Raw genomic sequence first — 50,684 nt, 5'->3', positions numbered from 1 at the left:
CTTCCGCCGCCTGGCCATCCGCTACGAACGCAGGCTCGACATCCACCATGCCCTCACCGCCCTCGCCTGCTCCCTCATCTGCCTCAACGCGCTTCAGGAGCGGTTTTGAAAGGCGCTGTAAATGGCGCCTGGAGACGGGCGTTCGGCTCTTATCGAGAGTCAGGCGTCAGCGCACAAATCAGACCTCGCAGTTCTTCATGAATGCGAGGCCGGACTGGTCCTCCTGCTGCTGGGCGATCATCCAGCCCGCGTATTCCAACGGAAGTACGCTGCCCTGTCGAGAATCTCTATCTCCTCCGCAGAAAGTCGGATCTCCGTCGCGCGAGATTGCCCTCGAGCTGTTCCACGTTTTTGGCGCTAACGGGAGAGGCGACAAAGTGCCTTCAGCGTGTTCAGCAGCGAGAAGTCATGGATCGCGCCGTTGTAACGCGCCGCTGTGACCTCCACGCCCGCCTCCAGCTTGCGGGCATAGGCTTCGCCCTCGTCCCGCAGGGGGGGCATTCTCAGCGGTGATCACCAGGGCCGGCCGTTGGCCGCTGAGCTGCTGCGTCAGTGGCTTCCAACCACGCTTGCAAGATAGCCTGCAATGGCCTGTACGTCGCTGGCCTCAACGGGCGCATGGAACGCATTGCGCATCTTGTTCACCTCCTCGGTCCAGGCCGCGAGGGAAAGGGGCGGCTGGCTCAGCACCATGCTGGCGGAGTGGCAGGCCAAGCAGTTGCTGTTGACCAGGTCTGCGCCAGGGCCATCCGGGAAGGTGCGGTCGCTACTCGGGAGCTCGACCGACAGGTTGCGAAACCTCGGTCCAAACGAGGCTTGCGACGAGGCAATGGCCCCGCCGCCCCTGCCTGCTGCCCCCGCTCCCGATGCTGGACCGGCCTCCGATGCCGTCCTGGTCGGAATCTCGGCCTGGGGCGCCACCCTGGGCTTCCCATCGAGAAGGAGCACGAGAGCCGTAAGGCCGACGAGGCCATAGCTGACGGTCTTGAATGACAATGCCACCTTCCGCCTCCTCAGCCGGCCTTGACCGAAATGGACTCGATGACGTTGCGCAGATAGCCACCGCCGTTCCAGTTCGCCTCGGCCGGCTGTACGGCTCCGTCTGTATTGGTGCAGCGGACCTGGATGGTGGCTGCGCCCGCCCCGGGCGGGGTCCAGCGCGTCTCCCAGCGGCGAAAGCCGTACTTGCCCTCATCCTGGCCGAGCCTTGCGGGCTGCCAGGATTTGCCGCCATCGAAGGATAGGTCCACCGCCTGCACGCCAGCATCACCGCCGAAGGCGATTCCGCGCACGAGCGCTTCCGCCCCCGCCGGCAAGCTCGCCCCGTCCCGCAGATTGGTGATGAAGGAGCGTGGCCCCATGCGGTTGATCGGCACGGTCGGAAAGCCAGTCTGGCCGGGACGGACATTGGCAAAGGGTGTGTCCGGGATGCGGTAGGCCGTCTTCATCCAGTAATTGTCGTCGGGTCCACTTAGCACCTCGATGTCGTTGAGCATCTTGACCCAGTAGGTCGAGAACCAGCCTGGCACGATGAGGCGCAGCGGGAATCCGTTGAGGAGCGGCAGCGGCTCCCCATTCATGAGATAGGCCAGCATGACCTCGCCGTCGCGCGCGTGGTCGATGGCGAGCGACTTCTCGAAGTCAGGAGCACCGTCCACCACGGGCTCATCCAGCGCGTTGAAGCGCACCGCCGTCGCCCCGGCCTTCACACCCGCCTTGTCGAGCACGTCACGCAACCGGACCCCGGTCCACTTCGCGTTGCCCATGGCGCCGTTCCCCCACTGCGCACCGGGCACGCGGGGCTGGAACAGCCCGCGCGAGTTGCCGGAGCACTGATTGACGGCCGCCATCTCCACCTTCGGAAGGCCAACCAGATCCTGCAGGGTGAGGGACAGTGGCTGGTTCACGTGGCCACGGACGGCCACGCGATAGCCCTCGACATCAATCTCGGTCGGAATGACGGCCCAGTGCCAGCGGACAAAGAACTGGTCGTTCGGCGTGAATACGCCCTTGTCGAACACCTCGAACGGGGTCTCCAGCAATGGTGGGCGCGTGCGCTGCAGAATCAGCCGGCCCTTCTGCGGAAAGGCGGTGGTGAGGGATCGGACCCCGCTGCCACCCCGCAAGCCGAGATCGACTGCGTCCTGCGCATGGGCCGGGCGAAAGATCAGCCCAAGGGTTGCGGCCGCCGCGGCCCCAAGTACCTGCCTGCGGCTGGATGTCTGTCGAGGATCTGTGGGGTCTGGCGAACGCATGTGTCTCTCCTGGCAGCGACTGTACAGAGGCGTACCGGAACGGAGCGAACGCCCACCCTCCGGTCCGATCCACGTCGCGATGTGAGTCATCGCGACGACGGATCAGCTGGGTTCAAGGACACCGAAGACGGACACCAGCGCGAGGGTGATTGCCCCCAGCACGATCTCTGCGAGGGAGCCGGCACGGATTGCCTGAATGGCGCGAGCACCTCCCCTCTTCATCTTCGGCACCAAGAGGTAGCGATTGACGACAGCCTGTCCCGTCATGCCCGTCACGGCCAGGATCTTGGCGGCGAGGAGGGCCTGGTAGGGTGAGGTCCAGACGGTCGGAATGCGGCCTAGAATCAGAGCCACGTTGATCAAGCCTGTCGCGACCACAAGGACCACCGCGGCGTGCCCTGCCACTGAGAAGCGGCGCAGCGCTGTGACGGCGTTCCGTGCTCGGGCCGGATCACTCAGCATCCCCAGACAGAGGAGAAGGGGGATCAGCGCGCCGAGCCAGGCTCCGCCCGCCAGGAGATGAAGGACTTGGTTGAGGCGCTCCAGGATGCCGATCGCGCCGCCACGTGACGCCGCGTGACCGACGAAGGCGAGGCTCACCAGGAGCAGACCGGAGAGAAGGGTCACCGATGCGACGCGGATCCGTGCGGGTCGCGCCGCCGCTACGACAAGCGCGAATGTGAGGAGTACCCTCGCCTGCCAGACACGGCCTGATGAGATCTGCTGAGCGACGCGGATGAGCGCCGAGACGTCGAAGGCTCTGATCCAATTTCCGAAAATTTGTGCGGTCTGGAGCGGGAGCCAGAGAAGCACCCCGAAGCAGGCAAAAAGCGCCCCCGCGGCCAGGGTGGGACCCAGGCGCCGCACGAGATCGTCCCGAAGTGCAGCCGGCGCCAGAAGAGCAACGAAGACGCCTGTGCCGAACACCAGGATGACAGCCGCATCATGCACGAACCGGCACACGGCGAATGCGGCGTCCAAGTCGCTCAAGGTGCGACCGTGAACCGATAGGTGCCATGTGTCGTATGACCGTCGGTCGAGAGGACGTGCCATTCGACGACATAGGGTCCCGGCGTGCGGACACCCTGCAACGGCACGGAAAGCGTTCGGTCATCGTTCGGCGCGAGCGATGGCTTGCCGGTGGGAACGGCCGTGCCATCGGCCCCCAGCAGGCGTACGCCGCTGAACTCGAGTTCAAGGCCCTCGGAGAAGTGGAGTTGAAGCGCTCCCGGCGGTGACGACACGGACGCATTCCCGGCGGGCTCCGCGGCGGTGAGATGGGCGTGGGCGAAGGCCGGTGTGGCGAGGAGAAGGCCAAGCACCGCTGAAACCGCGCCGAGGCCTGTCTTGGACATCTCTGGGGCGTCCTTTCTGCTTCCCAGGGCCGGCACCGACCGGACCCGGGGAGAGCCGCCCCTCCGGCTGTGTGACAGGCAGAGGGGCGGCGGGTGATCAGTTCATCTGGATCTGCACGGGCGCGCCGTGCTGATCGGCGGTGCCGGGAGCGACCACCAGGTAGCGGCGCTGATCGCCCTGCTGGCCCTGGACAACCTGCCGGATCGGGCCGAGCGCGTTGACGATGGCCGAGCCCGCAGGATTGGTCATGAAGCTCGAGAGGGGTTGCAGCGCGCCGCCCCCGTCCGGGCGCTGGGCAATGGCCAGCACATAGGGCTTCCGGGGCTCGAGCCCGGTCACGGAGGCCTGCAGGACCTGGATCAGCCCCTGATCGAACAGCGTGACGCTGGTCGGGGCCGTCCCGCCGGCCGCGGCATGGTGGCGTGCCTGTCCGTTCCCACGGTTGGCCACCGCGACCAGGTTCAGGTGCGCCGCCTGTCCCGCAGTGCCCAGCGGCTGCAGCCCCTGCAGGCCGTCGCCTTCCGGCACGGCATTCGGCACATAGGTGACGGCTTGCGGAGCCTGACCGATCGGCACCGTCGCGATCACCTTGTTGGTCAGGGTGTCGATCGCCGCCATGCCATCGGCGTTCTCGAGACCGACATAAACGCGCGTGCCGTCACCGGAGGGCCAGAGGCCGTGCGGCAGCGCGCCGACAGGGATGGTGGCGACCTTCGAATAGTCATCGGTGCGGTAGACCTGTACCTCATTCAGGCCGCCGACGGTGATGTAGGCAAAGCTGCCCTTGGCATTGTGGACGATGTTGACGTGGTTGGTGATCGGCCCGGTGTCGATCGTGTGCAGCACGTTGAAGGGCGGCCGGGCATTGAACACCATGGTCCGGCCGATGTCCTTCAGGGTCAGCCAGACCTGGCTGCCGTCAGGGCTCGCGGCGATGTTCGGGCAGAACGGACTGTCCTGCTTCATGTGGCCGACGACCTGATGGTCGGCGACATTCACCACCACCGTGTCGGGATTGAAGCTCGAGCAGACATAGCCGTACTGGCCGTCCGGGGAGAAGATTGTCATGCCGGGACCGGCGGGCACGGTGATCCGGGTCTTCTCCTCGAAGCTCGCGGCATCGATGACGGAGACGTAGTTCTCTCCGCGCACCGTCACCCACACCTCCTTCCCGTCCGGCGTGAAGAAGGCCTCGTGCGGCGAGCGGCCCACATAGGTGACGTGCTTCACCTGATTGGTCGCGGTGTCGATGAAGCTGACGGAGTTGGAGCCGATCGAGACCACCGCCAGGGTGCGGTGATCGGGCGAGAAGCCCATCCCGTGCACGAGCAACTGGCCGCGATAAAGCGGGCTGAGATTGCCCGGCGCCGGGTCGCCCAGGCGCAACACGCCGAGCAGGCGATTGTCGGCCGGATCGATCACCGACAGCGTGTTGGAGAACTGCTCGGCGGCGTAGACGCGATCGTGGTGGCTCACCAGGATGTCGGGCGCGTCAGCGCCAACAGGCACCTGGCCAGCGAAGGCGGGCATGGCGGTCGAGGCGAGCAGCAGAGCGAGGCGGAGGGCACGGGTCATGGCAGGTCAGTGGCTCTCATGATGATGGTGGGCGGCCGGAGCAGGCGGCTGGTCCGGCGCTGGAACGGAGGCGGGCAGTGGCTGGCCGAGCGCGAGGCGCATCGCCGCGATCTCCTGCTGCTGCTCGACGATGATTTCCTGCGCGAGGCGGCGGAGTGTTTCGTTGCGGCCGTAGCGCAGTTCGGCCTGCGCCATGTCGATCGCGCCCTGATGGTGTGGGATCATCATGGCGACGAAGTCGCGGTCGACGTCCCCGGTAGGATGCGCCGCCATGTCCGCCATCATCCGGTCCATCGCCGCCTCGTTCTCCGCCAGGAAGGCGGCTTCCGCGGAATCGGGCGGATCGGCGGCATGCGCCACCACGGCGCCACCTATGGCGGCGGCGAGGAGGAGCGCCGGCAGGCGCAGTGACAGACGGGGCGATGGCATGAGACCTCCAGGATCAGGAGCCGCGTGTTCGATCCGGAGTGAGATGCTCGCCAGCGGCCGTTTATTCCCGCGCTCATCGGACATCAGAAAATATTTTGCGCCGGAATAAGAGCTGCCGGACCGTGTCCTACGCCTCGTCACCCGCAGCCCAGCTGCTGCATGCCGAGGAATCTGCCCATGGTCCGATCCTTAATCCACTCGTTCCGCACGCGTCGTGGCGCGCTGTGCCTCACCGCCGCGCTGGTCGGTGGTGCGCTGCTGCCACTTCCGGCCCATGCCGGCCCGGCGGGCGATCTCGCGCAGCAGCGGATCACCGCGATCGCGGCGGGCCAGACGCAGCCCGTGCTGGCCGGCTATGGCGAGGGCGCGGTGCTCGAATGGATCGGCGGGCCCCTGGACGGGCGCTACACGGGGCAGGCGGCGCTTGGGCAGGTGTGGAGCCGCTTCGCGCAGGGTCAGGGGCCTCTGCAGGCCCAGGTCGGCTCCATCACGGAGAGCGCCAATCCACGCGGCCAGACGGTCGCGGCAAACGTGGTGTTCACGGGGAAGGCGACGATCAAGGTCCGCTACGTGCTGGTCTACCGGGACGGCAAGGTCGTCAACGAGATCTGGCAGGTCGACCCGAACCTTCCGGGCTGATCGCGGCAGACATCTCCTCCCCTCTCCCACAGCCTCGACTGAAAGCACGACAATGCCAACACCGACGCCATTGGCGATGCACCGCTTCGCCGCGTCCCTGATCATGGCCGCGCTCGCCGGCTGTGCCGAGATGCCCGCCCCTTCTCCGGCAGCCCAGGTCTCCCCAGCCGCGCAGCAGCCCGGCTCCGCGCGCGCCCTTGCGGTGGCCCGGCTGCAGGCGATCGCTCAGGGCGACATCGAGGCGATCCAGCGGGGCTATGCCGATGACGCGATCCTGCAGTGGGTCGGCGGACCGCTGGACGGCGTGTACCAGGGCCGCGCGCAGCTCGCGGCTCCCTGGCAACGCTTTGCGGCCGCCCAGGGCGTGCTGCATGCGACCTTCGGCGCGAGCAGCGAAAGCGCCAATCCGCGCGGTGCGACGGTGATCACGCCCGTCATCTTCGTGGGCCAGGGCGGGACGATCAAGGTGCGCCATGTGGTGGTGATCCGGGGCGGTCAGGTGGTGGATGAGATCTGGCAGGTCGATCCGGCACTGACGCTCTGAACGGATCCCGGCATCGTGCTCGGACGACCGAATGCGACGGAGATGGCGTCCATCATCGAGCGCGAGGTGCCGGCGCTGCGGCGCTTCGCCTGGGCGCTGTTGCGTGACACCACGGCCGCGGACGATCTGGTGCAGGACTGCCTGGTGCGCGCCGTGTCGCGATGGCACCTCCGTCGCCCTGACGGCGATCCGAAGGCCTGGCTCTTCGCGATCCTGCACAACCTCTTCCTGAACGAACGCCGGTCCCAACGGTCACGCGGTGCCATGATGCCCCTCGACGATGGCGAAGAAGGCAATATTGCCGACCCGCTCACGGGCGATGCGGCGGAGCTGCGCCTCATATGGCGTGACGTCCTGGCGGGGCTTGCCGTCCTGCCGGAGGAGCAGCGCTCCGTGTTGCTCCTCGTGGGTGTCGAAGACTTCTCCTATGCCGAAGCGGCGGTCCTGCTCGACGTGCCGATCGGGACCGTGATGTCCCGGTTGAGCCGAGGCCGGGAGCGCCTGCGCCGGTTGATGGAGGGCGAGGAAGGCCCGACACGACCTATGCTGAAGAGGGTGAAATGATGTCCGGCAGCTTCGAGGAGCGCGGGCCGATCGGTGAAGACGACCTGCAGGCCTGGGTGGACGACCGGCTGACGCCGGAGCGACGCACCCGGGTGGACGCCTGGCTGGCGGAGAACCCGGAGGCTGCCCGTCGCTTCCGTGCCATGGCGGAAGGTCGCGCCGCGCTGCGAGCTGCCCTGGTGCCTCGATATGAGGAGCCCATCCCGGCCCGATTGCGGGTTGCCAACATCCTGGCCGACCAGCGCCGAGCCCGGAGCCAGCGCTGGCGCGGTATCGCCGCTGCCTGTGGTTGGCTGGTCCTGGGCAGTGCGGCAGGCTGGGGCGGGCGAAGCTTGCTTCCCCCGGCCGGATCTGCCGGCACAGCGGTCGTGGTCAGTCGCTTTGCGGCCGAGCCGGTGGTCGCCGAGGCTGTCGCCGCGCACCGGGTCTTCGTGGCCGACGCGCGGCGGCCGGTGGAGCTGGCGGCGGCACAGGAGGCGCTGCTCGTGCGGTGGCTGTCGAACCGACTGGACCGACCGATCGTCGCGCCGGACCTCCTGCCTCTGGGCTATCACCTCATAGGGGGCAGGCTGCTGTCGGGCGGCGACGGCGATCCCGCGGCACAGCTGATGTACGAGGACGGCTCCCGGGCCCGGCTGACCATCTACGTTCGGGCCAGTCAGGAGGATTCCGGGACGACGGCGTTCCGCTACACCGAGGACCGCGACCGTGGTCTCTCCGCCTTCTGGTGGATCGATCATGGCTTCGGCTATGTCGTCTCGGCCGAGAGCAGCGATCGTGTGGTCCTGCAGCAGGTTGCGGAGCGGGTCCACCGGCAGTTGCTGGAGCCGGAGAGCCGCGCCCCGTAAGGCGCGGCCCCTCCCTTCACGTCAGCCGGTGACCCGCAGGACGCTGGCGATCTCGCCAGCGCGGTCGTTGTCCGCCGGCGCCACCACGGCGAAGCGATAGCCGTTCCGGGACCAGTAGCGGGCCACCAGTCCGCCGTCGCGGCGCTCTTCCATGGCCTCCGTGGCAAACGGCCCTCCCGGCCGCATGTACAGGGCGATACGCCGGCCGTCCTCGTCCTGGAACAGCACCATGGCCGCGGGCCCTTCCTCGGTCGCGAGCAGGCGGCCTCCGAGCAGTTGGACCCCATAGGTGCTGAGATCCGGCACGCGGGTGCCACCACCCCTGAGATGCGCCGCCAGCCAGGCCTGCATGCCATCGGGCCGGGTCGCACTGACCTCCACCGCCGCGCTCTCGGCCGTGGCAAAGACGCGGTAGGCCTGCACGGCGTCCGCCATGGGCGGATTCGCCGCGGCAAAGGACAGGTCACGCGCCTTCCAGCCAGTAGCACCGCCGATCCCGGTCATCAGGGTCACGACGGCTGCCATGGCCAGCCGCTTCTGCCGGCGCACCCGCAGCTGCCGGCGCACCGCGGCGGGGTCCAGCCGGGGATTGGGCGCCAGACGCGGCGAGGCGGCGAAGCTCGTGCGGAGCCGCTCGGCGTCGCGCTTCCAGCCGGCGACCGTGGCCGCCCATTCGGGGGAGCGGGCGAGGAAGGCCTCCACCTGGGCGCGGGCCTCCGCGTCCAGATGCCCGTCGACATAGGCGTGCAGGACGTTCTCGTCGGGAATGAGAGAGTTCATGTCACGGCCCTCAGGGATGGGGGGCTGATGTCGCCTTCAACTGCCCGATGCAGGGCGGTGCGGGCCCGGGACAGCCGCGACATGACGGTGCCGATCGGGACATCCAGTGCCTCGGCTGCTTCCTTGTAGCTCAACCCCTCGACGCTCACGAGCAGCAGCAGCGCCCTCTGATCGACTGGGAGGCTGTCGACCGCTTCCAGGCCTGACCGTGCCAGCGCGGTATCCTCGGGCGAGGGTTCCAGGCGGTCGCTGCCCCCGAACAGGTGCAGAAGCCGTGAGAAGCGCCGGGCCCGCCGTTGTTCCGCGATGAACTGCCGGTAAAGGATTGTGAACATCCAGGCGCGCAGGCTGCCGTCGGGTCTCCGGGACGACCAGCGCGACAGGGCCCGCTCGAGGCAGGCCTGGACCAGGTCGTCGGCGCTGGCCGCCTCGCGAGTCAGATGCAGCGCGAAGCGGCGTAACTGCGGCAGCAGGTCACGCAGGTCGTCGTCGGTGATGTCAGTCATATGTCATCCGTGTCGCGGTTCCGCGCCGCCGCATCGCTCATGTCAGATGCACTGACGCCCGCCACCATGATTTATTCCCTCCGTAAGCGACGTTTCTTTCTGGGCCCACCATGGCTGCCCATCGCCGCCGTGTGAGCGCTCCCCTGGCTGGGGTAGGAGGATATCGCATACCAACGGCCGCCTGCGGCGTTCGTCAGCACTGAGAACAGCAGAGCTCTGGAGTCTGGACGCCAATGTCCTTCTCCGGGCGCCGTCCCGAAGCGAGGTATTCTCCATGTATTTTCCCGGCCTTTTCTTGAACAGTGCCGAGGAGGACCGGTCGCCATAGGAACAGGATTATTATTGGCCTTGGCAGTAGAATAGAATCACCACGAGAGCGTCACATGAATCACGGTGGCCGCCCACACTGTCGCGGCCCGTCAGTGACCCAGGACGGCGGCTGGATGTAACCTTCGCCGAATGGACTGACACGTCCCCTGCTCCCATTCGAAACCTCGAAACTTCGAAACCTCGAAACCTCGAAACCTCGAAACAGGTGTGATGGCTGAAACAGCAATGCTCCACCGCTTCAGCTCACTGGTTCGACCTTCCCCGCATGCCCGTTACGGTCTCAGAGCTGTGCTGGCGACGAGCTTTGCCGGAATGGCCGGAGCCGTGGCGATTTCGCTGGGTCTCCTGTTCAGTGGCTGGGCGGAGCAGCGTGCGCGTGATGACCAGGGACAAAGCCTCATCGCCCGGGCCAATGGTTACATTGAGCACCTGGACCGCGGGATATCCCTGCGCCTCGCCCAATTGATGGTCCTCAGTCACCTCGACCTGATCATCAGGGCGGGCGATCTGGCTTCCGTTCAACAGGCGCTCAATGCAGTCCAGAGAGAGATTCCGTCGCAGTCCTGGCTCGGCTTGGCCGATACGCATGGCCAGATCATCGCCGCGACCAAGGGGATGCTGGTGGGCGAGGATGTGTCCGCCACCCCCTGGTTCAAGGATGGCACGGCCGAACCCTATGTCGGCGATGTGCATGAGTTTGCTCCCCTCGCCCGCCTTCTGCCAGACACGGGCACGGCGCCGTTCCGTTTCCTCGACATGGCTGTTCCGGTGCGCTCCGCCGATGGACGTGTGACGGGAGTCCTGGGAGCGGACCTCGACTGGCATTGGGTCGAGGACATGGGCCAGGTGTTTGGCGGGCCCTCTCGGGCCCGGGAGGCCGTGGACCTGCTTGTGATCGGTTCAGACGGCACAGTGCTGAACGGTCCGACCGGTCTGCTCGGGCAAAAGCCGGACCTCGCGGTGGTCCGCCGCGCCCGTCGCGAGGCGCAGGCCGCCCAGGTGGAAGCCTGGCCCGACGGCCATGCCTATCTCACTGCGGCCGTGCAGAGCGGCGGACAGGGGCAATACCGGGGATTGGGATGGACCGCCGTCGCCCGCCAGCCTGTGTCCGTCGCGGATCAAGGCGCGCGTGAGATCCGGTGGGCGGTTCTCGCCGCCAGCGTGCTCTGCGCCACCCTGTTTGGGATCCTGGGCTGGCTCCTGGCCGGTTGGATCGTTCGGCCACTTCATCGACTGGCAAACACGGCCGATCGCCTGCGGCGCGGTGAGGCGGTCGAGATGCCGGTCATCACCCGGCCTCGGGAGGTGGCCGTGCTCACGGAGTCGATCTCCACCCTGCTGGAGGCCCTGACCCGCAAGCAGATGGCTCTGGACCAGATGTCGGATGCAGCCCACCACGATGCGCTGACCGGCCTCCTCAACCGCGCTGGCCTGGCGGTGTACCTGGATGCAGCCATGATCAGGGCGGGGCTCGGCGCACAGACCCTGAGTGTCCTCTGCATCGACCTCGACGGGTTCAAGGCGGCCAATGACACTCACGGCCACGCTGTCGGTGACCAGCTCCTGGTGGAGGTCGCGGCGCGGCTTGCCGATCTTGTCCGGGAGGGCGATGCCGTGGCACGGCTCGGGGGTGACGAGTTCGTCCTGGTCCTGCCGACCGGCCCTGCTCCCGGATGCACCCCGGTTCTGACCATCGCGGAACGGGCCCTACGGGCCATCAGCGCGCCCTACGACCTCGACGGGTTGTCTGTTCAGGTGGGATGCAGCATCGGCGGCGCCGTCTGGCCTGCGGATGGCGAGACCATCGAGCAGGTCTTCGCGCATGCCGACAAGGCGCTTTATTCCGCTAAACGAGGTGGACGCGGCCGGGCCTTGGTCCGAGACCAGGCTCTGGTCGTGTGACGCCCATAGGGACAGGGCGCGATCCGGCAGTCATGGGCTGGGCCGCCAAAGACCCAGCTCCGCTCCATTGATTCAGGAGTGCAGCGAAACTCTGATCCGGGCCGCGTAATACAGTCACAATGCATCTCGAAGCCGACACGCTCCTCCCGATGGGTCTGGGAGCTATCATCCTGCTGGTTGCTTGGCTTCCGCTGGTGCTCAACAAGCTGCCACTCTCGCTGCCTATCATCTGCGTGCTGATCGGCATCGGGTTGCACAGCAGCGGAGTGCTGCCGCTCGACCTCGACCGGCTCGACGATGATCATGTCCCGGAGCGCCTGAACCAGGCGGTGGTGTTGATCTCCCTGATGGGGGCGGGACTGCGGCTGGACCGGCGCTTCGGCTGGCGGCGCTGGGGCTCGACCTGGCGCCTGCTGGGCGTGGCGATGCCGCTCACCATCCTCGGTGTCACGCTGGGCGCGCATCTGTGGCTGGGCTCCTCCTGGGCGGCGAGCCTGCTGCTGGGGGCGGCCCTCTCGCCCACCGACCCGGTGCTGGCCTCGGACGTGCAGACAGGGCCCCCCGGTCAGGGCGAGCAAGGCGAGGTGCGCTTCGCCCTCACCTCGGAAGCCGGGCTGAACGACGGCCTCGCCTTCCCCTTCGTGACCCTGGCGGTGCTGCTGGCGCAGCCGGCGCCAGTGGCCTGGGGGCGCTGGCTCGGCCTCGACCTGGTAAGCGAGATGGGGCTGGGGGTGCTGATCGGCTGGCTGGGCGGACGGGCCATGGGGTGGTTCATGTTCCACTCTCCCCGGCTGAAGCTCTCGGACACCGGCGATGGGCTGGCCGCCGTGGGCGTGACGCTGATCGCCTATGCCACGGCGGAGATCCTTGGCGCCAATGGCTTCGTCACGGTGTTCGTCACCGGGGCCTCGATCCGCGCCAGCGAACCGGATGCCGAGTTCCACCGGGCGATGTCGGGCTTCGCCGAGCAGGTGGAGCGGGTGCTGGTGATGCTGGTGCTGGTGCTGTTCGGCTGGAGCTTGGGCGCTGGGCTGCTTCAGCCTCTGACCTGGCGCGGGGTGCTGCTGGCCTTGGCTTTAATCCTCGTGTTGCGCCCTGCCTCGGCGTGGCTTGGGTTTCTCGGCACTGACCTGCGCTGGCAGCCCAAGGCGCTGATGGCCTTCTTCGGGATCCGAGGGATCGGGACCCTGTTCTACATGCAATACGCCTTCGCCCGGGCGAGGTTTGGGGATCACGACGCGCTGTGGGCCGTGGTCGCCTTCACCGTGCTGCTATCCATCCTGCTGCATGGGGTAACGTCCACGCCGCTCATGCGGATGGCGGAGCGACGATTGCGGCGGCGGAGGCGGGAGGATCCGAAGGAGGTGCGGTGAGCCGAGGGATGCGAGTTTCCAGCGTTCCACCTGACGCTTGGTGCACGGCGGAAGATCGAGCCGCTGTGGCGTGGTGAGGAAGCAGCCGGGGAGGCAGCATTGCGGGGAATTGACTTCAGCTCATGGCAAAGTCTGGTTCTGACATTGGTCGGGCTCGCGCTGTTCACGCTCATTGGCGTCGGCGTCCGTCTGCTCATGATGGTCACGGTCCAGCAGCGCCGCGAGCGCATGAACCGCCAGATCAACGAGCGTCTGCGCACGCTGATCGCAGCCTATAAGACCCTGGGTGGCTCATTCACCGGCGCACTGACGGTCGATCCGATGCATCTCCGCGATTTGCGTCGGCGCAGCGATCCAGCCGCCGACAGCGAGGCAGTCTCGGGCCTCGACCTTGGCACCGGAGGGTCAGACCGCTCGCGCCGGATCCGCGACGCGGTCGAGGCCGCTCTGTCGGACATCATCCTGCTGGGAACCGAGGAGCATGTCCGCCTCGCCGAGCGCGCCGCGCGCGAACTGGTCGCTGGACGCCCCGTCCACACGCATGAACTGGTTGTCTCGCTTCGGGATTTTATCCGCCAGGCGCTCGACCTTGATCCAATACCGGCCGATCTTGCGCTTCCGATGCAGGGCCCGACGCGGCCATCGAGTACTGGCAGACAGGGTAAGGGTGAGGGTGGAAAGGAGGACCAGCGGCAGGGTGCTGGCGGAAAAGGCAGCGACATGGGGATGGGCGGAGGCATGGGCGGATCCGTGGGTGTCGGCCTCGGGATTGGCAAGGCTCCTGACGAGCCGCTCCCGCCTCATCATCGGTCATAGCCGTCAGGCCTCCCCGACGGCCGCACGAGGACTGCCTCCTCCGGACGACCGGAGGAGGCCAGCCGCATCCGCTCAGACGACGCTGAGCTTCACGTCGATATTGCCGCGAGTCGCGTTCGAGTAGGGGCAGACCTGGTGGGCCTTCTCGACCAGCGCCTCTGCCTGCGTGCGCTCGACGCCTGGGAGCGAGATGGCGAGCGCGATCTCCAGTCCGAAGCCGCCCTCCGAGCGGGGGCCGATGCCGACGGTGGAGGTCACCGTGGCCTCAGCCGGCACCTTGGCCGTGCCGCCCTGGGAGGCGACGAACTTCATCGCGCCCAGGAAGCAGGCGGCGTAGCCCGCCGCGAAGAGCTGCTCGGGGTTGTTGCCCGGGCCGCCGGAGCCGCCGAGCTCCTTCGGCATCGCGAGCCTGACGTCGAGGCTGCCGTCCAGGGTGGCGGAGTGGCCGTCACGGCCCCCCGTGGCACGGGCGGAGGTGCTGTAGAGAACCTTGGTCGTCATGGTCGTGATTCCTTCTCGGCAGGTGATGAGGGTTGGAGGTGGGCCTTCGGGGAGGTCGAGACTTCAGCGGGCGGCGAATGCGGCACGCAGGAAAGCGTTGGCCTGGTCGATCGCCGCTCGAGCGGCCGGGGTCTCGGCCAGGGCGTTCAGCATGACGAAGTCGTGGATCGTGGCGTTGTAGCGCGTCACCGTAGTGCGGACGCCGGCCTGGATCAGCTTGCGGGCATAGGCCTCGCCCTCGTCGCGCAGCACATCGTTCTCGTCGGTGATTACCAGCGCAGGGGCCTGGCCGCGCAGCTGGTCGAGGGAGGCGTTCAGGGGCGAGATGCGCGGCTCGGTCCGCTTGGCAGCGTCCGGCTCATACTGGTCCCAGAACCAGGCCATCGCCTTGGCGGTCAGCCAGGGGCCTTCGGCGAACTCGTGGTAGGAGCCGTTGTTCATGGCCGCGTCGGTGACGGGGTAGAACAGCACCTGCGCCCGGATCGCCGGGCCGCCGCGCTCCTTGGCGAGCAGGGAGACCACGGCCGTCATGTTGCCGCCGACGCTGTCGCCGGCGATGGCCAGGCGGTTGGCGTCCACATTGAACTCGCGGGCATGCTCGGCGACGTACTTCGTCACCGCATAATCCTGCTCGATCGCGATCGGATAGCGATGCTCGGGCGAGCGCTCGTAGTCGACGAAGACCACCACAGCCTGGGCACCGGTCGCGATCTCGCGCACCAGCCGGTCATGGGTGGTGGTGTCGCCCATCACCCAGCCGGCGCCGTGGAAGTAGACCACGACGGGCAGAGTGCCGTGCGCGCCCTGAGGGCGGAGGACGCGGATCCGGGTCTGACCGGTGGGGCCGACCGGCAGGGTGCGATCCTGGATGTCGACGGCGGGCTTGGCGACCACGCCGGACTGGGCGCCGTGCAGCACGCCGCGGGCCTGGTCGGGGGTCAGCGTGTAAATCGGGGTGGACCCGGCCAGGCTGTCGATGAACTGCTGTGTGGTCGGCTCCAGCACCGGCTGGGCAGAGGCGGAGCCGCTGAGAATGGTGCTGGCCAGCAGGGCGGAGGCGATCAGGGCGGGGGGCTTCAACATCGGTTAGTCCTCTCATCGGCCGGCGGGGCGGCCTTGGTGTGAGAGGAAGGTATCGTCGTATTATATCTCACGCGACTTATCTTCGTGCATGGCTGCCCTGCCGTTGCCGTCCTTGAGATATTATCTCACGCGATATAATGTCCCTCGTTCGTCAGGAGGCGGACCATGGCGGATGATGCCCTGCAGCTCGAACAGTTCCTGTGCTTCTCGGTCTACGCCGCCGGGCACGCCTTCTCCCGCGTCTATAAGCCCTTCCTGCGCGAGCTCGGCCTCACCTACCCGCAGTATCTCGCCATGGTGGCCCTCTGGCAGGAGGACAACCAGACGGTCGGGCAGATCGGGGAGAAGCTCTTCATGGAGACCAGCACCCTGACGCCCCTGCTGAAGCGGCTTGAGAGCGGCGGTTATGTGCGCCGCAGCCGCGACACTGCCGACGAGCGGGTGGTGCGGATCGCGCTGACGGATCAGGGTCGTGCGCTCCGCGACAAGGCCGCGAAGGTGCCGCTCGGCATCCTGCACGCGATGGGTCAGGACGCGGGCAAGCTCAAGGCCATCCAGGCGGACCTCACCCTGCTCCGAGACACCCTGATCGAGAACGCGGCGGAGTAGTTTCGGCCCTGCGCCGCGACAGCGGCAGCTCTGCGGGCCCCGCCGTCGAGGACACCTTCGACGCTCCCGCCGAGCGCTTGCTGGCCCATGTGCCAGGCGCGGCACCCCCTGCCCTGGCTGACGACATTCACCGACTCGTCGCCCTGTTCACCATCCTGGTCCGATCGGTACGGCTTCACATGCGCCTCAAGGGCATGACCAGAGATGGTTGCCAGGGTGCCGGGCGAGACCGCCCTGCAGCGCCGCCACCAGCTGGTGGCCGGATTGACCGGGGCAGCATGCCCGATGTTCTGGACGACGGAGTTAGAATTGGCTCAGTGGCAGGACGGGCGCGACGCCGCACGATGCAGGTACAACATCACGTACCCTTCGCAAGCCCAACGTGAAGGAGCGTGTCGCCGCCCACGCCTTTCACAGCGCCTGGCCGCTGCAGCCGTTCGAGCGCTTGGTTCGCATAGTCGAGCATGCGGTGCGCCACCTCACGCTCCGTCATAATGATGTGGTTTGCGCCCAGGCGCCGCAAATGCTCCACGGCGGCATCCGAATGGGCACGGGCGACGATCTCCAGCGTCGGATTGACGGCACGCGCCTGCTCCACGATCTGACCGGCTTCGAAGGCCTCGGGCACGGTTACGAACAGGCGGCTTGCCTCCGCCAGGTTCGCCAGGACGAGCACCTCCGGATCGGCGGCATTGCCAAGCACGGCCGCCAGCCCATGCTCCCGCGCGACAGCGTGGCTCTCTTCGGCCACCTCGAAGACCAACAGAGGTCGATCATTCCTGCTCAGCGCATTGGCGATGATGCTACCGACGCGTCCATGCCCAATGACCACGTCGTGGCCCGTCAGGGACGGGACGGCCTCTTGTGCCGGAATTTGGAGCGCAGCAGCAGTTCGCTCTGGAGGAGCTGGAACGCTCTCCACCTCTGTGGCCGAGGAAACTGCCGCTGGCATGGCTCCCCGCGGGGGTACCGGCAACAGCGCCCGTCCACGCCAACGTTCAGCCAGCGTGAAAAGGAAGGGGTTCAGCAGGATGGACAGAATCGCTCCTGCCAGTACCAGGTCTCGCCCCTGGGGCGGTAGCAGCTCGAGCTCGACGCCGAGCGCGATCAGGATGAAGGAGAACTCGCCGACCTGCGCGAGGGCGATGGCGATGCTCAGCGCCGTGGCAGGCGGGTGCCGGAAGGTGCGCACGATGGCGTAGGCCACGGCGGATTTGCCCAGCACGATGATGCCCAGCGTCGCCAGGACCGCGAGAGGGGCCTGTATAAGGATCAGCGGGTTGAACAGCATACCGACGGAGACAAAGAACAGCACCGCGAAGGCATCACGAAGCGGCAGCGCCTCATCCGCGGCCCGCTGCGAGAGCTGACTCTCGCCCATCATCATCCCGGCCAGGAAGGCGCCGAGAGCAAAGGAGACGCCGAACATCTCCGCTGCCGCGTAAGCCACCCCCAGCGCCACCGCATAGACAGCCAGCCGGAACAGCTCTCGCGAACCGGTATGGGCTGCGCGATGCATGATCCAGGGGATCACCCGCCGTCCCGCCACCAGCATGATCGCGATAAAGGCGCCGACCTTGACCGCCGTCCCGGCAACCATGGCGAGCAGATCGCCGATAGAGAAGTCGGCGGCACCCGTGAAGACGGGCGCCAGCGCCGGCAGCAGGACCAGGGCGAGGATCGTCACCAGATCCTCCACGATGAGCCACCCGATGGCGATTCGCCCGCGTTCAGTATCAGCGATTCGGCGGTCCTGCAGCGCTCGCGCCAGCACGACGGTGGAGGCGACCGAGAGCGCGAGCCCGAAGACCAGACCGGCCCCGGCAGACCATCCGAACATCCAGGCCAGCCCCATCCCCATGAGGGTCGCGCCCACGATCCTCCCGAGCGCCCCCGGCACCGCGATGCTCCGTACGGAGAGCAGGTCCTTCAACGAGAAGTGCAGGCCCACGGCGAACATCAGAAGGATCACCCCGACCTCGGCGAGCTGGTTCGCCAGGCCCTGATCGGCCACGAAGCCAGGGGTGAAGGGGCCGACGGCGACGCCGGCCAGGAGGTAGCCGACCAGAGGGGAGACCCGGAATCGGTGGGCCACCATCCCGAAGAGGAAGGCGAGCACCAGACCGAAGGCGATCGCGGCGATCAGCGGCGTATGGCTGGTCAATCGGCAACTCTCCTACCGGGTGTTTCAGGATCGGAATACCCGGCTCACGGTCGACCGGCTATGCTGTCGGGCTTTCCAGGTCCCACGCTACCTATCCGCGTAGGTGTAACCATCCTCACGGCGCTGACCTGCCGCCGCAGCGGGTCCGCCCCGTCTGCGCGGCAGGCGGCGAGCCAGGAATCCACGCCAAGGTCGGGTGGTCGCGGTGATCACTCGGTTATGCCGCTCAGCGCCCTGTCAACCGGGCAGTCGCGGCACGCGCCCGTGTCGCAGAGGCGACAGACCGAGTAGGCATCGTCGACGTCGCCAATCAGGCCCGCGAGCAGCTTTTCGGTGAGGAGCCCGAGCACCCGGCGTTCGGCCTCGTCCAGGGTACCGAGGGCGCGCGCCATGCTCCCCCGGCGAGCCCTCAGGATCGCGTCGCACCGCTGCTCGCCGTCCTCCGTGAGGTGCAGCGCGACGGCCCGGCGGTCGGTAAGGCCGGGACGGCGGACCACAAGGGCGGCGGCGACGAGCCTGTCGACCAGCCGCACGGCGCCGGGGTGGGAGAGCCTCAGCGCCCGCCGGAGCCGCTCGATGGCCATCCCCGGCTCATGCCGCAGCAGCGCGATCGCCGCCGCGGCCGGGCCGGGTTCGGGTGCCTGATCTTGGACCTGCCGCAGCAGGTCGTCCGACAAGGCAAGCGCCAGCGCCCCAACGATGTTCTCGAGCTTTGCATTGACCATGCGTCATAAATATATGCTTGACGCATACAATGCAAGCCTGCCAGGGTTTATGTGCTTCCCGCACACAAATCAGGGGCTTTCCATGTCGCACAACATTCTGGCCACGACGGACCGGGCGATCGCGGGGGTCGACCGCCTCATCCCCGGCGAGCGCCTCGCCGCACTCGGGCGCGCCATCGCCCTCGCAGGTGTCATCCTTCCCCTCTTCCTGATCGGCATCCTCAAGTTCACCGCGATCGAGGCCGAAGTGCTGAAGCCGCTCATCAGCGGCACGCCCTGGCTCGCGTGGCTCTATTCCGTCTTTGGTGAGGCGGGGACCTCCACCCTGCTCGGCGTGGTCGAGGTGTTCACCGCAGCCCTCCTCCTGGCTTCGCCATGGTCGCCCCGGGCCGGGGTGCTCGGCGGCGCTCTCGGAGCCGCCACCTTCGCCGTCACCAGTTCCACTATGCTCGCCTTGCCGATCTGGGAGGCAGGATCGGGCGGCTTCCCCTTCCTCGACGCGCTCGGCAGCTTCCTGATCAAGGACATCGCCATGCTGGGCGTGAGCGTCGTCGTGCTCGGCGAAAGCCTCGCCCGCCTTCGTGCCCACCGGATTTGAGGGCCGATCGATGGATCACGCTGGGGCCGAAGCTGGACACCCCCTCACCCGCAATCCGCATCGGTCAGCAGGTGTCATCGGTCCCGCATCCAGCGACGGAGCCAGGGAGCGCTCCCTATTGCTCGCCTCGGCCGTCATCACCCTGGGACCGCCGTGGCGGGTGTCGGCGTCGGCCTGTCCGCGGCCTCCCGAGCCATCGTCGTCGACGCCATGTACGCCCTGGTGGAGGCCGGCATGGCCGTGGCGGCGTGGCTGGTCGCCGGCCTGATCGGGCGCAGGGAGGACCGCAGGTTCCAGTTCGGCTACTGGCACCTTGAGCCCACGCTCGGCTTCCTCAGCGGCGCGCTGGGCCTCTTCGCCGCCGCCTACGCCGCAGCCGACGCCGCCGGCGGCCTGCTCTCCGGGGGAAGAGCGGCTTCCTACGATATCGGCGTCGCCTTCACCTTCAGTAGCGCGGTCGTGAGCTTCGCCGCCTTCTGCTACCTGCGGCGCCGGGGCAAGGGACTGGACTCGACGCTGCTCTCGATGGAGGCGCGCGCCTGGTTCCACAGCGGCCTCATGAGCGCCGCGCTGGGCTCCTCCTTCGGTTGCGGTCGCGCCACGAGCTGGTCGCACAGGGCGATGATCGACAGGCTTCCGAGGTCCAGCGATGCTGCCGCACCACCTCCAGCAGGAAGTCGAGCGGCCCGTGAAAGCCCTACACACCGAGCCGTGGCATCTCGGCCGCGCGCAGGCAGCGGAGCGGGCGATAGCACCAAGCACGTCCTGTGCCGAGCTCGTGGGCTGCGGCATCCACTTCACTGGCCGTGCTCCGCTCGGTCCGCGCGATGGGATTGCATTATCCTCGTTGAGGAGCCCTGAGACCTAGATTCGCTATTACGTCCACAGTCTCCCCGCCGGCTAGGAGTCGGCCTGAGATCGGCTGACCTCCGTCGGAGGCAACGGGCGCAATATAGCCCACCGCCGTTGCCTCAATTGTGTCAGGCACTTCGACCTGGTCTGCGGCCGCTGCCGTGCCCTTGGCGTCGAGCGCGGTCTCGGCGATTTCCGCCACTGTGAACTCCACCGCGATGGCCACCTGCGAAAGATTAAGCGTCGCGAGATTCGCGCCGGGCACCGGCGCACCGAGGAAATGCTTCGGCTGCCACGCCGTGTCCACTCCGCCCGGCACGCCTGCGTGATCGAGCAGCACGTCGATCAGGATCGGTCCGTCGGAGGAGACATGGATCGCCGTGACGCGGCTCACGCGCACGACGTCCCCGGTCGTGAGAAGGAACCCGTAGGAACCACGCGTTCCCATCATGCGCGCTGCGAACCAAGCAGGCAGCAAAGTTGCCGCCATGTCGGGGTCGGTCACGCGCGTCCAGGTCGTCATTGCTCATTCTCCACGGCTGTGCCGCCGCGGACTGGGCGCGGCTTGGTGAAAGGACGGCTGCCGAGATCTCGCCAGCACCCGCCTCACGGAAGGAGACGGGCCATCCCGGCTCAAGTGCTCTGGCATCCGCTGGGCGAAGCGATGGACGGGAGACGGCGCGGATCTGCCGTCCCCGTCTGGTCGATCTCAGCGCCAGGATACCCTGCGGTACCTGTAGACGAAGCGCCAGCCGCCTACAGGACGATCAGCCGCGGCAGGCGGCTGTGGCCACATCGGAGGTACAGCGAGCCCTTGGGGTTGCCTCTCGGACGTGGCATTCGCCTGCCGCCTGAGCTGGAAGGCCAGCGCAAGCAACGCAGCGCCAAAGAGCAGCGCGTAGGCCCCGAGCCAAGCGGTCATGACCAGCGCCCCCATCGCCGGAGCGCAGGCCAGCAGCACGCCCCAGAGAAGCGAAACCAGACCAGCAAGCCCCAGAGCCCACTTGCCGTGGCTCCGATGAAGGCTGCCCGAGGCGGCCAGCATGGCCGCCCCGGACAGAATGGCCCAGGCGGCACTCAGGTACACGAAGGCCATGACCGTGGCATCCGGGGCCCAGAAGGCGATCACCCCGGCGCCAATACCCAGGAGGCCCTGGATCACGAGCGGCCACCAGCGTTCATGCTCCCGCGCGGCCCGGATCGCGGCGACAATCGCCAGGATGCCGTCCGCCAGGGTGTACGCGCCGAAGGTCAGGACCAGAGCGCGCATCGTGACGCCTGGCAGAGCCAGAGCGGCTATTCCGAGCAGCAGCGCGAGAGCACCACGGAGGGCAATGGCCCACCAGTTCCGCGCGAGCAGCGCACTCATCTGCTCACTGCGGGCGCTGGAGGCGAAGAACCAATCACGCATGGTCAGAAGCCTCCCTCATCATCTCAAGCGGCCCTTGGCGTGACCTCCTCCACATGGATCGGCGGGATGATGGCCAACCCATGGTCGGTGGCACTCACATGGACCCTGTCACCGTCGCCGATATCTCCAGTCAGGATCATCTCCGCCAGCGTATTCTGCAGCTCACGTTGGATGACGCGCTTCAGAGGACGGGCACCGTAGGTCGGGTCGTAGCCCGCTTCGGCCAGCCACTCGAGCGCGCCGCGATCGACGTCGAGGGTAATTTTGCGGTCGCCGAGCAGCTTGCGCAGACGCCCGAGCTGAATATCGACGATGTTCGCCATGTCGGCGCGCTGCAGGCGACGGAACAGGACGATCTCATCCAGCCGGTTCAGGAATTCCGGCCGGAAGTGCCGCCGCACCACCGCCATCACCTGACCCTGCACCAGGACAGTGTCCTCACCGTCCGGCTGAGCCGCGAGAACGTCGCTACCGAGATTGCTGGTCAGTACGATGATGGTGTTCTTGAAATCGACGGTCCTGCCCTGCCCGTCTGTCAGGCGGCCGTCATCGAGAACCTGGAGCAGGACGTTGAAGACGTCCTCATGCGCCTTCTCGACCTCATCGAACAGGATCACCTGATAGGGACGGCGCCGCACGGCCTCAGTGAGCACGCCGCCCTCATCATAGCCGACATAGCCCGGCGGCGCGCCGATCAGGCGGGAGACGCTGTGCTTCTCCATGAATTCGCTCATGTCGACGCGCACCATCGCCCGCTCGTCGTCGAACAGGAACTCCGCCAGCGCCTTGCAGGTCTCGGTTTTGCCGACACCCGTGGGGCCGAGGAACAGGAAGCTGCCGATTGGGCGGTTCGGGTCCTGCAGCCCGGCGCGCGCGCGCCGCACCGCATTGGCCACCGCCCGCAAGGCTTCTTCCTGGCCGACCACGCGGCGGCGCAGTTCGTCCTCCATGCGCAGCAGCTTGGCCCGCTCGCCCTCCAGCATCCGCTCCATCGGCACGCCGGTCCAACGGGAGACCACCGCGGCGATCTGCTCCTCGGTCACCGCTTCGTTGACGAGCTGGCCCTCACCCTGGCTGCCGGCGATCTTCTTCTCCAGATCCGGGATGACGCCGTAGAGCAGCTGGGAGGCTCGGGCGAGGTCGCCCTGGCGCTGCGCGATCTCGACCTCGCTGCGAGCCTGATCGAGCTGCTCCTTGAGCTTCTGGGATTCGGTCAGCTTCGCCTTCTCGGCCTGCCACGCCGCCGTCAGCGCGTTGGACTGCTCCTCAAGCTCGGCCAGTTCCTTTTCCAGCTTCTCGAGCCGGTCCCGGGACGCTGGATCGTTCTCCTTGCGCAGTGCCTCACGCTCGATCTTGAGCTGCATGAGGCGGCGGTCGAGCTCGTCGAGCTCCTCCGGCTTGCTGTCCACCTGCATGCGCAGGCGGGAGGCAGCCTCGTCCACCAGGTCGATCGCCTTGTCCGGCAGGAAGCGGTCGGTGATGTAGCGCTGGGATAGCGTCGCCGCTGCGACCAAGGCGGAATCGCTGATCCGCACGCCGTGATGGGCTTCGTACTTATCCTTGATGCCGCGCAGGATGGAGATGGTGTCCTCCACACTCGGCTCACCGACGAACACCGGCTGGAAGCGCCGCGCCAGCGCCGCGTCCTTCTCCACGTGCTTGCGGTACTCGTCGAGCGTGGTCGCGCCGATGCAGTGCAGCGCGCCACGGGCCAGCTCAGGCTTGAGAAGGTTGGAGGCGTCCATCGCGCCGTCCGACTTGCCCGCGCCGACCAGCGTGTGCATTTCGTCGATGAACAGGATCACCTCCCCCGCGGCCTGCTCGATCTCCTGCAGCACGCCCTTCAGGCGCTCCTCGAACTCACCACGATACTTGGCCCCCGCGACCATCGCGCCGAGGTCGAGCGCCAGCAGGCGCTTGTTCTTCAGCGCCTCCGGTACGTCCCCGTTGACGATGCGCAGCGCGAGGCCCTCGACGATCGCCGTCTTGCCGACGCCGGGCTCACCGATCAGCACGGGGTTGTTCTTGGTACGGCGGGCCAGAACCTGGACCGTGCGGCGGATTTCCTCCTCCCGGCCGATCACCGGGTCGAGCTTACCCTCCCGCGCCAGCGCGGTGACGTCGCGGGCATACTTCTTCAGCGCGTCGAAGCTGGCCTCGGCGTTCTGGCTGGTGACCTTGCGGCCCTTGCGGATGTCGGTCAGGGCCTTGTCCAGGGCCTGCGGGGTGGCGCCGGCCTCGCGGAGGGCGCGAGCCGCGGGGCCGTCGGAGGCGGCCAGCGCCACCAGCAGGCGATCCTGCGCCACATACTCGTCACCGGCCTTCTGCGCGGCCTGCTCCGCCGCGTCCAGCACCCGGACCAGATCCGGCGTCGCCTGCGGCTGGCCGGCGCCGGAGCCCTGCACCTTGGGCAGCTTGGAGACCTCGAGGTCGATCGCCTGCCTGGCAGCCTGGGGATCGCCCCCGGCCGCCCGGATCAGGCCCGCTGCTGCCCCTTCCTCATCGTCCAGGAGTGCCTTCAGCAGATGCTCCGGCGTGATCCGCTGATGGAACTCCCGGATGGCGATGGTCTGCGCTGCCTGCAGGAAACCCTGGGCGCGCTCGGTGAACTTTTGAATGTCCACGTTCAGCCTCCCTCCACCTCATCAGCCCTGGCCGCGCTTGCGGGTGTCGACCTCCTCGAACTCGGCGTCGACCACGTTGTCGGTGCCGCCCGCGCCGTTCCCAGCTGAGCTGCCCTGGCCGGCGGACGTGTCCTGGCCCGCGGCGCCGCGATGGACGGCTTCCCCGAACCGCGCCAGCGCCTGGGACAGGGTCTCGGTCTGACGCTCGATCCGGTCGGCGTCGTCACCGCTGAGCACGTCCCGCAGCTGCCGGATCGCATCCTCCAGGCTCTGCCGCTCGGCAGCGCCGACCTTTCCGCCGTTCTCCTGCAGCTGCTTCTCGGCGGTGTAGACCAGCGCGTCGCCCTGGTTCCGGGCCTCAATGGCCGCCCGGCGCCGCTTGTCCTCACCGGCGTGCAGCTCGGCTTCGCGGACAAGACGTTCAATCTCCTGCTCGGACAGGCCACCGCTGGCTTGGATCTTGATCTGCTGCTCCTTGCCGGTCGCCTTGTCCTTGGCGCTGACCGACACAATGCCGTTCGCGTCGATGTCGAAGGTCACCTCGATCTGCGGCATACCACGCGGGGCGGGCGGGATGCCGACCAGGTTGAATTCACCTAGAAGCTTATTGTCGGCCGCCATCTCGCGCTCGCCCTGGAATACGCGCACCGTGACGGCGGTCTGGTTGTCCTCGGCCGTGGAGAAGGTCTGGGATTTCTTGGTCGGAATGGTGGTGTTGCGGTCGATCAGCCGGGTGAACACGCCGCCCAGCGTCTCGATGCCCAGCGACAGCGGGGTCACGTCGAGCAACAGAACGTCCTTGACGTCGCCGGTCAGGACACCGGCTTGCACGGCCGCGCCGACCGCGACCACCTCGTCCGGATTGACGTTGCGGGCCGGCTCCTTGCCGAAGAACTCCTTGACCGCCTCGATGACCTTGGGCATCCGGGTCATGCCGCCAACGAGGATCACCTCATCGATGTCCTTGGCGGTTACACCGGCGTCCTTCAGCGCGGCACGGCAGGGCTCGATCGTGCGCTGGACAAGATCATCAACCAGGCCTTCCAGCTTCGCACGGGTCAGCTTGACCAGGAGGTGCTTCGGTCCGGAGGCGTCTGCCGTGATGAAGGGCAGGTTGATCTCCGTTTCCTTGGCGGAGGAGAGCTCGATCTTTGCTTTCTCGGCGGCCTCTTTCAGGCGTTGCAGTGCGAGGCGATCGCGGCGCAGGTCGATGCCATGCTCGCGCTGGAACTCGCCCGCGATGTAGTCGACGATGCGTGCGTCAAAGTCCTCGCCGCCCAGGAAGGTGTCGCCGTTGGTGGACTTCACCTCGAAGACACCTTCGCCGAGTTCCAGAATGGAGATGTCGAAGGTGCCGCCACCAAGGTCATAGACCGCGACCCGCCCGGTGCCCTTCTTCTCCATGCCATAGGCGAGCGCAGCCGCGGTCGGCTCATTGATGATGCGCAGGACCTCGAGGCCGGCGATGCGGCCCGCGTCCTTGGTGGCCTGGCGCTGGGCGTCGTTGAAGTAGGCCGGGACGGTGATGACCGCCTGGGTCACCTTGTCGCCGAGATAGGCCTCGGCCGTCTCCTTCATCTTGGTCAGCACATAGGCGCTGATCTGGCTCGGGCTGTAGCGCTTGCCCTGTACCTCGATCCAGGCGTCGCCGTTGTCGCCGCGCACGATCTTATACGGCACCAGCCCCTTGTCCTTGGTGACGGTCGGATCGTCGAAGCGGCGGCCGATCAGGCGCTTGGCCGCGAAGATCGTGTTCTCGGGGTTGGTGACCGCCTGGCGCTTCGCGGCCATGCCAACGAGCACCTCACTGCCCTTGGTGAAAGCCACCATCGAGGGCGTGGTCCGCGCGCCCTCGGCGTTCTCGATGACCTTGGGGGTGCCACCCTCCATGACCGCTACGCAGGAGTTGGTGGTGCCCAGATCGATACCGATGACCTTGGCTGCCATGTCACTTCTCCGTCGCTTTGTTCCTTTCGTTGGTTCGATGTGTTGTCGCCGTCAGGCCTGGCCCGAAATCGACCGGGCCTGCGCGGCCGGCGACCCGGGGGCGTCCATCCAGCCGGCTCCGGACGGCAGGGTAATGTCGCCCGGCATCGCCAGGGGTGAGAGCCGGCTCTGATGAGCCGGCCGGCGCGCCGAAAGGCGCGTTCCAGCCAAGTGCTCATAGATCGAGAGATACTCGCGGGCCATGCACTCGGCGGTGAAGCGCTGCTCGAAGGCCTGACGGACTGATTGGCGGTCGAGCCTCCCGACCATCTGGACCGCGTCGACCGCCTGGTCGATCGAGCTTACGATGAACCCCGAGACACCGTTCTCGATGACCTCCGGCACAGAGCCGCACCGGAACGCGACGACCGGCGTGCCGCAGGACATCGCCTCGATCATCACCAGCCCGAACGGCTCGGGCCAGTCGATCGGGAACAGCAGGGCGAGTGCGTTGCCGAGGAACTCAGCTTTCTGATGCTCATTGATCTCGCCGATGAATTCAACGCGGGGATGCCGCTCGATCATCGGCTTGATGACCTCGGACCAGTAATCGGCATCCGCCTTGTCGACCTTGGCCGCCATCTTCAGGGGGATTCCCGCCCGTGTGGCAATCTCGATCGCCCGGTCCGGACGCTTTTCCGGCGAGATCCGACCGAGGAAAGCGAGATAGCCTCCCTTGCTGGCGGGACGGAATGGCAGGAGGTCACCCGGAAGGCCGTGCGGCACCGTTCCGACCCAGTTGACCGGCGGCATCGGCCAGCGCTGGGCGTGGGAGATCGAGACCAACGGGAACTCGGGGAACTCGGTGTAGAGGGGCTTCAGATCCGGAAGGTCAAGGCGCCCGTGCAGCGTCGTCAACGTCCGCTTCGCCAGGCCACGGAACAGCGGTAAATGAAGCGCATCGGTATGGAAATGCAGGACGTCGAACTCGCGGGCTCGCTGGCGAACCTTCTCCAGCTGCACGACATGATAGGGTAGAGAGTCCTTCACCGTTGGATTGAGGCGCAGAGCCGTGTCGCAGCAAGGGACCAATTTCGCCTTGGTGATCGAATCACCGCTTGCGAAGAGCGTCACCTCATGGCCCTGGCGGACCAGCTCCTCGGTGAGATAGGAGACGACACGTTCGGTGCCGCCATAGAGCTTGGGTGGCACCCGCTCGTAGAGCGGTGCGATCTGAGCAATCCTCATCGACAACACCTCCTGCAAGAGCAAAGTGTCGGCAATGGAAGCGAATTGCGCGGCCCGTTATGTGGCACCGCGTCTTCCGTCCGGCCAAACAGTTAGTCCGTCGGCCGTTAAAGAAAAGCCCCAGACGCGGCTCGGTTGCGTCAAAGATGGCAACCCGATCCGCCGTCCGCGTCCTTCAGCGCGGGACGAAAGGCGCTGCCTCCGCAGGTCAGTGCAGCAACCCGCTTTGTCTCAGCCCGTCAAAGAGGAACTGCATGGCCAGGGCGGCCAGCAGGATCCCCGATACCCGCGCGATGACATTGACACCGGTCCGCCCGAGCAGCCGGAAGAGACGTTCGGCCGCCAGCATCGCGCCGAAGGTCAGGGCCATGATGGCCAGCAGGGCGAGGAGGACGACCACCATCTGGCCCGCGTTGTCCGCCTGGCCGGTGAGCAGGACGATGGCTGTCATGCTCCCGGGCCCGGCAATCAGTGGGATGGCGAGCGGGAAAACCGCGATATCGGCCTGCCCCGTGGCCTCCGCTTCCTCGCCAGGGGTGATGGAGGATAGCCCTGACGGCTTGGCGAAGAGGAGATCCCTCGCCAAGCCCAGCAGGAGGACACCGCCAGCAGCCCGGAACGCGGGCAAGCCGACCTGCAGGGCGCCCAGCAGGCGGTTTCCGCCGAGTGCAAAGGCCACCAGGACCAGGAAGCCGGTCATGCAGGCCCGCAGCGCCAACTGGCGCCGCTGCTCCGGCGAGGCGTTGGCCGCCAGCACGAAGAACATCGAGGCGACCTCGAAGGGAGCCACCGTCACGAACAGCATGACGAGGGCCGAGATGGCTGTGTCGGTCAACATCAGGCCGCCAAGGGTTCGACCTTCCCGGTCAAGACGGCCAGCTCCTCGGCGCTCAGAGTTTCCTGGACCAGGAGCTCCTTCGCACTCCGGTGCAGGATGTCGATCCGCTTCTGCAGGATGTCGGAGGCCCGGCTGAACGCCTTCTGAACGAGATCCTGGACCAGCCGGTCGATCGTCTGGGCCGTCGCCTCGCTGTAGGCCCGCTGGGGCTGCTCGAAGGCAGGCGGGGGCGCGCCGAGGAAGCTGCGCTGCTCGCGCTCGAAGGTGACCGGGCCGAGCTCCTCCGCCATGCCGAAGCGGGTCACCATGGCCCGGGCTATGTCGGTGACCCGCTGCAGGTCGTCGGCCGCACCGGTCGAGACCCGGTTGAAGACCAGCACCTCCGCGGCCCGGCCGCCGAGGAGAACGGCCATCTTGTTCTCCAGCTCCTCCCGGCTCATCAGGAACCGGTCCTCGGTCGGCCGCTGGATCGTGTATCCCAGCGCGCCCACGCCCCGCGGAATGATCGAGACCTTGTGGACGGGGTCCGTGTCAGGCAGCGACAGCGCGACCAAGGCATGCCCCATCTCATGGTAGGCGACCGTCTCCCGCTCCCGCGGATTGAGCACGCGGGTTTTGCGGGCAAGACCGGCCACCACCCGTTCCACAGCCTCGTTGATATCGGACATGTCGACCTGATCCGCCGCGCGCCGGGTGGCAAGCAGCGCCGCCTCGTTCACGACATTGGCCAGATCCGCCCCGGTCAGCCCGGGCGTCAGCTCAGCCAGTCGGTCGGCGGTGACCTCGGGCGCCGCCTTGATGCGCTTGAGGTGGAGTTGGAGGATGGCCGCGCGAGCGGGCTTGTCCGGGCGGTCCACCAGGACCTGTCGGTCGAACCGGCCGGCCCGCATCAGCGCGGGATCCAGCACCTCAGGCCGGTTGGTGGCGGCCAGCAGGACCACGCCGGTCCGGGGATCGAAGCCGTCCAGCTCCACCAGGAGCTGGTTCAGGGTCTGCTCCTTCTCGTCATGGCCGCCAAGGCCATAGGCGCCGCGGGCGCGGCCGAGCGCATCCAGCTCATCGATGAAGATAATGGCCGGCGCCTTGTCACGCGCTTGCAGGAACAGGTCCCTGACGCGTGCCGCGCCGACCCCCACGAACATCTCCACGAACTCGGAGCCGGAAATGGAGAAGAAAGGCACGCCCGCCTCGCCCGCCACGGCCCGGGCGAGCAGCGTCTTGCCGGTGCCCGGTGGGCCGACCAGCAGCACGCCTTTCGGCACGCGCGCACCCAGCCGCCCATATCCCTCCGGATCCTTCAGGAAGGCGACGATCTCCTTCAGCTCGTCCTTGGCCTCGTCGGCCCCGGCGACATCGGCGAAGGTCGTCCTGGTGTCGGTCTCGACGTAGATCTTGGCGCGCGACCGGCCGATGGACATCAGCCCGCCGTCCATCCCGAGATTGGCCACGGCGCGCCGCCAGACCAGTGCCCAAACGAGATAGAAGACGACGATCGGCAGCAGCCAGGACAGCAGGTTGGACCAGAAGGTGTTCGGCACCACGCCCGTGAAGTTGACGCCGGCAGCCTCCAGTTCCTTTGCGATGTCCTCGGGTACCGCTGTTGTCTCGAACAACCGGCGGCCGTCCGCGTTGGGCGCTTTCAAGGTGCCGAAGAGGTGGGAGCCAGAGACCTGAACAGAGGCAACCTTCTGCTCGCGAACCAGTTGGCGGAACTCGCTGTAGGGAATCGGCTGCACGGCTTGGCTGGCCGCCCACCAGCTCTGCAGCAAGGTGATCACGATGAAGGCTGCGATCCAGTATCCGGCATGTGCACCCAACTGCTGCTTGTTTGGCTTACGCCCGTCCGGATTCAACCGAAACACCTGGCGTAACCAGTCACGCACCCGGCCCAGCCAATCGGTGCCCGACTGCACCGGCGGCTTCGCCTTTGTGACCTGGGGAGCATCGCTTGGCATGTCCGTCCTCCTTCAGATGTCAGGACCGCTGTCCGCCGCCGCTGGTCGTTTCGAACTCTGGCAGGACGACGCCGGTCCGAGGATCGACCAGCACGGTCCGCCGGCGGCCGTCGAAGTCCTCCGCCGTCGCGCGCACGAAGTCTCCCTCGCGGCGCAGGTCGGAGACATGACGCCAGCCGTCGGCGGCCAGCGCGTTCAGGGCCTCGGCGTAGGCGAAGTCCGTCCCCTGGCCCAGGTTGGCGTTACGCGCGTCGGGCATGCCCGCATGAGCCGTAGCCGTCGCAAGACAGGCCAGGCTGAACAGCAGGATGGCAAGGCGGCTCATGGCGATCTCCTATGCCATCCTGCTCCCGTGCATGCGGGGCCAGATCAGGTCGAGCGCCGCGGCAAGCAGCACGGCAGCACCAACCATCACATGGCTCCACATCGCGGGTTGGTTGGTGGAGAAGTGCCCCACCCACGGTGCGCAGATCGCCCAGATACCGATGGTGGCCTCGCCACCCGCGGTCCAGGCGTTCCGGCCACTGGAGCTGCGCCATGAAGCCACCGCGTATACGGCCAGCATGCCGGCCGCCAGCCATGCGCTCCAGGCCGCGGGCCAGTCACCGGTGAAGCCGAAGCCCCAGGGCGCCAGGAACAGACAGGCGGCGGCCACCAGATTGACGATCTCAATAGGCTTGTCTTTGCTCCTCATCGATATGTTCATCGCACTCCTCCATCGGAGACACGGTGAAATACGCAGGGACTGCCTGAGGCCGACTGGCCCGCACTCTGGCAGGTCCTGTCTCCGGCATGCTCAAGGCCTCCGTGCGTTCGGGGACAGATCATGCGACACGCCGCCCCTCATTGACCTGCACCGGAGCGGAATCATTGGCCGCAGGTCTCGCCGAGCCGCGGTGCAGGAAGGTCACTCGCGAGCTCGCGCCGTCCGGCTCCCGCCTCCGCTCTGCTGCTGGCAGATGCGTCGGCTCCTGTACCTCATAAGAAAGTCCCTCGCGCTCCGCATAGGCGACGGCCGCCTCGCGGCTTGGGAAGTGGAGCCGCACCTGGCGCAGTGGGTCGGTACCACCGACCCACCCCATCAGGGGCTCTATGAATGGCGCCGAGCGCGGTGCGAACTCCAGGATCCACTGCCGCGCTCGGGCCCGGCCCGACGACAGGACGGACGGGCCTGGACACCGGATGATCGCATGGGCATCGGACGGGAAAGCCCGCGATGCGAGCGCCAGGAACCGATCATTCGCCGGCGATCCCTGCGGAACGGCATGCCCGAAGGCTTCCGCCGTAACCGTGGTGGTACTGTTCTGCGACATCTGCATCACCTTCAACCATCGGCTGCCTCGAGCGCCGGGCACACAGCGGTGTTTGCACTGTGGCCCTACCGCCAAGTGCCGCTAACGACCGCTCGAGGATGCAGCCGGTTATCCGCCGTGGCCCGTGTCGATCTTTGCCGGCCGGCCTTGGCCCCCGGCAATCTCGATCCGCCTTGGCTTCATGGCGTCTGGGATCTCACGGGCGAGATCGATGACCAGCATGCCATCCTTCAGCTCGGCGCCCCTGACCTGGACGTAGTCAGCCAGATGGAACACTCGCCGAAATGGCCGCTGAATCATACCCTGGTAGAGATAGCCCTGGCCACGCGCCTCGCCATCAGCTGTCTTGCCGCTGATGGTCAGCAGGTTGGGCTGCAAGATGATGTCGAGATCGTCCGGACCGAAGCCAGCAACCGCCAGGGTGATGCGGTAGGCGTCCTGGCCCGTCTTCTCGATGTTGTAGGGCGGGTAGTCGTCCGCCGACTCTGGAAGCCTGCTGCCTTCCAGGAGCTTGAGCAGGCGGTCAAAGCCGATCGAAGACCGCGCAAGAGGAGCAAGATCCGTGAGCTCCATAGCCATATCCTCCACTGAGCAACATGGGTATGAGCAGAAGGCGCCTTCACGGCGCCAGCCAGACCCGCAACGTGGCGTCTGGCGCCCAGCGAGCTAGGTAGCTGCCGACTTCGTTTCAAGAGGGTTAGAACCCCGGGACCTTCGAAGCGGTCAGAGAGATCCGGTCGGATGCGTTGCCTCGACGGGCGAGGTCTGCCACCGCGCAATGGAAGCCCCCGGACGCTGTATCGCGGGACAGCGGCGCAGAAGCCAGGCAGCCGCTCCCGCGGTCAGGTCACGACGTGCGTGGTGAGACTGGAGGTAGGTCCGGCCAGTATTCCTCCGGGATCATTCCACCTGCGACCGCTCCGTCGCGTTGAGCCGTTGAGGCAGGACCTGAGGAGACCGCCAGGTCAGGAAGCACGCCGGCCGCTATGGCCGTTTCCATTGCGGAGGAGGCACTCGCCGTCGATCATGAGGCGTCGAGACAGGACGGCTGCGTATCTCATCGCGCCATGTCGGTGCGCCCGACACGGGGACCGACGCTACGGTCAGGGCGCGTGCCTTGGGGCCATTCCTTTCCGGCAAGCCACTTGGCCAGAACGACGGGCTGCGCCCGTCTCAACCCTCAGGCTCCGTCGGGCCGCAAGCTCGTGGATAGCGGTCCAATGATGTTGTTCCACAACGGCGGACGGGTACCGTCGCGGCTCGCTGAGGGCCGGCAGGGCCTCTGCCGGCTGCCTGGTTGGCTGTCCAAGAAAGCCCTCAGCGGATAGGCCCGGAAAGACCGGGGCTGACGCCAGAGCGACTCCGATCTGATCCGGGTTGCTGCACGGCGACAAAGAGGCTCTGGCCGTCGCGCAGCAGCCGGAGCGCCACGGCACCGCCATTCGCCCGCGCAGCCTGGCGGATGGCGCTCACTACCGCGTCCGGACTATCCACCCGCTTGCTGCCGACGGCCGTGATGATGTCGCCCGGCCGCAGTCCCGCCTCGGCTGCCGGGCTATCCGGGCGCACGCCGGCAACCACAGCGCCTTCCGTGTCGGGTGGGATCTCGACCCCAGCCCGCCGCGCCTCCTCCACTGTCGTCAACGCGATGCCCAGCCGTCCGCGGCTCCCGCTCACCTCCTCCTCGCCTTCCACATCGTCCGCCTCGCGGTCCTCCAGAGCGGCGACACGGACGGAGAGCTGCCGGTCCTCGCCGTTCCGGCGCGCGGTCAGTGTTGCCTCCGTACCAGGCCGCAGTTCGGCGACGGCGCGAGCGAGATCTCGGGGGGAGCGGACGGGCTGGTCGTTCACCGCCGTCACCACATCACCCGGCTGCAAGCCGGCGCGCGCGGCAGGGCTGCTTCTCTCCACCTGAGCAACGAGCGCACCCTCCGGCTTCACCAGGCGCATCGCGCGGGCCATGGTCGCATCCACCGGCTGTGTCACCGCGCCGATGTAGCCGCGCTCGACATGCCCGCTCTGCCGGAGCTGCGCCACCACGCTCCGCACGAGATTGGAGGGAATGGCGAAGCCGATGCCAATGGAGCCGCCGGAGGGGCTGAAGATCGCGGTGTTCACGCCGATCACCGTGCCGTCCAGCGCGAAGAGCGGACCGCCAGAATTGCCGCGGTTGATGGACGCATCGATCTGCAGGAAGTCGTCATAGGGACCGCTGTGGATGTCGCGCCCGCGGGCGGAGAGGATGCCGGCCGTCACCGTACCATCCAGACCGAAGGGATTCCCGACGGCGATCACCCAGTCACCCGGTCGCGCCCTATCGGAGTCGCCGAGGTTCAGAAAGGGGAGCGGCACGCCGGCATCAACCTTCAGCAGCGCCAGATCGGTGCGCGGATCACGGCCGATGATGCGGGCCGGCAGCTCACGCCCGTCATCCAGCGTCACCTCCACCTCGGTTGCGCCATTCACCACGTGGTTGTTGGTGACGATGTAGCCGTCAGCATCCACGATGAAGCCGGAGCCAAGTCCCCGCACCTGCCGCGCCGGAGCCTCATCCCCGCCGCCGAAATAGCGGCGGAACATGCGGTCCTGCGGCGAGCCCGGCGGGAAGGGCGACATGCCCATCTCAGCCCCGCTGCGTGCGGTCGTGGTGATGGTGACAACGGCCGGGCGGACCTTGGCGACGAGGTCACCGAAGCCGGGCAGCACGACCTGAGGGGCAGCCACGGCGGGGGCGCCCGGCTGCGTCTGGGTCGGCGCCGCGTTCTGGGCGTAGGCGCGAACGGGGAGCCAGCCGGCGGCATCGAAGACCGCCGTTCCGGCCAGCAACACCGCCGCAAGCGCCGCGCCGCGGCGGCGGAAGGACATTGGGCTCATTCCGCGTGATCCTCCGTGCTTGAGGGCGAGTGATGCCCTGCCGCGACGGGACGCGCACTCCGGAGCCCCTCAAGGGCCGTTAGGACCTTCAGCTTTGTCTCCTCGGGCAGAGCCTGGTTCAGCGCGATGCATAGCAGTGAATAGCGGCGCCGCGTCTCGTAAAGCTGGTCGAGCAGCGAGAGCACCATTGGCAGGACGTCGTCGCCGATCGCCAACTCGCTGTGCAACTCGTGGATCAGCCTGACCCGGGCGACGTCGATCTCGCGGAACAGGTAGTTCCCGGGTGTGCCTTCGGCATGCAGCCAGGCGTTCTCGATCCACTGCTCGACCGCGCTCCGGTCCAGCCCCACGACCGAGCGGCACAGGGTCTCGATGGTGATCATGCTTCCCCCGTCATCGCACGGCGCGGATTCGCGGCGTGGCGCGGCGCCCAGTCCCGCAGAAAGCGCTCGAGATCCTGGTCGACCTCTCCCAGCACGACCTTCAGGGTGACGTACTGGTCACCGGCCGGGCGGCCGGCATGGGCCGGCACGCCCTTGCCGCGCAGCCTCAGCTGCGCACCGGTGTCGGACCGCTTGGGGACGGTCACACTGACGTTCCCGGTTGGGGTCGGGACCGTGATCTTGCCGCCCAGGACGGCCTCCGCCACGGTCACCGGGACCTCGACATGGATGTCGTCGCCCTCCCGTCGGAAGAACGGGTGCGGGGCGATCTGGATCTCGATCAGGGCGTCGCCGGCAGGCCCGCCATTCAGGCCCGGGTTCCCCTGCCCTTTCAGGCGCATGACCTGACCATCCTCGATGCCGACCGGGATGCGGACGTCCAGGCTTCGGCCGTCCGGCAGGGTCAGCGTCCGGCTGGCTCCCCTGATCGCATCGAGGAAGTCAACCGTCATCCTGTACTGCTGATCCTGGCCTCGCATCCGGACATTCGGCCGAGCCCTGCCCTGCGCAGCCTGGCCGAAAAGATCTGAGAAGATGTCGCCGAGATCCTCTTCGCTGAATCCAGGTGCGAAGCCGGCCTGCGGTCCGGCACCCGGCCGGTACCGGGCTCCCTCGCGGCCCTCGGCGAAGCCGCGATAGAAGTTCCGCTCGGGCCGCTCCTGGCCGGAGGCGTCGATTTCGCCGCGGTCAAATCGCGCCCGCTTCTCCGGGTCGGAGAGCAGGTCATTGGCGGCGGACACCTCCTTGAAGCGCTCCTCGGCCTGCTTGTCCCCGGGATTGAGGTCGGGGTGGTGTTTCCGGGCAAGCTTGCGGTACGCGGAACGAATCTCCGCCTCGCTGGCATCCCGCTTGAGCCCAAGAGTTTGGTACGGATCCTTTTCGGCCATCGTTCGCTCGGCCTATACGCGGCCTCCCACTCCTTCGAGTTGCGCGAGCAGATCTGTCGCTTCCTGCGGGCGCCTGCAGCCGCGATGCACCTGGACCTTTGTATTGGTTGGCGGAGTCATGGTTGGCGGCGCGGGCAAGCCCAGGCGATCACCGGGCGTTTGGGCGCGGCGGCCACTCACGGCAGGCCTCCTGCAATATGCTGCTCCAGGAGAAGGAACAGCACGAGCAGCCCGAAGGCCCATGATGCCCACAGTTCCGGGTCCGCCGGCCAGCCACCGAACTGGACGGGAGACCAGGGCGACGAGCGGCTGGGGCGCATCCGATGCCGCAGCCGCTGCCACGTCGAGCGCAGGTGCTCGCGTAGCTGCGCCCCAGCCGAAGCGAGCGCGTGCTGACGCAATCCGTCTTTCCGGCTCCTCATAGCCATATCCTCCCGTCGAGCAACATGGATACGAGTTGACAGCCTCGCCCATTGAGAGGCGCGGGGCGATGATGGAACTAGAATTCTCGCTTCGGAATTCAATGGCCGGGGCCTTGTTCGGCCAGGATCCGCGTCCGCCCTCCGCACCTGCCATGGCACGGGCTGCCGGCGCTGCGTGACGCGTCGATACTGTTCGGCTAGGGCGCAACATCGGCCGTTTCCTAAAGCCGGATCCGAATGGCGGCCCCGTTCTGGTCGGTTCCATCGGCAAAGGCCACGACGCGCTCTCCCATTCGCTCGAAGGTCAGGTCGACCTGTTCCTGTCCAACGATGAGACGGCGCAGCGAGAGGCGGTTCACGCCGCTTGGCAAGCGCGGACGATCGATGCGGATCTCGCCGCGCCAGCCATCGATGCTCAGGCCGAGGCAAGCCTGCAGCAGCATAAAGAGGGATCCTGCCGCCCAGGCCTGCGGCAGGCAGGCCACCGGATACGGGATCGGCGGCTCACCGGAGGAGCGGGGAAAGCCGCAGAAGAGTTCCGGGAGGCGCATGTCGAACTGCACGGCGGCCTCGAACATCTGGTCCAGGAGCCGGACAGCCTGGTCGCGGGCGCCATAGCGGGCCATTCCCGCAGCACAGATCGCGGAGTCATGCGGCCAGACCGAGCCGTTGTGATATGACATCGGGTTGAACCGGGCCTGACCGCTGGCCAGCGTGCGGATGCCCCAGCCCGAATTGAACCGGCCGGACATGAGACGTGCTGTCACTTTTGCGGCGCGCTCAGGTGTAGCCAGACCCGTGAAGAGCAGGTGGCCTGCATTCGAGGCCAGCACCCGGCACAGCTCGCCCCGACCATCCAGCGCCAGCCCGTAGAAGCCCTCCGGCTCCATCCAGAAGCGCTGCTCGACGGCCACCCTTAGCCTCTCGGCCTTCTGGCGCCAGTGCCGGGATGCCTCCGTCTTGCCCAGGCGTTGCGCAAGATCGGCCATGGCGAGGAGGGCAGCAAAGACATACCCTTGCACTTCCACCAGCGCGATCGGGCCTTCCGGGAACCGGCCATCGGCATGGAAGACGGAATCCCCGCTGTCCTTCCAGCCCTGGTTGGCGAGCCCCGTGCTGGCGGCACGAGCGTAGTCGAGGAAGCCGTCCTTGTCGGAATCCCCGGCGCCCTCCACCCATTCGATGGCCGAGACCAATGCCGGCCAAAGCTCCTCGATGAAGGCGATGTCCCCCGTTCGGTCGGCATAGGCGCCGGCCAGGACGACGAAGAGCGGCGTGGTGTCAACGCCGCCGTAGTATTCTCCGAATGGCACCTCCTGCAGCGCCGTCATCTCACCCTTGCGGGTTTCGTGCATGATCTTGCCGGGGGCGGAGTCCCGAAATGACGACGTCTCGTGCGCCTGGCTTCGCGCGAGGAAGGCCAGGACACCACGGGCGAGCGCAGGATTGAGCCAGAGCGTCTGCAGCGCCGTGATCACGGCGTCCCTTCCGAAGGGCGTGGAGAACCAGGGAATTCCCGCATACGGGTAGGGGCCCGTCGGCAGTTCCGTCGTGAGAAGGGCCAGATCGGCCTGGGAGCGGTCGATCCAGGCGTTGAACAGCCGGCTTTGCGTGATCACGCGTGCGCTGCGCAGGCGAACGCGGCGCGCGAGCGACCGGGCCGCGGCCGCCGCGGCGCGAAAGCGCGCACGGCCGGGCCGCTCCTCCTCGCCGCAGCCGATCTCCAGGTAGAGCTCCGTCGAGCCCGCTTCCGGAATCTCGATCACGAACTCGGCGCTGTCGGGCATGAGACGAAGCGGCGCCTCGGAGAAGGCGACTGATGTCGCACGATGCACGCCATCCAGACCTGTGTACTGGAGGAGCACATGCGCTTCATCGACCTTCGGCGGCAGCAGGCGGCCACGTGCCGCGCGGGGCTGGCCCCGCACCTCGAACATGTCCCGGTAATCGGCCCCGAACGCGATGGAGATCGGCAAGGCCACCATCGCGCTGCCGAAGTTGGTGAACCGGAGCCGCTCGTGGATCCGGTCGTTCCAGAGCAGCCGCTTGCGCTCGATATGGATGACGCCCTCCGGCGTCGGCGGTCCACCGAGCGGTGGCAGGGGCGAGTTCGTCAGATGGGCCGTGAAGAAGACATTGTCATGGCTGACGGCGGTGCCGAGGTGCCATGGCGTCTTGCCGGCGATCTCCAATGTCAGGCGGGACAGGATGCGGGTGTCGTTATGGAACAGCCCGTCATCGCCGGCACCGACGTCGCCCAAGGCATCAGCGACCAGGAAGGTGTCGCCCTGCTTGAGAACGAACTTCCGGGCGGACGAGCGTGGTTTGTCAGCAGCGTCCTTGCCCTGCTGCCCGACGGGAAACGACAAAAGAGTGGTCATTTCGCACGGTCTCGTTCGGACGATCCAGAAACCCCCGGGCCTGTGCCAATCGCCTCAGCACGGTTCCCTGTGGCAAGACGGAAGGCGCCGCCAGTCACGCCGGGACCGGCTGCCTCAAGATCTGCGTGCATGGATCGCTGTCCCGCTAGGCTGCGATCCTTTGATCCTCGGGCATTGTGCCGGCGAGAGGCCGTGCAAGCCGGAAGGCCGGTTCCCTCGCCAGCGGGTCCGCGCCGCCCTGCCGGATCATCCCGGCAGTGAGCAGAGGCGCGAGGGCTGCCGCGAGACGGAGCCTGTTGCCTTCGAAACCGGCGTGCAGCATGAGGCTGGAGGCTGGGATGGCCCGGCCGTCCGGCCCGAACTGACGGAATACCTTGAGGAGCCGCTCCGCGTCATTGGCGCGGGCCGCCGAGGCTACTCCAGTCATGCCGGCCTCCTCAGCGGACGCTGAGGTGGGAGATGAGGCCCCGGCACCACCGCTCGTAAAAGCCGCGTCCGCGCTGCTTCCAGCGGTGAATCAGAGATCCGAACTTCGACATCCACATCCTCCATTGAGCAACATGGACCTGCGAATTGACGCCGGCAGAGCCGGGCCAGACCCAGTATGGCATCTGGCGGCAGGCCAGATAGTTCATGCCAAGGTACTTTCAAGGTTCCTTGCTGCTGGAACGAGGTCCTGCCGGGCAGGATCGTGAATTGGCCTCGTAACCTATTGGCCCGCGAGTGACGCGACATATCTCCACAAGCATCCGGTGGGCGCGCGGCCGTGCCCCGCGACCACCGATGCGAGCAGAAACGTTTGTCCTCGTTGCCCTGGAGCAATCGATGTCGAGCATTCAGGACGAAAGGCCAGCTTCTGGAAGGCGGGCCGCGCCCGAGATCGGGGCCGAAAAGATCGAAGAACGAGCCTTCCTTCCCCAGGTTACAGAAGGACGCCCGGAGGGTCCGGCGAACGAACACAGCGGGGCCGCCCACGCCGCGGAGGCGCTGGACCTCGACCCATTGCTGGACGAGGCCGTTGAAGGGTCCTTTCCTGCCAGCGACCCACCGCCCTTCGCACCCGTGACGGGCATCCGGAGGGTCATCGGCTAACGAACCGGTCCCTCCGCGTGTCCGCGAGGGTGCGCCGAGGGAGATAACCCGGCCAGGGCCCGGCACAATGCCCCCGGGAACGAGCCGGACGAGGCGGCCCATCCCGGGGGCCCCAAGCCCCTTGTCGTCGAGAAGCAGAAGGCGGAAAGCCTGGGCGCGCCAGGCTCTGCCGCGTGCTGATTTACCGGACGCCGCTCCGGGAGAGAGCCCATTCAAGCTCCGAGATGGAGGGCTGCACCAGTACCTCACCCCCGACATAGACGGTCGGGCTGGCGACATACCCGCCAGTCACCCATTCGAGTTGCTGACGCACCTCCGGATGCGTTTCCAGGTCGACGAACTGATACGGCACCCCGGCGCGATCCAGATAACGACGCACCATCATGGTGATGCCGCACCAGCGATTGCCATAGACCACAACGGGCCCGGTCCGCAGCCCGACAGGGCGAGCCGGAGCGCCATAGATCGTGCCAAGCATCTTGTCAGCTCCTCACGCTGCCTTTTGTTTTGCGACATCGTCGAGCACGGCGAAGAGCTCGTAGATGTCAGGAACATGGTGCAACTGCGGCGAGACATGCGCGTGGCGGATCATCCCCTGGCCATCCAGCACGTAGAGCGCGCGCTCGGAGAAGCCGTCAGGCTCCCGCCAGACGCGATACCGCTTCGCCACTTCGCCCTTCGGGTGGAAGTCCGCGAGCAGTGGGAAGGTGATGCCGCGCACCGTCGCCCAGGCGCCGTGGCTGTAGACACTGTCGGCGGAAATGCCGACCAGGTTCACCCCGCGGCGGATGAACTCATCGAGCTCCTGCTGGTACAAATCCAGCTGCCGGCTGCAGCCGGGGCTCCAGTCCAGCGGATAGAAGGCCAGCACCGTCGGCTTGCCACGGAAGTCGCTCAGGCGATGGATCCGGCCCTGAGCATCCGGCAGGGCAAAGTCAGGCGCGGGCACGCCCACCGGGAGCGGCGCGTTCAGCGCCGGCCCTTCCATCTTCGGGGCGTGCTGGTGAAGATCGGCCACGTCCTGCAGCGTCGGGCCACCGCCCGGAACGGGAGGCTGGGATTGGCGCAGGTTGCGCCAGAGCTCCTGGACCATCCCATGCAGCAGCGAGATCGCCCGCTTCTCGGGGCTTTCCTTGATGTCGGGGGCGAGGGCGGCGAAGGCCTGCTCCATCTCGTGCAGGCGGCGGAGTTGCGGCTCAGACCGCGAAAGGTCGTTCTCCATGTCGCACTTCTCTCAGTTCTTGTCTGATCCTCCTTGGAACGAGCGTCCGAAGAACGCTCCAAGTCGGCCAACGAAATAGGAGCGCGGATTCCAATCTTGAAGATGCTCGGCAGGGTTGACTTCAGGACGTCCGAGGAGGTCGCGGCGGCTCCGCAAAGCCGGCGTCCTTCTATGTCGCTCGAGCCATCCGCCCGGCTGGAATGAGGCAGTCCGCGACACCAGAATGGATGCGCAACCCAGGGAGTGTTTGCTCAGAGGAGAGAATCAATGTCGGATACCTTCCACGTCGTTTGCCCGAAATGCGATGCGACCAATCGCATTCCCCGAGACCGCCCGGCCGACGCGGCCAAGTGCGGGCATTGCCACGCCCGGCTCTTCGAGGGACAGCCCATTGCCCTCACGACTCAGCGGTTCCACAAGCACGTGGCCGAAAGCGATATCCCTGTGATTGCCGATTTCTGGGCCGCGTGGTGCGGTCCGTGCCGGACGATGGCGCCGATCTTCGAACGGGCAGCCCGGGAGCTCGAGCCACGGGCGCGCTTCGTGAAGGTCGACGTGGATTCAGAGCCGCAGCTTGCGAACGAGTACGGCATCCAGGGCATTCCAGCCCTGATCGCGTTCAAGAAGGGGCAGGTCGCAGCCCGCCGCGCAGGCGTGACGGACCTCAATGCGCTCAAGGGCTGGGTCCAGCAACTGGCTATCTGACGGCGGGGGGCCTCAGCAGCCGGCTGCTTCGTCCCGCGCTGGTCGTTGTCGCACGAGCTCCTGATCAGCAGGATGAGGGGAAGACGACGACCTCGTAGGCGGACGACCGGTCGCCTCCATCCAGTCGGTAGGCTAGTGCCGGCTGAAGGCCGGCATCAGGCTGCCGAGATAGAGCCCAACCGAGACTGTAAAGCCGCCGCATTCGTGCACAGCCGATCCCGCCATCATCACGGATCGGGTGCGTTGTCCGCTACGCCAGAAAAGCCGCCCAGGGCCTGAGACCCTGGGCGGCCGCGAGGGTCAGCCAGCCTTGATCGCGATGCGCTTGGCCTTGTTCTGGCTGTCCGGCCGTTTCGGAAGGGTCACCGTCAGCACCCCGTTCTTGAACGAGGCCTCGATCTTGTCCGGGTCCACCTCCGAGCCGAGCTGGATCGAACGCTGGAACTTGCCGTGCCACCGCTCGGTATAGGTCGGGCTCTCGTTCTCGGTCTTCTTCTCGCCCTTGAGCGTCAGCACGTTGTCGTTCAGCGTGAGTTCGACATCCTTCTCCTCCAGGCCGGGAAGCTCAGCGACAACGCGCACGTCCTTGTCCGTTTCGGACAGCTCGACGTGCGGCCACGCACCGGCCCAGCTTCCCTGAGCAGCGGGCAGATCAAAGCCGCGCAGGAAGTCGTCGAATGTGCGGTTCATCTCGCGATGCAGCGCGAGGAACGGGTTGTCGTCCCCGGAGAAGCGCGAGGCCGGCAGGTTGCGGCTTCGGCTCCAGGGCATCAGGCCTTTCACGTCCATGACACACCTCATCTCAGACGGTCAGGAGGCGCGGGCGCCAGCCGCGCTGACGCCCGCACCGACTGCTTGTTCGGATGACCAGCTGCTGTTCAGGCCGCCTTGCTCTCGATCTGCTGCGGCTGATTGCTGTTCGCGATCTCGATGCGCCGCGGCTTCAGAGCCTCAGGCACCTCGCGCACCAGATCGATGGAGAGCATGCCGTTCTCCAGGCTGGCGCCGGCAACCTTCACATAGTCAGCCAGGCTGAACTGGCGCTGGAAGGACCGGCCGGCGATCCCGCGGTGGAGATACTGGCCGCCGTTCTGCTCGGCCTTCTTGCCGGCGACAACCAGCGCGTTCGGCTGCCAAGTGATCGTCAGCTCGTCAGGCGTGAAGCCTGCAACGGCCAGGGTCACCTGGTACGCGTCATCGCTCGTCTTCTCGATGTTGTACGGCGGGTAGTTGTCGTCCGGATTGAGGCGCAGGGCGTCCTCGAACATCCGGTCGAAGCCGATCAGGGACCGGCTCAGCGGAGCAAGATCCATCATTCCCATAGCCATATCCTCTTCGAGCAACATGGATACGAGACCGGGAGCCCGATGGGCTCCTCGCCGAACCCCTCCATGGGCGTTCGGCGACCGACTAGCTAGTCGAAGCGACCATGATTTCAAGACCGCCCCGGCCGCGCAGGAAGCCGGAGTCCTGCCTCCACACCCGTCGCCGCTGCGGCCTTGACCCCGCGCGCCCCACGTTCGGCTCTGGCGTGACCGCGGGGTGATAGCGCAACACCCGGAGCGTGGCTTTTTTCGGCGCGGGTGCATGGGGCCTCCCGCCTGATCGCCCGTGACGCCTACTCTTCCGGCGAAGGTTGAACGGTCTACACCGCTAGGGCGGAACAGGCTCGCCGCCCGCCACCGACAACGAGAGGAACCATGCGCCGTCGATTCAGCCCAGCATCTCTGACGGCGACTCAGCCGACGGCACTCTGGCTCGACCGGGCGGCGCTGCGCCGCCACCAATGGGAGAACCGGCTACAGTCGATACTGCTGCTTGCCGGCCTTGGGCTGCTCGCGGCGGTGACAGGCAGCCTCCTGGCTGGCTCTGACGGCATGCTGCTCGCGGCCGGCGCCGCGCTGCTGTTACTCTTGCTGGAGCCCGGCGCGGGCGATCCGGCGTTCCGCTACATGTTCGGCGCCGTCCCGCTCCACCCGGCGCAGGCACCGGAACTCTATGCGCTGACCCGGGAGCTGGCCCGCCGTGCCGGCCTTTCACGCCTGCCCATGCTGCACCTGATCCCCTCACGCCAGCTTCAGGCGATGGCCGGCGGTGGGCGGGACAGCCCGGCGATCGCCTTAACCACCGGCCTGCTCGCCGCCCTGCCACCCCGGGAAGTGGCAGGCGTGCTTGCGCATGAGGTGGCTCACCTGCGCCACGGGGATCTGCGGGTTATGCGCCTTGCCGCCGCCGCAGCGACGCTGACGCGCGGCATGGGCCTGCTCGGCAGCATCCTACTGCTGCTCTGGCTGCCGATTCTGATGGCCGCCGGCGCGGTGCCGTCGCCGCTGGCCATCCTGCTGCTCGTCGTCGCACCGTCGGTGGGCGACCTGCTCACGCTTTCCCTCTCGCGGCGGCGTGAGTTCCTCGCCGATGCCGGGGCTGTGGAGCTCACCGGCGATCCCGCTGGGCTCGCGGCCGCACTGCTGCGGCTCGAACGTCTTCAGGGCGATGATTGGGAGCGGCTGGTCACACGCAGCGGCGCCTGGTGGCTGCGCTGGCTGCGCACCCATCCGACCATTCGGGAGCGCGTCGCTCGGCTCGCCGGAACAGTCACGAGCATGCCACCGGTGCAAGCTCCGCCGCTGGACCCTGTCATGCGCGGCACGGTGATTCCCCAAGGCCATGCCGGCCAGCGCCTGGCGCGGCGCTGGATGCTCTAGGCGGCGCGGGACCGAGCGAAAGGGCAATGTACGCAACCCCCAGGCCAGGGTCGTCATTCTCCCGCGGGCGGGGATAACTGGCCGGGAAAGCCGCCGAAGGTGGGACAACCACAGCTCAGTCGCCGCCATGCCGAACGCGACCCGGTCAAAGAAGGGAGACCAGAATGTCTGCTCTGACAGGAGAGGATGTCCGTTCGATCCTCGGGACGCTGGACAACGACCTGATGGCCCGCATTCTGGCCACCGGCGCCACCTGAGACGAGCTCGCCGAGGCATATGCGTGGCTCAGCAACAACGAAGCCCCGATGAACAGCGGCCAGCGTTTGGCCTCCGGCCGCGTCGCGGAGCTCATCGATCTTCTTGAGGAGACGGAGGAGGACCCTCCGCTATAATTCCGGGCACGACGCCAACAGCCTCAATCTGGCGCATCGCGGCGACGCGTCCCTCTTCGGCCTGCTTGCCCCTGCCGAAGCTTGCGATTTTGGTCTCGTTACGAAATCCGCTGCCGTATCAACGAAATCGTCAGGCGGTTTAGGGTAGCAGGTCGGCTTCGGCGCCGATCCCCGCAGGTGGTGACGGGACCCCGCATCGCTGGGCGGTCGTAATCCTTGGCTCGCCAGGGACGTCGGGGCTGCCGCCACGGTCTAGCTCTGTTCCGCCTCTACCATGCTCCTGGCGGAGCGCCTCCCGAGCACCGTCGAAACGGCGTCCCCTCGATCGCGTTTTGGAGGGTTGCCGTCAGGACTTCTGCCCGGCAGCGGCTCGTCCCGAGCTGGCCTCGGAGCCGGGCGGAGCCGCCGATGGGCGCCGGACCGCAGGGTATGGGGAAGCATCTTGAGCGAAAGGGACAAAAGCGTCAGTCGGGAGCTGCTTCGCCAGCAGACGGCTCTGGCCCGGTTCGGGGAGCTCGCGCTGAAGTCCGACGACTTGGACGGGATCCTGACCGAGGCCTGCCGCCTGGTGGGCGAAGCGCTCGGCACCGATCTCGCCAAGGTCATGGAGCTCCAGCAGGACGGCGAGACCCTGTTCGTCCGCGCGGGCGTGGGCTGGAAGCCCGGAGTGGTCGGCGAGGTGACCATCAAGGCGTCGGAGGACACGTCGGAAGGCTATGCCCTGAAGACGGGCCGGCCGATGATCTCCCCTGACATCGCGCAGGAGACGCGGTTCACCTATCCGCCCTTCCTGGTCGACAACGGCGTCAAGGCGGTGGCCAACGTCCCCATCATCGGCGCCGAGGACAAGCCTCCGTACGGCATCCTGCAGATCGACAGCCGCAAGCCGCGCGAGTTCACGGACGACGACACCGCATTCCTGCGCACCTACGCCAACCTTCTCGCGGCCGCGGTGGATCGACTACGTGCGACCCGGGACCTGCGCGACCGCGAGGCGCGCCTGCGCAGGAGCGAGGAGCGGTTCCGCCGCATCGCCGGGATCGAGACGGTGGGGGTGATCTTCTTCGACTCCGAGGGTCGGATCACGGACGCCAATGAGGCCTTCCTGCGCATGTCCGGCTTTACCCGCGAGGACCTGGAAGCGGGCCAGCTGCGCTGGGACGAGCTCACCCCGCCGGAGTGGATGCCGCAGACCCTGCGCGTCCTGGAGGAGCTGAAGGCAACCGGCCAGGGCACCCCCTTCGAGAAGGAGTACATCCGCAAGGACGGCTCGCGTTGGTGGGGGTTGTTTGCCGGCAGGATGCTGGATGAGGGCGTCGCGGTCGAGCTCGTCCTCGACGTCACCGACCGGAAGGCGACCGAGCAGGCGCTCCGCGAAAGCGAGGCCAGGCTACGCTCCCTCGTGGAGGGCATCCCGCAACTCGTGTTCCGCTCGCGCAGCTCGGGGGAGCGGATCTGGGGAAGTCCGCAGTGGGTGTCCTATACCGGCCTTTCGGAGGAGGCGAGCCTCGGCCTGGGCTGGCTCGACGCGATCCACCCCGATGACCGTGCGGCAACGACAGCGGCCTGGGCGGAGGCGGAGGCACGTGGCCTCTTCTCCGTCGAGCACCGCACATACCGCGCCGCGGACGGAACCTGGCGTTGGTTTCAGAGCCGCGCCACGCCGATGCGGGACGCGGCAGGCCGTATCCTCGAGTGGTTCGGCACCTCGACCGACATCGACGACCAGGTGCGCGCCCGCGAGGTGCTGGCCCGCGGCCGCGAGGAGCTTGAGGCACAGGTCGCCGAGCGCACCGCCGATCTGCGGCACGCCCTGGACAGCCTGCAGGCGGAGATGGCGCAACGCGAGCGCGCCGAGGCCGCCCTGCGGCAGATGCAGAAGATGGAGGCGGTTGGCCAGCTCACGGGCGGCATCGCGCATGACTTCAACAATATGCTCCAGGGCATCGTGGGCAGCCTGGATATGGCGCGGCGGCGGGCCGCTGAGGGCCGCATTGCGGACGTGCTGCGCTACCTCGAACCCGCGCGCCAATCAGTCGAGCGGGCGGCCGGGCTGACCCGGCGGTTGCTGGCATTCGCGCGGCGGCAGCGGCTGGAGCCAAGGCCAGTGGACCCGGACGCGCTCGTGGCGGGAATGGCGGATCTGATCCGCCGGACAGTCGGACCGGCGGTCCGCCTGGAACTGCTTCTGCGCGACGGCCGGGCGCGAGTGCTGTGCGACCCAAGCGAACTGGAGAGCGCGCTCCTGAACCTCTGCATCAATGCCCGCGACGCGATGCCGGAAGGCGGGCGGCTCGCGATTGCTACGGACGATATCCGCCTGTCGGTGGACCTCGTCGGACAGGAGGGCGCCGCGCCGGGCGATTACGTGACAATCTCGGTCGCCGACACTGGCGTGGGCATGTCGGCCGACGTGCTGGATCGGGTCTTCGAGCCGTTCTTCACCACCAAGCCGGTCGGCCAAGGGACAGGACTGGGACTGAGCCAGGTCTATGGCTTCGTGCGACAATCAGGCGGGCTGGTCCGGCTGGAGAGCGCCCCCGGAAAGGGTACCACCGTGCGCCTGTACTTGCCGCAGCACGCGCAGGTGGACGTGACCGAAGGGCCGAGTGCCGCTCCGGCGCCCGACAGGGCTGAGCCGGGCAAGGCCGTGCTGCTGGTCGATGACGAGGAGATCGCGCGGGACGCGGCGGCCGAGCGGCTGCGCGAACTTGGGTACCGCGTGTTGGAAGCGGCCGACGGCCCCGCGGCGCTGCACCTTCTGGACGGTGGCGCGCATATCGACATGCTGGTCACGGATGTGGGGCTGCCGAACGGAATGAATGGGCGGCAGGTCGCCGAGGCGGTGCGCGAGCGGCGGCCCGGAATACCTTTGCTGTTCATCACCGGCTATGCGGGCACCGACCTGCCCCCGGGGAGCGAGGTGATCGACAAGCCTTTCGATCTCGACACCCTCGCCCGGAGGGTCCAGGCAGCCTTGGCCAGGCAGTGAAGATCGGCGAGATGGGCATGCGGCCCGGCTATTACGGGATCCGCTGCTCTCCGGGTGCCCCGCTCTGATCCGTCAACCCCTGCAGCTTCTGGACGACGATGCCCGCTCTGGGTGGTCAGTCCGACAGTGCAGGGAGTGGAAGCCGCCGGCCGGCCCAAGCACCTCCCAGAAGATCGCGATGCCAGGCAGACTGGCGGCCAGCAGCTGTGGCACCTCAGTATTCCCCACAGGGACCAGACGCCGGAGAAGAGCACGGGGCGGTGCAGCGCTGAGCAAACAGCGACTCGGCAGCGAGTCGGGCGTCCAAGAAGCTTGGTCAGCCCTGAAAGTTATCCACTCCCCCCGGCGTGACCCCGTGGGGAATACTGAGGTCGGTGTGGGGAATGCCGAGAGATCAGCTGTTATCCCGTGGGGAATGCCAAGCACTACAACTAGAAGCAACTATTTCTTCCCATTGATGACCCTCAGTAATCCCCACATTGACGGCTCCCGACGCGACCCGGCAAAACCGATCCATGGTGAGTTGAACGTGGAGCGGGTGATGGCCGATGCGGCGAAAGGGGTACGCCAACTCGTACTTGTCCACGGCCGCGATGCTGCCAAAGAACTTGTGGACCCGGACCATCGGTCGCTGGTGAATATCGCCAGCGAGGTCCTAGGGGATGATAGCGGGCGTAAAGGCTACAGCTACTCAGGGCTGTGCCTTACGTCTCTTCCTCATCGTAAGCTGGCGGATGACCAAGCTTGGGAACGCACGGTCGGTCCTCTTACGCTGATCATTGAGCCCGGCCGGATCAAACTCGGGGATGGTCCATCCAAAATGGCCGGGGTGCCGCACGGAGCCCGCGCTCGTCTGATCCTCATCTACCTACAGACGCAAGCCGTACTCACAAGCAACCGCGAAGTCAGTCTCGGCCGTTCCATGCGCGAGTGGATGGGGCGGATGGGGCTCTCCGTTGGAGGGGAAACGGCCAGGGCTCTCCGGGAGCAAGCGAGGCGCATCGCCGCCTGCAGCATGCGATTCAGCTGGAAGTTGGAAGGTCGCTCAGGTCAAGGACCCAGTGCACCAACGATGATGACCAACGAGCGAATCATCAAATCGGGACTATTCTTCCACGATACGAGCCACGGTGACGACCGGCAAGAGAACCTGTTTGAGGATAAAGTACTGCTCGACAGCGACTTCTTTGACCAACTTCGCCGCCATCCAGTACCACTTCATGACGGCGCCATTCGGCAGCTGAAGAACAGCTCAACTGCTCTCGATGTCTACGTCTGGCTCGCGTTCCGGCTGCATCATCTGGAGAAACGGACACCGATTGGCTGGAAAGACCTCTACCAGCAGTTCGGCACGGGCTACCGACATTTGTGGGCCTGGAAGCCCTACTTCCTTGAATCCCTCGCGGAGGCGGTCGCGGCGTATCCCGAGGCACGCGTAGATGTCGAGGATAGCCACATCATGCTGCATCCGAGCCCACCGCCGGTCGCCAAGCTCAAGGCCTGAGCTCAGACGACCCAGCCGTGGGGATTACCGAGGTTCCGTGCGTACCTTTGACGGTCTGAAAGGTCCGCAGCTCGATGCGTCCCATTTGCGACATCGACGCCTCAAAGCCGACGTGACCGGTCCAACGGTCTCAGTAGTCCCCACAGTGAGCTACTCAGGTGCTCCCCCTAAGGGTCTGACGCGGAATAACTGAATCGGATGTGATGGCGGTTTGGCGGCTGGGCGGTCAAAGGGGCTGCCGGTCACTGGCTTCAATGGCGTAATCCGCTGGGGTGATCGACATCGACGACATCCGCGGGCGGTATCAGCAAGCCTGCCAGTTCCTGGATGAACGTGGGCGGCGCTTGTTCGCGGCCAACGAGGCCCTGGCGTTGGGCCATGGTGGGGTGACGGCAGCGTCGGCGGCGACCGGACTGGCGCGCAGCACCATCCGTCGGGCGATCGTGGAGCTGCAGAGCGGGGCCAATCCGATCGGCGCTCGGGTCAGACGCGAGGGCGGCGGGCGCAAGCGCGCGGTTGTGTTGCAGCCGGAGCTGCCGGCCGCCCTGGAGGCGCTGATCGAGGATGCCATTCGCGGCGACCCGGAGACGCCGCTGCGCTGGGTCAGCCGCAGCCAGCGGCGGATCGTCCTGGCGCTGGCCGAGCGCGGCTTCGCGGTGAGCCAGAAGCTGGTGGGCCTGCTGCTGCGCGAGCTGGGCTACAGCTGCCAAGCCAACCGCAATGCCCTGGAGGGGAGAAACCACCCCGACCGCGATGCCCAGTTCGCCCACATCAACACGGTTGTGCAGGCGGCGATGGCGGCAGGCCAGCCGGCCATTTCGGTGGACACGAAGAAGAAGGAGCTGGTTGGTGACTTCAAGAACCCGGGCCGCGAACTGCGGCCCAAGAGCCAGCCCGAGCCGGTGCGAGTGCATGACTTCGAACTGCCCGGCTTGGGCAAGGTCGCGCCCTATGGCGTCTACGACCTCGCCGCCAATGCCGGCTGGGTCAGCGTCGGGGTGGATGCCGACACCGCGGCCTTTGCCGTTGAGAGCATCCGGCGCTGGTGGCAGCAGCTGGGCCGAGCCCGCTACCCCGAAGCCAAACAGCTGGTCATCACCGCCGACTGCGGCGGCAGCAACGGCGCCCGGGTGCGGCTGTGGAAGCGCGAGTTGCAGCGCTTCGCCGACGAGACCGGCTTGGCTGTAGCACGTCGATTGGGATGAGCGCTGGGCGTCAACTATGATGAGCGCCGCGGATGCGGTGGTGAAGGTTGTCCAGATGTCGCGCTGCGACAAGAGGGGACGGTAATTGACGTTGCG

At 67.0% G+C, this 50,684-nt stretch carries 46 protein-coding genes and 2 pseudogenes; 16 read left to right on the top strand and 32 right to left on the bottom strand.

Translation table 11 applies throughout. The annotated features are described in order from the left end of the window. A pseudogene (locus QMO56_RS22830) lies at positions 1 to 109 on the top strand (IS5/IS1182 family transposase); the annotation flags it as partial. Between the two features lie 248 nt (positions 110 to 357). Here the strand turns inward: QMO56_RS22830 and QMO56_RS22825 are convergent. From QMO56_RS22825 to QMO56_RS22795, 7 genes are all read right to left on the bottom strand, one after another. Beyond that, positions 358 to 501, bottom strand: a complete 144-nt coding sequence (locus QMO56_RS22825; protein ID WP_283529555.1) for an alpha/beta hydrolase fold domain-containing protein — start codon at positions 499 to 501, stop codon at positions 358 to 360. Positions 502 to 549: 48 nt separating this feature from the next. Beyond that, complete coding sequence (locus tag QMO56_RS22820) at positions 550 to 1,002, bottom strand: cytochrome c (protein ID WP_283529554.1); 453 nt, start codon at positions 1,000 to 1,002, stop codon at positions 550 to 552. Between the two features lie 11 nt (positions 1,003 to 1,013). Continuing rightward, on the bottom strand, positions 1,014 to 2,255 hold the full coding sequence (locus QMO56_RS22815; protein WP_283529553.1) for a molybdopterin-dependent oxidoreductase: 1,242 nt from the start codon (positions 2,253 to 2,255) through the stop codon (positions 1,014 to 1,016). Between the two features lie 102 nt (positions 2,256 to 2,357). Further along, positions 2,358 to 3,245, bottom strand: a complete 888-nt coding sequence (gene copD / locus QMO56_RS22810; protein ID WP_283529552.1) for a copper homeostasis membrane protein CopD — start codon at positions 3,243 to 3,245, stop codon at positions 2,358 to 2,360. Continuing rightward, positions 3,242 to 3,610 carry a copper homeostasis periplasmic binding protein CopC gene (copC, locus tag QMO56_RS22805; RefSeq protein ID WP_283529551.1) on the bottom strand — a complete coding sequence of 123 codons (369 nt, stop codon included), beginning with the start codon at positions 3,608 to 3,610 and terminating at the stop codon, positions 3,242 to 3,244. Before copC ends, copD begins: the two co-directional genes overlap by 4 nt. A gap of 97 nt (positions 3,611 to 3,707) precedes the next feature. Beyond that, entirely contained in the window at positions 3,708 to 5,186 is a 1,479-nt protein-coding gene (locus QMO56_RS22800; RefSeq protein ID WP_283529549.1) for a YncE family protein, read from the bottom strand. 6 nt (positions 5,187 to 5,192) lie between these two features. Continuing rightward, on the bottom strand, positions 5,193 to 5,615 hold the full coding sequence (locus tag QMO56_RS22795; RefSeq protein ID WP_283529548.1) for a DUF305 domain-containing protein: 423 nt from the start codon (positions 5,613 to 5,615) through the stop codon (positions 5,193 to 5,195). Between the two features lie 177 nt (positions 5,616 to 5,792). Here QMO56_RS22795 and QMO56_RS22790 point away from each other — a divergent pair, with 177 nt between their 5' ends. Genes QMO56_RS22790 through QMO56_RS22775 form a run of 4 tightly spaced genes read left to right on the top strand, consistent with a single transcriptional unit; the run spans position 5,793 to position 8,210 of the window. Next, a complete protein-coding gene (locus QMO56_RS22790; protein ID WP_283529547.1) occupies positions 5,793 to 6,254 on the top strand; it encodes a nuclear transport factor 2 family protein in 462 nt (153 codons plus the stop codon). Positions 6,255 to 6,306: 52 nt separating this feature from the next. Then, positions 6,307 to 6,798: a nuclear transport factor 2 family protein gene (locus QMO56_RS22785; RefSeq protein WP_283529546.1), complete on the top strand. Its 492-nt coding sequence runs from the start codon at positions 6,307 to 6,309 to the stop codon at positions 6,796 to 6,798. 42 nt (positions 6,799 to 6,840) lie between these two features. Next, complete coding sequence (locus QMO56_RS22780; protein ID WP_283529545.1) at positions 6,841 to 7,362, top strand: RNA polymerase sigma factor; 522 nt, start codon at positions 6,841 to 6,843, stop codon at positions 7,360 to 7,362. After that, positions 7,362 to 8,210: an anti-sigma factor gene (locus QMO56_RS22775; protein WP_283529544.1), complete on the top strand. Its 849-nt coding sequence runs from the start codon at positions 7,362 to 7,364 to the stop codon at positions 8,208 to 8,210. Before QMO56_RS22780 ends, QMO56_RS22775 begins: the two co-directional genes overlap by 1 nt. Positions 8,211 to 8,231: 21 nt before the next feature. Here QMO56_RS22775 and QMO56_RS22770 read toward each other — a convergent pair whose 3' ends face one another. Continuing rightward, a complete protein-coding gene (locus QMO56_RS22770; protein ID WP_283529543.1) occupies positions 8,232 to 8,990 on the bottom strand; it encodes an anti-sigma factor in 759 nt (252 codons plus the stop codon). After that, positions 8,987 to 9,496: a sigma-70 family RNA polymerase sigma factor gene (locus QMO56_RS22765; protein ID WP_283529542.1), complete on the bottom strand. Its 510-nt coding sequence runs from the start codon at positions 9,494 to 9,496 to the stop codon at positions 8,987 to 8,989. The genes QMO56_RS22770 and QMO56_RS22765 overlap by 4 nt, the downstream gene beginning before the upstream one ends. A gap of 654 nt (positions 9,497 to 10,150) precedes the next feature. On the opposite strand from QMO56_RS22765, the gene QMO56_RS22760 reads away from it, so the two are divergent. From QMO56_RS22760 to QMO56_RS22750, 3 genes are all read left to right on the top strand, one after another. After that, on the top strand, positions 10,151 to 11,728 hold the full coding sequence (locus QMO56_RS22760) for a GGDEF domain-containing protein (RefSeq protein ID WP_283529540.1): 1,578 nt from the start codon (positions 10,151 to 10,153) through the stop codon (positions 11,726 to 11,728). A 119-nt stretch (positions 11,729 to 11,847) separates the two neighbouring features. Then, positions 11,848 to 13,101 (top strand): sodium:proton antiporter, encoded by a 1,254-nt coding sequence (locus QMO56_RS22755; protein WP_283529539.1) that lies wholly within the window; start codon positions 11,848 to 11,850, stop codon positions 13,099 to 13,101. Between the two features lie 99 nt (positions 13,102 to 13,200). Then, complete coding sequence (locus QMO56_RS22750; protein ID WP_283529538.1) at positions 13,201 to 13,917, top strand: hypothetical protein; 717 nt, start codon at positions 13,201 to 13,203, stop codon at positions 13,915 to 13,917. A gap of 72 nt (positions 13,918 to 13,989) precedes the next feature. On the opposite strand, the gene QMO56_RS22745 is transcribed toward QMO56_RS22750, so the two are convergent. Both QMO56_RS22745 and QMO56_RS22740 read right to left on the bottom strand, forming a co-directional pair. Continuing rightward, positions 13,990 to 14,418 carry an organic hydroperoxide resistance protein gene (locus tag QMO56_RS22745; protein WP_283529537.1) on the bottom strand — a complete coding sequence of 143 codons (429 nt, stop codon included), beginning with the start codon at positions 14,416 to 14,418 and terminating at the stop codon, positions 13,990 to 13,992. Positions 14,419 to 14,481: 63 nt separating this feature from the next. Continuing rightward, positions 14,482 to 15,501 (bottom strand): alpha/beta hydrolase, encoded by a 1,020-nt coding sequence (locus tag QMO56_RS22740; RefSeq protein ID WP_283529536.1) that lies wholly within the window; start codon positions 15,499 to 15,501, stop codon positions 14,482 to 14,484. Between the two features lie 165 nt (positions 15,502 to 15,666). Between QMO56_RS22740 and QMO56_RS22735 the strand changes: the two genes are divergently transcribed. Beyond that, positions 15,667 to 16,110 (top strand): MarR family winged helix-turn-helix transcriptional regulator, encoded by a 444-nt coding sequence (locus QMO56_RS22735; RefSeq protein WP_283529534.1) that lies wholly within the window; start codon positions 15,667 to 15,669, stop codon positions 16,108 to 16,110. 358 nt (positions 16,111 to 16,468) lie between these two features. Here QMO56_RS22735 and QMO56_RS22730 read toward each other — a convergent pair whose 3' ends face one another. After that, positions 16,469 to 18,274, bottom strand: a complete 1,806-nt coding sequence (locus QMO56_RS22730) for a cation:proton antiporter (RefSeq protein ID WP_283529533.1) — start codon at positions 18,272 to 18,274, stop codon at positions 16,469 to 16,471. A gap of 209 nt (positions 18,275 to 18,483) precedes the next feature. Continuing rightward, positions 18,484 to 18,999, bottom strand: a complete 516-nt coding sequence (locus tag QMO56_RS22725) for a MarR family winged helix-turn-helix transcriptional regulator (RefSeq protein ID WP_283529532.1) — start codon at positions 18,997 to 18,999, stop codon at positions 18,484 to 18,486. An 82-nt stretch (positions 19,000 to 19,081) separates the two neighbouring features. Between QMO56_RS22725 and QMO56_RS22720 the strand changes: the two genes are divergently transcribed. Together QMO56_RS22720 and QMO56_RS22715 are read left to right on the top strand one after the other, a co-directional pair. Further along, positions 19,082 to 19,597 (top strand): YkgB family protein, encoded by a 516-nt coding sequence (locus QMO56_RS22720; protein ID WP_283529531.1) that lies wholly within the window; start codon positions 19,082 to 19,084, stop codon positions 19,595 to 19,597. A 153-nt stretch (positions 19,598 to 19,750) separates the two neighbouring features. Then, positions 19,751 to 20,458 (top strand): cation transporter, encoded by a 708-nt coding sequence (locus QMO56_RS22715; RefSeq protein WP_283529530.1) that lies wholly within the window; start codon positions 19,751 to 19,753, stop codon positions 20,456 to 20,458. Here QMO56_RS22715 and QMO56_RS22710 read toward each other — a convergent pair. The 17 genes from QMO56_RS22710 to QMO56_RS22630 form a co-directional block, all read right to left on the bottom strand. After that, positions 20,436 to 20,972, bottom strand: a complete 537-nt coding sequence (locus QMO56_RS22710) for a hypothetical protein (RefSeq protein ID WP_283529529.1) — start codon at positions 20,970 to 20,972, stop codon at positions 20,436 to 20,438. The two genes, QMO56_RS22715 and QMO56_RS22710, sit on opposite strands and share 23 nt — an antisense overlap. 186 nt (positions 20,973 to 21,158) lie before the next feature. Further along, entirely contained in the window at positions 21,159 to 21,860 is a 702-nt protein-coding gene (locus tag QMO56_RS22705; RefSeq protein ID WP_283529527.1) for an HdeD family acid-resistance protein, read from the bottom strand. A 23-nt stretch (positions 21,861 to 21,883) separates the two neighbouring features. Beyond that, positions 21,884 to 24,484, bottom strand: a complete 2,601-nt coding sequence (clpB, locus tag QMO56_RS22700) for an ATP-dependent chaperone ClpB (RefSeq protein ID WP_283529526.1) — start codon at positions 24,482 to 24,484, stop codon at positions 21,884 to 21,886. Positions 24,485 to 24,505: 21 nt separating this feature from the next. Next, positions 24,506 to 26,431 carry a molecular chaperone DnaK gene (gene dnaK / locus QMO56_RS22695; RefSeq protein WP_283529525.1) on the bottom strand — a complete coding sequence of 642 codons (1,926 nt, stop codon included), beginning with the start codon at positions 26,429 to 26,431 and terminating at the stop codon, positions 24,506 to 24,508. 51 nt (positions 26,432 to 26,482) lie between these two features. Then, positions 26,483 to 27,658, bottom strand: coding sequence for a glycosyltransferase family 4 protein (locus QMO56_RS22690; protein ID WP_283529524.1), 1,176 nt, complete (start codon positions 27,656 to 27,658; stop codon positions 26,483 to 26,485). Between the two features lie 208 nt (positions 27,659 to 27,866). Continuing rightward, positions 27,867 to 28,493 carry a MarC family protein gene (locus QMO56_RS22685; protein WP_283529523.1) on the bottom strand — a complete coding sequence of 209 codons (627 nt, stop codon included), beginning with the start codon at positions 28,491 to 28,493 and terminating at the stop codon, positions 27,867 to 27,869. 2 nt (positions 28,494 to 28,495) lie between these two features. Further along, positions 28,496 to 30,451: an ATP-dependent zinc metalloprotease FtsH gene (ftsH, locus tag QMO56_RS22680; RefSeq protein WP_283529522.1), complete on the bottom strand. Its 1,956-nt coding sequence runs from the start codon at positions 30,449 to 30,451 to the stop codon at positions 28,496 to 28,498. 19 nt (positions 30,452 to 30,470) lie between these two features. Further along, complete coding sequence (locus QMO56_RS22675) at positions 30,471 to 30,776, bottom strand: hypothetical protein (protein ID WP_283529520.1); 306 nt, start codon at positions 30,774 to 30,776, stop codon at positions 30,471 to 30,473. A 9-nt stretch (positions 30,777 to 30,785) separates the two neighbouring features. Next, entirely contained in the window at positions 30,786 to 31,157 is a 372-nt protein-coding gene (locus QMO56_RS22670; protein ID WP_283529519.1) for an SPW repeat protein, read from the bottom strand. Between the two features lie 118 nt (positions 31,158 to 31,275). Beyond that, the gene (locus QMO56_RS22665; protein ID WP_283529556.1) at positions 31,276 to 31,770 is read right to left on the bottom strand and encodes an NADH dehydrogenase ubiquinone Fe-S protein 4; all 495 of its coding nucleotides are present in this window, start codon (positions 31,768 to 31,770) and stop codon (positions 31,276 to 31,278) included. A 102-nt stretch (positions 31,771 to 31,872) separates the two neighbouring features. Further along, positions 31,873 to 32,337, bottom strand: coding sequence for an Hsp20 family protein (locus tag QMO56_RS22660; protein WP_283529518.1), 465 nt, complete (start codon positions 32,335 to 32,337; stop codon positions 31,873 to 31,875). Between the two features lie 744 nt (positions 32,338 to 33,081). Beyond that, the gene (locus QMO56_RS22655) at positions 33,082 to 34,638 is read right to left on the bottom strand and encodes a DegQ family serine endoprotease (protein ID WP_283529517.1); all 1,557 of its coding nucleotides are present in this window, start codon (positions 34,636 to 34,638) and stop codon (positions 33,082 to 33,084) included. Continuing rightward, on the bottom strand, positions 34,635 to 35,021 hold the full coding sequence (locus QMO56_RS22650; protein ID WP_283529516.1) for a chaperone modulator CbpM: 387 nt from the start codon (positions 35,019 to 35,021) through the stop codon (positions 34,635 to 34,637). Before QMO56_RS22650 ends, QMO56_RS22655 begins: the two co-directional genes overlap by 4 nt. Continuing rightward, a complete protein-coding gene (locus tag QMO56_RS22645; protein ID WP_283529515.1) occupies positions 35,018 to 35,968 on the bottom strand; it encodes a J domain-containing protein in 951 nt (316 codons plus the stop codon). Before QMO56_RS22645 ends, QMO56_RS22650 begins: the two co-directional genes overlap by 4 nt. A 643-nt stretch (positions 35,969 to 36,611) precedes the next feature. After that, the gene (locus QMO56_RS22640) at positions 36,612 to 38,771 is read right to left on the bottom strand and encodes an amylo-alpha-1,6-glucosidase (RefSeq protein ID WP_283529513.1); all 2,160 of its coding nucleotides are present in this window, start codon (positions 38,769 to 38,771) and stop codon (positions 36,612 to 36,614) included. A gap of 1,273 nt (positions 38,772 to 40,044) precedes the next feature. Beyond that, positions 40,045 to 40,341, bottom strand: a complete 297-nt coding sequence (locus tag QMO56_RS22635; protein WP_248668658.1) for a glutaredoxin family protein — start codon at positions 40,339 to 40,341, stop codon at positions 40,045 to 40,047. Between the two features lie 12 nt (positions 40,342 to 40,353). Further along, positions 40,354 to 41,085, bottom strand: coding sequence for a redoxin domain-containing protein (locus QMO56_RS22630; RefSeq protein WP_283529512.1), 732 nt, complete (start codon positions 41,083 to 41,085; stop codon positions 40,354 to 40,356). 267 nt (positions 41,086 to 41,352) lie between these two features. Here QMO56_RS22630 and trxC point away from each other — a divergent pair, with 267 nt between their 5' ends. Continuing rightward, the gene (trxC, locus tag QMO56_RS22625; protein ID WP_283529511.1) at positions 41,353 to 41,790 is read left to right on the top strand and encodes a thioredoxin TrxC; all 438 of its coding nucleotides are present in this window, start codon (positions 41,353 to 41,355) and stop codon (positions 41,788 to 41,790) included. 300 nt (positions 41,791 to 42,090) lie between these two features. On the opposite strand, the gene QMO56_RS22620 is transcribed toward trxC, so the two are convergent. Next, positions 42,091 to 42,579: an Hsp20/alpha crystallin family protein gene (locus tag QMO56_RS22620; RefSeq protein ID WP_283529510.1), complete on the bottom strand. Its 489-nt coding sequence runs from the start codon at positions 42,577 to 42,579 to the stop codon at positions 42,091 to 42,093. 89 nt (positions 42,580 to 42,668) lie between these two features. Beyond that, on the bottom strand, positions 42,669 to 43,112 hold the full coding sequence (locus tag QMO56_RS22615) for an Hsp20 family protein (protein ID WP_283529509.1): 444 nt from the start codon (positions 43,110 to 43,112) through the stop codon (positions 42,669 to 42,671). 378 nt (positions 43,113 to 43,490) lie between these two features. Between QMO56_RS22615 and QMO56_RS22610 the strand changes: the two genes are divergently transcribed. From QMO56_RS22610 to QMO56_RS22595, 4 genes and pseudogenes are all read left to right on the top strand, one after another. Beyond that, positions 43,491 to 44,495 (top strand): M48 family metalloprotease, encoded by a 1,005-nt coding sequence (locus tag QMO56_RS22610; RefSeq protein ID WP_283529507.1) that lies wholly within the window; start codon positions 43,491 to 43,493, stop codon positions 44,493 to 44,495. 834 nt (positions 44,496 to 45,329) lie between these two features. Further along, positions 45,330 to 47,879, top strand: a complete 2,550-nt coding sequence (locus QMO56_RS22605) for a PAS domain S-box protein (RefSeq protein WP_283529506.1) — start codon at positions 45,330 to 45,332, stop codon at positions 47,877 to 47,879. A gap of 541 nt (positions 47,880 to 48,420) precedes the next feature. Continuing rightward, positions 48,421 to 49,383, top strand: a complete 963-nt coding sequence (locus QMO56_RS22600) for a replication protein RepA (RefSeq protein ID WP_283529505.1) — start codon at positions 48,421 to 48,423, stop codon at positions 49,381 to 49,383. A gap of 272 nt (positions 49,384 to 49,655) precedes the next feature. Next, positions 49,656 to 50,570 (top strand): annotated as a pseudogene (locus QMO56_RS22595) (ISAzo13 family transposase); the annotation flags it as partial. Positions 50,571 to 50,684: the final 114 nt, after the last annotated feature.

It is taken from the genome of Roseomonas sp. E05 (assembly GCF_030063475.1).
GTDB lineage: Bacteria > Pseudomonadota > Alphaproteobacteria > Acetobacterales > Acetobacteraceae > Pseudoroseomonas.
Note: the sequence above shows the minus strand (reverse complement) of the source record. Positions and strands in the feature narration are given on the sequence as shown.

Bases quoted from the DNA above. Each gene is read 5' to 3' on its own strand.
- QMO56_RS22825 (WP_283529555.1), bottom strand. From the start codon at position 501: ATGCCCCCCCTGCGGGACGAGGGCGAAGCCTATGCCCGCAAGCTGGAG.
- QMO56_RS22815 (WP_283529553.1), bottom strand. From the start codon at position 2,255: ATGCGTTCGCCAGACCCCACAGATCCTCGACAGACATCCAGCCGCAGG.
- copC (WP_283529551.1), bottom strand. From the start codon at position 3,610: ATGTCCAAGACAGGCCTCGGCGCGGTTTCAGCGGTGCTTGGCCTTCTC.
- QMO56_RS22800 (WP_283529549.1), bottom strand. From the start codon at position 5,186: ATGACCCGTGCCCTCCGCCTCGCTCTGCTGCTCGCCTCGACCGCCATG.
- QMO56_RS22795 (WP_283529548.1), bottom strand. From the start codon at position 5,615: ATGCCATCGCCCCGTCTGTCACTGCGCCTGCCGGCGCTCCTCCTCGCC.
- QMO56_RS22790 (WP_283529547.1), top strand. From the start codon at position 5,793: ATGGTCCGATCCTTAATCCACTCGTTCCGCACGCGTCGTGGCGCGCTG.
- QMO56_RS22785 (WP_283529546.1), top strand. From the start codon at position 6,307: ATGCCAACACCGACGCCATTGGCGATGCACCGCTTCGCCGCGTCCCTG.
- QMO56_RS22780 (WP_283529545.1), top strand. From the start codon at position 6,841: ATGGCGTCCATCATCGAGCGCGAGGTGCCGGCGCTGCGGCGCTTCGCC.
- QMO56_RS22775 (WP_283529544.1), top strand. From the start codon at position 7,362: ATGTCCGGCAGCTTCGAGGAGCGCGGGCCGATCGGTGAAGACGACCTG.
- QMO56_RS22770 (WP_283529543.1), bottom strand. From the start codon at position 8,990: ATGAACTCTCTCATTCCCGACGAGAACGTCCTGCACGCCTATGTCGAC.
- QMO56_RS22765 (WP_283529542.1), bottom strand. From the start codon at position 9,496: ATGACTGACATCACCGACGACGACCTGCGTGACCTGCTGCCGCAGTTA.
- QMO56_RS22755 (WP_283529539.1), top strand. From the start codon at position 11,848: ATGCATCTCGAAGCCGACACGCTCCTCCCGATGGGTCTGGGAGCTATC.
- QMO56_RS22745 (WP_283529537.1), bottom strand. From the start codon at position 14,418: ATGACGACCAAGGTTCTCTACAGCACCTCCGCCCGTGCCACGGGGGGC.
- QMO56_RS22740 (WP_283529536.1), bottom strand. From the start codon at position 15,501: ATGTTGAAGCCCCCCGCCCTGATCGCCTCCGCCCTGCTGGCCAGCACC.
- QMO56_RS22735 (WP_283529534.1), top strand. From the start codon at position 15,667: ATGGCGGATGATGCCCTGCAGCTCGAACAGTTCCTGTGCTTCTCGGTC.
- QMO56_RS22725 (WP_283529532.1), bottom strand. From the start codon at position 18,999: ATGGTCAATGCAAAGCTCGAGAACATCGTTGGGGCGCTGGCGCTTGCC.
- QMO56_RS22720 (WP_283529531.1), top strand. From the start codon at position 19,082: ATGTCGCACAACATTCTGGCCACGACGGACCGGGCGATCGCGGGGGTC.
- QMO56_RS22710 (WP_283529529.1), bottom strand. From the start codon at position 20,972: ATGACGACCTGGACGCGCGTGACCGACCCCGACATGGCGGCAACTTTG.
- QMO56_RS22705 (WP_283529527.1), bottom strand. From the start codon at position 21,860: ATGCGTGATTGGTTCTTCGCCTCCAGCGCCCGCAGTGAGCAGATGAGT.
- dnaK (WP_283529525.1), bottom strand. From the start codon at position 26,431: ATGGCAGCCAAGGTCATCGGTATCGATCTGGGCACCACCAACTCCTGC.
- QMO56_RS22690 (WP_283529524.1), bottom strand. From the start codon at position 27,658: ATGAGGATTGCTCAGATCGCACCGCTCTACGAGCGGGTGCCACCCAAG.
- ftsH (WP_283529522.1), bottom strand. From the start codon at position 30,451: ATGCCAAGCGATGCTCCCCAGGTCACAAAGGCGAAGCCGCCGGTGCAG.
- QMO56_RS22675 (WP_283529520.1), bottom strand. From the start codon at position 30,776: ATGAGCCGCCTTGCCATCCTGCTGTTCAGCCTGGCCTGTCTTGCGACG.
- QMO56_RS22670 (WP_283529519.1), bottom strand. From the start codon at position 31,157: ATGAACATATCGATGAGGAGCAAAGACAAGCCTATTGAGATCGTCAAT.
- QMO56_RS22665 (WP_283529556.1), bottom strand. From the start codon at position 31,770: ATGCAGATGTCGCAGAACAGTACCACCACGGTTACGGCGGAAGCCTTC.
- QMO56_RS22660 (WP_283529518.1), bottom strand. From the start codon at position 32,337: ATGGAGCTCACGGATCTTGCTCCTCTTGCGCGGTCTTCGATCGGCTTT.
- QMO56_RS22655 (WP_283529517.1), bottom strand. From the start codon at position 34,638: ATGAGCCCAATGTCCTTCCGCCGCCGCGGCGCGGCGCTTGCGGCGGTG.
- QMO56_RS22650 (WP_283529516.1), bottom strand. From the start codon at position 35,021: ATGATCACCATCGAGACCCTGTGCCGCTCGGTCGTGGGGCTGGACCGG.
- QMO56_RS22645 (WP_283529515.1), bottom strand. From the start codon at position 35,968: ATGGCCGAAAAGGATCCGTACCAAACTCTTGGGCTCAAGCGGGATGCC.
- QMO56_RS22640 (WP_283529513.1), bottom strand. From the start codon at position 38,771: ATGACCACTCTTTTGTCGTTTCCCGTCGGGCAGCAGGGCAAGGACGCT.
- QMO56_RS22635 (WP_248668658.1), bottom strand. From the start codon at position 40,341: ATGCTTGGCACGATCTATGGCGCTCCGGCTCGCCCTGTCGGGCTGCGG.
- QMO56_RS22630 (WP_283529512.1), bottom strand. From the start codon at position 41,085: ATGGAGAACGACCTTTCGCGGTCTGAGCCGCAACTCCGCCGCCTGCAC.
- trxC (WP_283529511.1), top strand. From the start codon at position 41,353: ATGTCGGATACCTTCCACGTCGTTTGCCCGAAATGCGATGCGACCAAT.
- QMO56_RS22620 (WP_283529510.1), bottom strand. From the start codon at position 42,579: ATGGACGTGAAAGGCCTGATGCCCTGGAGCCGAAGCCGCAACCTGCCG.
- QMO56_RS22615 (WP_283529509.1), bottom strand. From the start codon at position 43,112: ATGGGAATGATGGATCTTGCTCCGCTGAGCCGGTCCCTGATCGGCTTC.
- QMO56_RS22610 (WP_283529507.1), top strand. From the start codon at position 43,491: ATGCGCCGTCGATTCAGCCCAGCATCTCTGACGGCGACTCAGCCGACG.
- QMO56_RS22600 (WP_283529505.1), top strand. From the start codon at position 48,421: ATGGCCGATGCGGCGAAAGGGGTACGCCAACTCGTACTTGTCCACGGC.